General features: G+C 61.9%; 51 protein-coding genes and 1 tRNA gene (2 of these 52 cut by a window edge). 35 read left to right on the top strand and 17 right to left on the bottom strand.

Annotated features, from left to right (window positions below):
• From topA to RIdsm_RS19765, 4 genes are all read left to right on the top strand, one after another.
• Positions 1-2,131 carry the 3' portion of a type I DNA topoisomerase gene (gene topA, locus RIdsm_RS19750; protein WP_057818139.1) on the top strand. Its footprint begins 422 nt before the window's first position, so the window shows 2,131 of its 2,553 coding nt (coding positions 423-2,553); its start codon lies off the left edge, out of view; its stop codon occupies positions 2,129-2,131.
• 140 nt (positions 2,132-2,271) lie between these two features.
• The gene (locus RIdsm_RS19755; protein WP_057818141.1) at positions 2,272-2,844 is read left to right on the top strand and encodes a L,D-transpeptidase; all 573 of its coding nucleotides are present in this window, start codon (positions 2,272-2,274) and stop codon (positions 2,842-2,844) included.
• A 254-nt stretch (positions 2,845-3,098) separates the two neighbouring features.
• Positions 3,099-3,794, top strand: a complete 696-nt coding sequence (locus RIdsm_RS19760) for a CoA transferase subunit A (protein WP_057818143.1) — start codon at positions 3,099-3,101, stop codon at positions 3,792-3,794.
• A gap of 2 nt (positions 3,795-3,796) precedes the next feature.
• Positions 3,797-4,423 (top strand): CoA transferase subunit B, encoded by a 627-nt coding sequence (locus RIdsm_RS19765; protein WP_057818145.1) that lies wholly within the window; start codon positions 3,797-3,799, stop codon positions 4,421-4,423.
• A gap of 41 nt (positions 4,424-4,464) precedes the next feature.
• Here RIdsm_RS19765 and RIdsm_RS19770 read toward each other — a convergent pair whose 3' ends face one another.
• Positions 4,465-5,277 carry a lytic transglycosylase domain-containing protein gene (locus RIdsm_RS19770; protein ID WP_057818147.1) on the bottom strand — a complete coding sequence of 271 codons (813 nt, stop codon included), beginning with the start codon at positions 5,275-5,277 and terminating at the stop codon, positions 4,465-4,467.
• 378 nt (positions 5,278-5,655) lie between these two features.
• Between RIdsm_RS19770 and RIdsm_RS19775 the strand changes: the two genes are divergently transcribed.
• From RIdsm_RS19775 to RIdsm_RS19835, 13 genes are all read left to right on the top strand, one after another.
• A complete protein-coding gene (locus RIdsm_RS19775) occupies positions 5,656-5,844 on the top strand; it encodes a Flp family type IVb pilin (RefSeq protein ID WP_057818149.1) in 189 nt (62 codons plus the stop codon).
• A gap of 188 nt (positions 5,845-6,032) precedes the next feature.
• Entirely contained in the window at positions 6,033-6,242 is a 210-nt protein-coding gene (locus tag RIdsm_RS19780) for a hypothetical protein (protein WP_057818151.1), read from the top strand.
• Between the two features lie 179 nt (positions 6,243-6,421).
• Positions 6,422-7,294, top strand: a complete 873-nt coding sequence (gene cpaB, locus RIdsm_RS19785; RefSeq protein ID WP_057818153.1) for a Flp pilus assembly protein CpaB — start codon at positions 6,422-6,424, stop codon at positions 7,292-7,294.
• Positions 7,295-7,558: 264 nt separating this feature from the next.
• Positions 7,559-8,977, top strand: a complete 1,419-nt coding sequence (locus RIdsm_RS19790) for a type II and III secretion system protein family protein (RefSeq protein ID WP_057818155.1) — start codon at positions 7,559-7,561, stop codon at positions 8,975-8,977.
• A gap of 16 nt (positions 8,978-8,993) precedes the next feature.
• Entirely contained in the window at positions 8,994-9,650 is a 657-nt protein-coding gene (locus RIdsm_RS19795) for an OmpA family protein (protein ID WP_057818156.1), read from the top strand.
• 256 nt (positions 9,651-9,906) lie between these two features.
• On the top strand, positions 9,907-11,142 hold the full coding sequence (locus RIdsm_RS19800) for a CpaE/TadZ family protein (protein WP_057818158.1): 1,236 nt from the start codon (positions 9,907-9,909) through the stop codon (positions 11,140-11,142).
• Between the two features lie 16 nt (positions 11,143-11,158).
• Complete coding sequence (locus RIdsm_RS19805; RefSeq protein WP_057818160.1) at positions 11,159-12,607, top strand: TadA family conjugal transfer-associated ATPase; 1,449 nt, start codon at positions 11,159-11,161, stop codon at positions 12,605-12,607.
• Between the two features lie 5 nt (positions 12,608-12,612).
• Positions 12,613-13,581 carry a type II secretion system F family protein gene (locus RIdsm_RS19810; protein WP_057818162.1) on the top strand — a complete coding sequence of 323 codons (969 nt, stop codon included), beginning with the start codon at positions 12,613-12,615 and terminating at the stop codon, positions 13,579-13,581.
• A 7-nt stretch (positions 13,582-13,588) separates the two neighbouring features.
• Positions 13,589-14,572, top strand: coding sequence for a type II secretion system F family protein (locus tag RIdsm_RS19815; protein WP_057818165.1), 984 nt, complete (start codon positions 13,589-13,591; stop codon positions 14,570-14,572).
• A gap of 28 nt (positions 14,573-14,600) precedes the next feature.
• On the top strand, positions 14,601-15,149 hold the full coding sequence (locus RIdsm_RS19820; protein WP_057818167.1) for a tetratricopeptide repeat protein: 549 nt from the start codon (positions 14,601-14,603) through the stop codon (positions 15,147-15,149).
• A gap of 29 nt (positions 15,150-15,178) precedes the next feature.
• Complete coding sequence (locus RIdsm_RS19825) at positions 15,179-16,036, top strand: tetratricopeptide repeat protein (RefSeq protein ID WP_057818169.1); 858 nt, start codon at positions 15,179-15,181, stop codon at positions 16,034-16,036.
• A complete protein-coding gene (locus RIdsm_RS19830) occupies positions 16,037-16,537 on the top strand; it encodes an A24 family peptidase (RefSeq protein ID WP_057818171.1) in 501 nt (166 codons plus the stop codon).
• A gap of 132 nt (positions 16,538-16,669) precedes the next feature.
• A complete protein-coding gene (locus tag RIdsm_RS19835; protein ID WP_057818173.1) occupies positions 16,670-17,980 on the top strand; it encodes a hypothetical protein in 1,311 nt (436 codons plus the stop codon).
• A gap of 20 nt (positions 17,981-18,000) precedes the next feature.
• Here the strand turns inward: RIdsm_RS19835 and RIdsm_RS19840 are convergent, their stop codons facing one another.
• The 3 genes from RIdsm_RS19840 to RIdsm_RS19850 form a co-directional block, all read right to left on the bottom strand.
• A complete protein-coding gene (locus RIdsm_RS19840) occupies positions 18,001-18,327 on the bottom strand; it encodes a ribonuclease E inhibitor RraB (protein WP_057818175.1) in 327 nt (108 codons plus the stop codon).
• 191 nt (positions 18,328-18,518) lie between these two features.
• On the bottom strand, positions 18,519-19,178 hold the full coding sequence (locus tag RIdsm_RS19845; RefSeq protein WP_057818177.1) for an outer membrane protein: 660 nt from the start codon (positions 19,176-19,178) through the stop codon (positions 18,519-18,521).
• A gap of 247 nt (positions 19,179-19,425) precedes the next feature.
• On the bottom strand, positions 19,426-19,908 hold the full coding sequence (locus tag RIdsm_RS19850) for a DUF4405 domain-containing protein (protein WP_057818179.1): 483 nt from the start codon (positions 19,906-19,908) through the stop codon (positions 19,426-19,428).
• Positions 19,909-20,064: 156 nt separating this feature from the next.
• Here RIdsm_RS19850 and RIdsm_RS19855 point away from each other — a divergent pair, with 156 nt between their 5' ends.
• The 3 genes from RIdsm_RS19855 to RIdsm_RS19865 are packed head-to-tail and all read left to right on the top strand — an operon-like array spanning position 20,065 to position 23,675.
• Positions 20,065-22,470, top strand: a complete 2,406-nt coding sequence (locus tag RIdsm_RS19855) for a ligase-associated DNA damage response DEXH box helicase (RefSeq protein WP_057818181.1) — start codon at positions 20,065-20,067, stop codon at positions 22,468-22,470.
• 53 nt (positions 22,471-22,523) lie between these two features.
• Positions 22,524-23,189 (top strand): ligase-associated DNA damage response endonuclease PdeM, encoded by a 666-nt coding sequence (pdeM, locus tag RIdsm_RS19860; protein WP_057818183.1) that lies wholly within the window; start codon positions 22,524-22,526, stop codon positions 23,187-23,189.
• Positions 23,190-23,249: 60 nt separating this feature from the next.
• Positions 23,250-23,675 carry a PaaI family thioesterase gene (locus RIdsm_RS19865; RefSeq protein WP_057818185.1) on the top strand — a complete coding sequence of 142 codons (426 nt, stop codon included), beginning with the start codon at positions 23,250-23,252 and terminating at the stop codon, positions 23,673-23,675.
• A gap of 103 nt (positions 23,676-23,778) precedes the next feature.
• Here the strand turns inward: RIdsm_RS19865 and folD are convergent, their stop codons facing one another.
• A complete protein-coding gene (gene folD / locus RIdsm_RS19870; protein ID WP_057818187.1) occupies positions 23,779-24,696 on the bottom strand; it encodes a bifunctional methylenetetrahydrofolate dehydrogenase/methenyltetrahydrofolate cyclohydrolase FolD in 918 nt (305 codons plus the stop codon).
• Between the two features lie 79 nt (positions 24,697-24,775).
• Complete coding sequence (locus RIdsm_RS19875; RefSeq protein ID WP_057818189.1) at positions 24,776-26,452, bottom strand: formate--tetrahydrofolate ligase; 1,677 nt, start codon at positions 26,450-26,452, stop codon at positions 24,776-24,778.
• A gap of 255 nt (positions 26,453-26,707) precedes the next feature.
• Here RIdsm_RS19875 and RIdsm_RS19880 point away from each other — a divergent pair, with 255 nt between their 5' ends.
• Positions 26,708-27,673, top strand: a complete 966-nt coding sequence (locus tag RIdsm_RS19880; protein WP_057818190.1) for an EF-hand domain-containing protein — start codon at positions 26,708-26,710, stop codon at positions 27,671-27,673.
• A gap of 90 nt (positions 27,674-27,763) precedes the next feature.
• On the opposite strand, the gene ileS is transcribed toward RIdsm_RS19880, so the two are convergent.
• The gene (ileS, locus tag RIdsm_RS19885; RefSeq protein WP_057818192.1) at positions 27,764-30,676 is read right to left on the bottom strand and encodes an isoleucine--tRNA ligase; all 2,913 of its coding nucleotides are present in this window, start codon (positions 30,674-30,676) and stop codon (positions 27,764-27,766) included.
• Positions 30,677-31,340: 664 nt separating this feature from the next.
• Between ileS and RIdsm_RS19890 the strand changes: the two genes are divergently transcribed.
• Both RIdsm_RS19890 and RIdsm_RS19895 read left to right on the top strand, forming a co-directional pair.
• Complete coding sequence (locus RIdsm_RS19890) at positions 31,341-31,751, top strand: group III truncated hemoglobin (protein WP_057818194.1); 411 nt, start codon at positions 31,341-31,343, stop codon at positions 31,749-31,751.
• A gap of 121 nt (positions 31,752-31,872) precedes the next feature.
• Positions 31,873-32,676: a GNAT family N-acetyltransferase gene (locus RIdsm_RS19895; protein ID WP_057818196.1), complete on the top strand. Its 804-nt coding sequence runs from the start codon at positions 31,873-31,875 to the stop codon at positions 32,674-32,676.
• Positions 32,677-32,705: 29 nt separating this feature from the next.
• Here the strand turns inward: RIdsm_RS19895 and RIdsm_RS19900 are convergent, their stop codons facing one another.
• Both RIdsm_RS19900 and RIdsm_RS19905 read right to left on the bottom strand, forming a co-directional pair.
• Positions 32,706-33,707 carry a YcjF family protein gene (locus RIdsm_RS19900; RefSeq protein WP_057818198.1) on the bottom strand — a complete coding sequence of 334 codons (1,002 nt, stop codon included), beginning with the start codon at positions 33,705-33,707 and terminating at the stop codon, positions 32,706-32,708.
• Complete coding sequence (locus RIdsm_RS19905) at positions 33,704-35,131, bottom strand: YcjX family GTP-binding protein (RefSeq protein ID WP_057818200.1); 1,428 nt, start codon at positions 35,129-35,131, stop codon at positions 33,704-33,706. Before RIdsm_RS19905 ends, RIdsm_RS19900 begins: the two co-directional genes overlap by 4 nt.
• Before the next feature lie 258 nt (positions 35,132-35,389).
• Here RIdsm_RS19905 and truA point away from each other — a divergent pair, with 258 nt between their 5' ends.
• Positions 35,390-36,157, top strand: a complete 768-nt coding sequence (gene truA / locus RIdsm_RS19910; protein ID WP_057818202.1) for a tRNA pseudouridine(38-40) synthase TruA — start codon at positions 35,390-35,392, stop codon at positions 36,155-36,157.
• A gap of 160 nt (positions 36,158-36,317) precedes the next feature.
• A tRNA-Arg gene (locus tag RIdsm_RS19915) sits at positions 36,318-36,394 on the top strand.
• Positions 36,395-36,426: 32 nt separating this feature from the next.
• On the opposite strand, the gene RIdsm_RS19920 is transcribed toward RIdsm_RS19915, so the two are convergent.
• From RIdsm_RS19920 to RIdsm_RS30405, 5 genes are all read right to left on the bottom strand, one after another.
• Positions 36,427-37,509 (bottom strand): tyrosine-type recombinase/integrase, encoded by a 1,083-nt coding sequence (locus RIdsm_RS19920; RefSeq protein WP_057818203.1) that lies wholly within the window; start codon positions 37,507-37,509, stop codon positions 36,427-36,429.
• A complete protein-coding gene (locus tag RIdsm_RS30240) occupies positions 37,506-37,679 on the bottom strand; it encodes a hypothetical protein (RefSeq protein ID WP_160325868.1) in 174 nt (57 codons plus the stop codon). Before RIdsm_RS30240 ends, RIdsm_RS19920 begins: the two co-directional genes overlap by 4 nt.
• A 1-nt stretch (position 37,680) precedes the next feature.
• On the bottom strand, positions 37,681-37,887 hold the full coding sequence (locus tag RIdsm_RS19925) for a hypothetical protein (RefSeq protein WP_057818205.1): 207 nt from the start codon (positions 37,885-37,887) through the stop codon (positions 37,681-37,683).
• A gap of 50 nt (positions 37,888-37,937) precedes the next feature.
• The gene (locus RIdsm_RS19930; protein WP_057818207.1) at positions 37,938-38,498 is read right to left on the bottom strand and encodes a hypothetical protein; all 561 of its coding nucleotides are present in this window, start codon (positions 38,496-38,498) and stop codon (positions 37,938-37,940) included.
• A gap of 62 nt (positions 38,499-38,560) precedes the next feature.
• The gene (locus RIdsm_RS30405) at positions 38,561-38,719 is read right to left on the bottom strand and encodes a hypothetical protein (protein ID WP_160325869.1); all 159 of its coding nucleotides are present in this window, start codon (positions 38,717-38,719) and stop codon (positions 38,561-38,563) included.
• Between the two features lie 271 nt (positions 38,720-38,990).
• Here RIdsm_RS30405 and RIdsm_RS19935 point away from each other — a divergent pair, with 271 nt between their 5' ends.
• A complete protein-coding gene (locus RIdsm_RS19935; RefSeq protein WP_057818258.1) occupies positions 38,991-40,004 on the top strand; it encodes an IS110 family RNA-guided transposase in 1,014 nt (337 codons plus the stop codon).
• 404 nt (positions 40,005-40,408) lie between these two features.
• On the opposite strand, the gene RIdsm_RS19940 is transcribed toward RIdsm_RS19935, so the two are convergent.
• Positions 40,409-41,317 carry an NAD(P)-dependent oxidoreductase gene (locus tag RIdsm_RS19940; protein WP_074940582.1) on the bottom strand — a complete coding sequence of 303 codons (909 nt, stop codon included), beginning with the start codon at positions 41,315-41,317 and terminating at the stop codon, positions 40,409-40,411.
• Positions 41,318-41,459: 142 nt separating this feature from the next.
• On the opposite strand from RIdsm_RS19940, the gene RIdsm_RS19945 reads away from it, so the two are divergent.
• Positions 41,460-42,497: a Gfo/Idh/MocA family protein gene (locus tag RIdsm_RS19945; protein WP_057818212.1), complete on the top strand. Its 1,038-nt coding sequence runs from the start codon at positions 41,460-41,462 to the stop codon at positions 42,495-42,497.
• A gap of 391 nt (positions 42,498-42,888) precedes the next feature.
• On the opposite strand, the gene RIdsm_RS19950 is transcribed toward RIdsm_RS19945, so the two are convergent.
• The gene (locus RIdsm_RS19950; protein ID WP_057818215.1) at positions 42,889-44,802 is read right to left on the bottom strand and encodes a glycosyltransferase family protein; all 1,914 of its coding nucleotides are present in this window, start codon (positions 44,800-44,802) and stop codon (positions 42,889-42,891) included.
• A gap of 371 nt (positions 44,803-45,173) precedes the next feature.
• Here RIdsm_RS19950 and RIdsm_RS19955 point away from each other — a divergent pair, with 371 nt between their 5' ends.
• The 3 genes from RIdsm_RS19955 to RIdsm_RS19965 are packed head-to-tail and all read left to right on the top strand — an operon-like array spanning position 45,174 to position 47,920.
• Complete coding sequence (locus RIdsm_RS19955; protein WP_057818216.1) at positions 45,174-46,211, top strand: hypothetical protein; 1,038 nt, start codon at positions 45,174-45,176, stop codon at positions 46,209-46,211.
• Between the two features lie 14 nt (positions 46,212-46,225).
• Positions 46,226-47,266 (top strand): hypothetical protein, encoded by a 1,041-nt coding sequence (locus tag RIdsm_RS19960; protein WP_057818218.1) that lies wholly within the window; start codon positions 46,226-46,228, stop codon positions 47,264-47,266.
• Positions 47,267-47,308: 42 nt separating this feature from the next.
• The gene (locus RIdsm_RS19965; RefSeq protein WP_057818219.1) at positions 47,309-47,920 is read left to right on the top strand and encodes an acyltransferase; all 612 of its coding nucleotides are present in this window, start codon (positions 47,309-47,311) and stop codon (positions 47,918-47,920) included.
• Positions 47,921-48,036: 116 nt separating this feature from the next.
• Here the strand turns inward: RIdsm_RS19965 and RIdsm_RS19970 are convergent, their stop codons facing one another.
• Complete coding sequence (locus tag RIdsm_RS19970) at positions 48,037-48,861, bottom strand: Stf0 family sulfotransferase (protein WP_057818221.1); 825 nt, start codon at positions 48,859-48,861, stop codon at positions 48,037-48,039.
• Positions 48,862-49,304: 443 nt separating this feature from the next.
• Between RIdsm_RS19970 and RIdsm_RS19975 the strand changes: the two genes are divergently transcribed.
• From RIdsm_RS19975 to RIdsm_RS19995, 5 genes are all read left to right on the top strand, one after another.
• The gene (locus tag RIdsm_RS19975; protein WP_057818223.1) at positions 49,305-50,027 is read left to right on the top strand and encodes a hypothetical protein; all 723 of its coding nucleotides are present in this window, start codon (positions 49,305-49,307) and stop codon (positions 50,025-50,027) included.
• The gene (locus tag RIdsm_RS19980) at positions 50,024-50,815 is read left to right on the top strand and encodes an inositol monophosphatase family protein (protein WP_057818226.1); all 792 of its coding nucleotides are present in this window, start codon (positions 50,024-50,026) and stop codon (positions 50,813-50,815) included. The genes RIdsm_RS19975 and RIdsm_RS19980 overlap by 4 nt, the downstream gene beginning before the upstream one ends.
• A 32-nt stretch (positions 50,816-50,847) precedes the next feature.
• Positions 50,848-51,411, top strand: coding sequence for a D-sedoheptulose-7-phosphate isomerase (locus RIdsm_RS19985; protein ID WP_057818228.1), 564 nt, complete (start codon positions 50,848-50,850; stop codon positions 51,409-51,411).
• 6 nt (positions 51,412-51,417) lie between these two features.
• Positions 51,418-53,568 carry a hypothetical protein gene (locus RIdsm_RS19990; protein WP_143100536.1) on the top strand — a complete coding sequence of 717 codons (2,151 nt, stop codon included), beginning with the start codon at positions 51,418-51,420 and terminating at the stop codon, positions 53,566-53,568.
• Between the two features lie 65 nt (positions 53,569-53,633).
• Positions 53,634-57,671, top strand: the 5' portion of a protein-coding gene (locus RIdsm_RS19995) for a glycosyltransferase family 4 protein (protein ID WP_057818231.1). 897 nt of this gene lie beyond the right edge of the window; 4,038 of the gene's 4,935 nt are visible here — the first part of the coding sequence; its start codon is at positions 53,634-53,636; the stop codon falls past the right edge of the window.

Genomic DNA, 57,671 nt, shown 5'->3' on the forward strand with positions numbered 1-57,671 from the left:
CCGCCGCGCGCTCGACTATCTCGTGGGCTTCAACCTCAGCCCCGTGCTCTGGCGCAAACTTCCCGGCGCCCGCTCGGCCGGCCGGGTGCAATCGGTCTGCCTCCGCCTCATCGTCGAGCGCGAGATGGAAATCGAGGCGTTCCAGCCCCGCGAATACTGGTCCGTCAAGGCCCTCCTCGCCACGCCCCGCGGCAAGGAATTCGAGGCGCGGCTCGTCAGCTGGGCCGGCAAGAAGCTCGACCGCTACGACATCCCCGACCAGACCCAGGCCGAACTGGCGGTGCAGGCCATCACCAGTCGCGACCTGACGATCTCGGGCGTCGAGGCCAAGCCGACCTCGCGCAACCCGTCGGCCCCTTTCATGACCTCCACCCTGCAGCAGGAGGCCAGCCGCAAGTTCGGCATGGGCGCCCGCCAGACCATGAGCGCGGCCCAGCGCCTCTACGAGGCCGGCCTCATCACCTACATGCGGACCGACGGCATCGACATGGCCCCCGAGGCCGTGCACGCCGCCCGCGACGCCATCAAGGATCGCTACGGCGCCGAATACGTCCCCGACAGCCCACGCATGTACAAGAACAAGGCCAAGAACGCGCAGGAAGCGCACGAGTGCATCCGGCCCACCGACATGACGCGGGACGCGAGCCAGATCAAGATTTCCGACGCCGACCAACGCAAGCTCTATGACCTGATTTGGAAGCGCACGCTCGCCTGCCAGATGGCCGCCGCCCGCCTCGAACGCACCACGGTCGAGATCGAAAGCGCCGATAAGCAGGTCGGCCTGCGCGCCACCGGGCAGGTCGTCCTGTTCGACGGCTTCCTCAAGGTCTACGAGGAAGGCCGCGACGATTCCGCCTCGGATGACGACGACGACAACCGCCTGCCCCAGATCGACCAGGGCGACAAGGCCGAGAAGCGCGGCGTCACCCCCGAACAGCACTTCACCCAGCCCCCGCCCCGTTATACCGAGGCGACGCTCGTGAAGAAGATGGAAGAGCTCGGCATCGGCCGCCCCTCGACCTACGCCTCGATCGTCACCACGATCCAGGACCGCGAGTATGTCCGTAAGGACAAGAACCGCCTCATCCCCGAGGACAAGGGCCGCATCGTCACGATCTTCCTGCTGAACTTCTTCCGCAAATACGTGGGTTACGAGTTCACCGCCAATCTCGAGGAAGAGCTCGACGTCATCAGCGCGGGCGAGGCCGACTACAAGAAGGTGCTCGCCGATTTCTGGCGCGATTTCTCGGCGGCCATCGCCGAAACCTCCGAGCTGCGCACCGCCGAGGTGATCGACAAGCTCGACGAGGCGCTCGCGCCCATGCTCTACCCGCCCCGCGAAGACGGCTCCGACCCGCGCGCCTGCCCGCTCTGCGGCGAGGGGCGGCTCAACCTCAAGCCTTCGCGCTCCGGCGGCTTCGTCGGATGCTCGCGCTACCCCGAATGCCGCTACACCCGCCCCATCTCGGGCGATGCCGGCGAGGCGGGCGACCGTGTGCTGGGCGAGGACAACGGCGACGAGATCAGCCTGCGTTCGGGCCGCTTCGGGCCTTACGTCCAGCGCGGCGAAGTCACCGAGGACAACAAGAAGCCGCCCCGTGCCAGCCTGCCCAAGGGCTGGAGCCCCGATGACATGACACTCGAAAAGGCCCTGACCCTGCTCAGCCTTCCGCGCGAGGTCGGCCCCCACCCTGACGATGGCGAACCCGTCGAGGCGGGCATCGGCCGCTACGGGCCCTTCGTCAAGCATGGCCGCCTCTACGCCAACCTCAAGGAGGTCGACGAGGTCTTCACCATCGGCATGAACCGCGCGGTCGAGGTGCTGGCCCAGAAAGCCGCCAGCCGCGGCCAGGGCCGCGCCGCCGCCAAGCCGCTGAAGGAGCTTGGCGAACACCCCGAAAGCGGCGGTCCGGTGAACGTGATGGATGGCCGCTATGGCCCCTACGTCAAGTGGGACAAGGTCAACGCCACCCTGCCCAAGGGCACCGAGCCCGATGACGTGACCATGGAAATGGCCGTTGAACTCATCGCCGAGAAGGCCGCCAAGAAGGGCAAGGGCCGCAAGGCCCCAGCCAAGAAAAAGGCCCCGGCCAAGAAAACCACGGCCAAGAAGGCGGCCGCCGACAAATAGCCTGAAATCCGCGCAACCTGTGCAAAGCCGCCCCTTTCCCGGGGGCGGCTCACGCGCTTGTGACAGCCCGTTGGCTTCCCCGGCGCACGGGCCCGTGGCACATCTGCCCGAAATCCCATCGAGCAGAAGGAGCACGCAAGATGCCCCGCCACACCCTCACCCGCCGCACCCTGATCCTTTCCGGTCTGGCCACGACCATCGTCACCCCGGCTCTCGCGCAGGACCGCGAACAGCTTCCGGCCGAACCCGGCGTGCGCCGCAACATCTCGTCTTTCGAGCAGAAGGACTGGCGCGATCATTTCGACCCGGGCGCACCCGCCTACATCATCGCCGACACCGTCTCGCGCGCGCTCCACTACTGGAACGGCGAGGGCGAGGATTACCGCATCTACCCCACCTCCGTGCCGATGACCGACGAGCTGACGAAACGCGGCTACACCGAGATCGTCCGCAAGAAGGTCGGCCCCGACTGGACCCCCACCGCCAGCATGGTCGAACGCAACCCCGACCTGAAATACATGCCGCCCGGCCCCGACAACCCGCTCGGCACCCACGCCATGTATCTCGACTGGCCCGCCTACCTGATCCACGGCACCCACGACACCCGCAAGATCGGCCGCCGCTCCTCGGACGGCTGCATCGGGCTCTACAACCACATGATCGAAGAGCTCTACGGCATAGCCCCCATCGGCACCAAGGTGCGGATCATCTGACCGGTCACCACCGGCACCCGCGGCAGCACTGCCCGCCCGCCCCGGGCTTGCCCCGGGGCCTCGGGCAACTGCGTAATCCCGGCTCCAAGGCCGGGACACCGGCAACGAATAGCCTACGTCCAATCCCCGGTGCCGCTTCAGGCAGGATACATCCTACGTAGAAACCCCTAATCCCGCCCCCCAACTGGCCCAGACGTTGACTCTCTCCCGCCCCCTCCGTCATATCGGGGCCGAATGACAGGAGGGTTCATTTCATGAGCAAGATCTACGGGTCCGCCGCCGAAGCGCTGGACGGGCTTCTCCAAGACGGGATGCTGATCGCCGCGGGCGGTTTCGGCCTGTGCGGCATCCCCGAACTGCTGATCGACGCGATCCAGAAATCGGGCGTCAAGGATCTCACCGTCGCCTCGAACAACGCGGGCGTCGACGATTTCGGCCTCGGCCTGCTGCTGCAAAGCCGGCAGGTCAAGCGGATGATGAGCTCCTACGTGGGCGAGAACAAGGAATTCATGCGCCAGTACCTCGGCGGTGAACTCGAGCTCGAATTCAACCCGCAAGGTACCCTTGCCGAACGCATGCGCGCCGGCGGCGCCGGCATCCCGGGCTTCTACACCAAGACCGGCGTCGGCACCCAGATCGCCGAGGGGAAAGAGCACAAGGATTTCGACGGCGAAACCTACATCCTCGAACGCGGCATCTTTGCCGACATCTCCATCGTCAAGGCATGGAAGGCGGATGAAACGGGCAACTGCATCTTCCGCAAGACCGCCCGCAACTTCAACCCGCCGGCGGCGATGTGCGGCAAGACCTGCATCATGGAAGTCGAGGAAATCGTCAAACCCGGCGAGCTCGACCCCGACCATATCCACCTGCCGGGCATCTACGTGCACCGCCTGATCCAGGGCGAGCACGAGAAGCGTATCGAACAACGTACCGTGAGGGAGGCCTGATCATGCCCTGGGATCGCAATCAGATGGCGGCACGCGCCGCGCAGGAGCTGGAAGACGGCACCTATGTCAATCTCGGCATCGGCATCCCCACGCTCGTGCCCAACTACATCCCCGAAGGCGTCCACGTGACGCTGCAGTCGGAAAACGGCATGCTCGGCATGGGCCCCTTCCCCGTCGCCGGCGAGGAAGACCCCGACCTGATCAACGCCGGCAAGCAGACCATCACCGAACTGCCGCACACCTCCTACTTCGACAGCGCCATGAGCTTCGGCATGATCCGCGGCGGAAAGATCGCCATGGCGATCCTCGGCGCCATGGAAGTGGCCGAGAACGGTGACCTGGCGAACTGGATGATCCCGGGCAAGCTGGTCAAGGGCATGGGCGGCGCGATGGACCTCGTCGCCGGCGTGCGCCGCGTGATCGTGGTCATGGACCACACCAACAAGGCGGGCGAGTCCAAACTCCTGAAGGAATGCACCCTGCCGCTCACCGGTACGGGGGTGGTCAACCGGATCATCACCAACCTCGGCGTGCTCGACGTGACCGAAGACGGCCTGACCATCGTGGAATGCGCCCCCGACGTCACCCGCGAGGAGATCATCGAGAAGACCGAGGCGAAGATCGTCTGAACTCGAACGCGCTCCGGGCCAGCCCCGGGGCGCGTCGTCCCCTATTTCACCGCCAGGTTCAGCGCACAGGCATCGGTGATCAGCTCGGGCCGCGTCTTGCACAGCCCCCCGGCCACCTGGAAGGCGGCCAGTACCTTGGGCACGTAATCCCGCGTTTCCGTGTAGGGCGGCACGCCGTCATGCTTCTTCACCGCGTTCTCGCCGGCGTTGTACCCGGCCAGCGCCAGCACCGCGTCCCCGCCGAACTCCTTCAGCAGCCAGTCGAGATAGGCCACCCCGCCCTTGATGTTCTGATCGCTCGACAGGCTGTCCGTCACCCCGAACCGCGTCGCGGTATCCGGCATCAGCTGCATCAGCCCCTGCGCACCCTTGTGGCTCTCCGCGGTGCTGCGCCCGCCCGACTCCACCGAGATCACCGCCAGCACCAGCGCCGGCGACACGTCCGTCCCGATCGTCGCCCGCAAAATGTTCGCCCCCTGCGACGAGGCGATGCCCTGCAGCGTCTGCAACCGCGGCCCCGTCACCTTCACCCCGCCCGGCCCGTCCTCGAGGCTGGCAAAGGCGCTGCGAAGCCGCAGGGCGGGGTCTTCGGCCAATCCGGGGGAAACCTTCGTCCAGAACCAGTCATACCGCCCAGAGGCCGCTGCGGCGCTATGCGTGCCGGTTCCCGCGTCGTCGGGCTTCGGCTTGGCAGGCTTCGCCACCACCTGGTCCCCCGGCTCGATCTGAACGTTGATCCGCTTCTTCGTGCCCTTCTTCGGGGGCTTGCCCATCTTGAAGGTGAATTCGGGATAGGGCGGCGGACTGTCGGCAGCCGCGGGAATCGCAACACACAGGCCCACGGCCAGCGCCATCGACGCGCGTAGAATGTAGGGTTTCACTGCACTGCCTCGTCTTTTTGGGCAACCCTACCTCAAAAATCGGGATGTTTCACGGATTTTGTGGCCCCGCCAGAAACGGAAACATGTGAAATTCCCGCCGCAAATGGCCTCAAATCACGCTCCACAAGAAGAAATTTCACTTTTTATTCTTTTGTTTTCAGCATCTTAAGTACACTCACCGCAAAAAGTCCGCGATTCACAAAATGCTACCAAAGCCGCCCAATTCCTGCCTGATTCCACTGGCTATATCTGCTCATACCGCAACGGCAGCGGGCCTTAGAGAGAGGCGGCCCACAGAAAGCCGGAACGGTTAGTAACTGTAGCTTAACTGATCCTTTGGAGGGACCAACCATGATCAAGTTCATCAAGAAATTCCGCAAAGACGAAGAAGGTGCCGTGACTGTTGACTGGGTCGTTCTGACCGCAGCCGTCGTCGGCCTGGGCGTTGCTGGCGTGTCGACCGTTTCCGGCGGTGTTGACACCCTGGCCACCTCGATCAAGACCGGCGTGTCGAGCAAAAAGGTTTCGAACGGCGACTAATAGAAGTCCGCTTCTTTACGACTTGCACGTGGCCGCGAAATCGAATTTCGCGGCCATTTGCATGACGGAGGACATGCATATCATGGCGGCCCGGGCCAATGGCCCACGCCTCGACCTGACACCCCGACCGGATCGCCCACGCACAAGACGCGGCTGACCGGCCAACATGACAAGAGAGCGAGTACCCCATGACATTCAATCCCCTCAACATCCTCGGACGCATCAATACTCACCTTCGCGACGAGGACGGCTCAGCCAACGCCGAATGGGTGGTGATCGTCGCCAGCGTCGTGGGTCTTACCGCGGCATCGACCGCCACCATCAGCAACGCAATCGACGTCCTGTCGAGCGACATCAGCACCTCTGCATCCAGCAAGCAGGTGTCCAACGGCAGCTGACGAGCGCGTGGCGCTCCGGCCATGCGAGGCGCCTGGCGGCATCGGCATCCATCGCCGAACGACCGTCAAACCGCCACCCAACTTCCCTTCTTTCGCCATATTACCCGGGCAATACTCCGACCGGGAAACCGGCCCGGAAGGGGTCGGACGACGGAGCAGTCCATCGGAAAGGATAGGCCATGCGTTTGGTTTTCGGACTCGTACTTGTTCTCGGCCTCGGCCTTGCCGGCTTTGCCGTATACATGGCCAAGAGCTACATTCAGCGGTATCAGGCCGAGCTGGCCCATGAACGGGCCAACCGCGACCCCGGCATCGACACGATCGAGGTCTACGTCGCGGCCACACCCCTGAAATACGGGCAGGAGCTCAACCTCGAAGACGTGCGTCTCACCCCCTTCCCGGCGATGTCGCTGCCGGAAGGCGTGTTCGAGACCCAGGAGGCCCTCTTCCCCCGCGGCGAAGGGGTGCCCCGCACCGTCCTGCGCTCGATCGAGGCCAACGAGGCAATCCTCGCGGTCAAGGTGACGGCCCCCGGCGAAGAAGCCGGCATCACCTCGCAGCTCGAACGCGGCATGCGCGCCTTCGCGATCAATGTCGACGTCTCCAGTGGCGTCTCGGGCTTCCTGCGCCCCGGTGACCGGGTCGACATCTACTGGACAGGCCAGGCGGCCAACACCTCGGGCGCACAGCTCGAAGGGCGCGGCGCCAAGGACGTGACCAAGCTGATCGAAACCAACGTCAAGCTGATCGCCGTCGACCAGGAGGCCAACGCCGACACCAACGAGGCGATCATCGCCCGCACGGTCACGGTTTCGGCCCGCCCGCAACAGGTCGCATCGCTGGCCCAGGCCCAATCGACCGGCCAGCTTTCACTGTCGCTCGTCGGCGCCGAAGACGATTCCGTCGCCGAGGCGATCGAGGTCGATCAGCGCAGCCTGCTGGGCATCGAGGAACAGGTCGTCGAAAGCGCCCCGATCGAACAGCAGGTCTGCACGATCCGCACGCGCCGCGGCGCCGAGGTGATCGAGACACCGATCCCCTGCACGAACTGAACCGGGCGCGCCGGGCCGGCCCAACCGGCCCGAACCGCACCGGAAACGCACCCGCGACGAAAGGGGCGCTGCCATCCGCAGCGCCCCTTGTCGATCCCCGCGTGGGGTGAAAAGGGTTTCATTCGCGCAACGATCGCGCAGAAACGTCTTCAAAGCCGGGTCGAAAGTCATTGATTCTTGCAAAAATTTCGGAATTGGCCCATCTTTCGGAAAACGCGGGCGCCAAGACCCGCATCTTGAGGCGTGATCGGAAAGGCAGGTCACATGACATTTTCGCGCTTATTCAAAGCCGCTCTCGCGGGGCTGGTTTTGGCGTACGGACCGATTGCAGGCTCGGCCATGGCCGAGTCGCTTCAGGTCGTCCGGAAGGCAACCGGGCGCGACCTGAGCATCACCATGAACCAGGCGGTCGTGGTCGAAAGCGATGTCCCCTTCGCCGAACTCAGCATCGCCAACCCGGCCATTGCAGATTTCTCGACGCTCTCCGACCGCACGATCTACGTGCTGGGCAAGTCGCCGGGGCGCACCACGCTCACCCTTCTCGATGCCACCGGTCGCCTCATCACCAATGTCGAGGTGCGTGTCAGCGCCGACATCTCCGAATTCAAGGAACGTCTCCGGCAGGTCCTGCCCGGCGAGAACATCGAGGTCCGCTCCGCCAATGACGGCATCGTGCTCTCGGGCACCGTCAGCAGCAACGTCCGCATGGACCGCGCCCTCGAGCTGGCCCAGCGCTATGCGCCCGAGCGCGTCTCGAACCTCATGTCGGTCGCCGGCAAGCACCAGGTCATGCTCAAGGTCCGCTTCGCCGAGATGCAGCGCAGCGTCTCCAAGGCGCTCGGCACCTCGCTGTCGATCGACGGGCGCAGCAATTCCGGCGTCGGCGTCATCGGCGGCACCAACACCACCAACACCCAGGGCGGCGTGCTGAACACGCTCGCGGGCGCGATCCCCTCCATTCAGGAAAACAACGGCGCCATCGCCTTCGGCTTCGACATCGGGTCGACCGAGGTCGGCATCCTGCTGGAAGCGCTCGAAACCAAGGGCGTCGTGCGCACCCTGGCCGAACCGAACCTCACCGCCCTTTCTGGGCAGGAGGCCAAGTTCCTCGCCGGCGGCGAATACCCGATCCCGGTCTCGCAGGAGAACGGCGTCACCACGATCGAATTCAAACCCTTCGGCGTCGAGCTCAACTTCATCCCGCGGGTCGTCGACGACGGTGTCATCAACCTCGAGCTGGCGGCCGCGGTCTCGTCGATCGACAACGCCAACTCGCTCGTCGTCGACGGGCTGTCGGTCAACGCCTTCCGCCGCCGCGACACCTCCACCACGGTGGCCATGCGCGACGGGCAGAGCTTCGCCATCGCCGGCCTCCTGCAGGACGATTTCCGCGACAACAGCGGCCAGGTGCCCTGGATCGGCGACGTGCCCGTGCTCGGCGCCCTCTTCCGCAGCGCCGATTACCAGCGCGCCCAGACCGAGCTGGTGATCATCGTGTCGGCCCACCTCGTCACGCCCACCACGGGCGAGGCACTGGCCCTTCCCACCGACCGCGTCCGCATCCCCAGCGAGCGTGAGCTCTTCCTCAACGGCCGCGTGGCCCGCGACGTCCCCGAGGACAGCCCTGTGGGCGAAGTCGCCCGCCAGGATTTCAGCGGCTCTTACGGCTACATCATGGACTAGGCGAGAGGACAGCGGCATGAAACGAACACTGTTTGCGACAACGACCCTGCTGGCCCTTGGCGCATGTTCCTACCCGACGGAAGTCCTGCGGTCCTATTCGGAATCCGGCTCGATCGCCGATGGCGGCAATTTCGGCAATTCCACCATGAACAACACGCAGATCATGACCGGCGAGAAAAGCTACGCGGTCAACCTGTCGAACCGCTTCTCCCGGGAAGTGGACAACACGGTGAACTTCGCCTTCAACTCGTCGCGGCTCGACGCGACCGCCGTCAATGTCCTGCGCCGGCAGGCGCATTTCATCCGGCAATTCCCCGAAGTCCGCTTCCGCGTCTACGGTCATACAGACGCGGTCGGCTCGAATGGCTACAACAAACGTCTCGGCCTGGCCCGCGCCAACGCGGTCGTGAATTTCTTCGCGACGCAGGGCATCAGCCGCTCGCGGCTCGAAGCGGTTGTTTCCTATGGCGAAACACAGCCCCTGGTCGTCACGCAGGGCCGCGAGCGCCGCAACCGCCGCACCGTGACCGAAGTCAGCGGCTTCGTACAGTCGCACCCGATCATCATGGACGGCAAATACGCCGAGGTCGTCCACCGCGAATATGTCCAGAGCGCCGAGCCCCAAACGACGCTGCAGATCGTGGACACGGGGGAAACCGTCGTCGCGGAATGATCGCGCCAACACGGCGCGAACGTGAAATCTCCCTGTCCGGCACATGCCGGGCCAACTGCCAAAGCCCGTCCCAGAGGCGGGCTTTTTTTGTCTATCAGTTCCGCACAATTGGAGTTTTTTGGCCCAAATGTTGCCCAGATTTTCGGCGAGGTTCCTACAGTAACAGGTTTCCCCCGGACAAGAGGCAGCGGGGGCCGCGCATAGAAATGCGCAGTTGCGCGCGACGTTTGCCGCGCTTTGAAGAATGGGATCCGGAATGACGAGTAGTGACAGCAACACAGACCAAAGCCCGCTCGTCGCCTGTACGGTCAGCCGCGATGTGCAGAACTTCGACCTGCTCATCGAGGATATGGAGGCCGCGCTTGGCGAAGCGTGGGGCGATCTGAACATCAACGAAGCGCTTGCCTTCTTCGGCCAGCCCGAGGCGACCGGCATCGAATTTGCCGCCGTGGCCATAGACGACACCGACGAGGATGAACTCCCGCTTCTGAGCGAGATCATCACCATGGCCAGCTCGCGCGGCATCCGCGTCATCCTCATCGCCGAGGATGTCAGCCCCGCCGTGCTGCACCAGCTTCTGCGCCAGGGCGCCGACGAATTCGTGCCCTACCCCCTCCCCGAGGGCGAGCTTGAGGCCGCCATCGAACGCATCCGCAAGCGCGACGAACAGACCTCGGTCGAAGGCACGCCCTTCGCCGCCGGCAACGTGCCCGGCGACGGCGTCCTCCTCGCCGTGCAGGGCCTCGCAGGCGGCACCGGCGCAACCACGCTCGCCGTCAACCTCGCCTGGGAACTGGCCACCGTCGACAAGAACGATCCGCCCCGTGTCTGCCTGCTCGACTTCGGGCTTCAGACCGGCTCCACCGCCACCTATCTCGACCTGCCCCGCCGCGACGCGGTGTTCGAGATGTGGTCCGACACCGAATCGATGGACGAGGACATCTTCAAGCAGTCCCTCGTCGCCTTCGAAGACAAGCTGTGGGTGCTCACCGCCCCCACCGACATGCTCCCGCTCGACATGATCACGCCCGAGGATGTCAGCCGCGTGCTCGAATTCGCCCGCTCGAAATTCGACTACGTGATCGTCGACATGCCCTCCACGCTGGTGCAATGGACGGAAACCGTCCTGAACGCCGCCCAGATCTATTTCGTCACGCTCGAGCTCGACATGCGCTCGGCCCAGAACGCCCTGCGCCTCAAGCGCGCCCTGCGCTCCGAGGATCTGCCGGTCGAAAAGCTGCGCTTCTGCCTGAACCGCTCGCCCAAGTTCACCGACCTCAACGGCAAGAGCCGGGTCAAGCGCATGGCCGAAAGCCTCGAGATCAGCATCGAGGTCCAGCTGCCCGACGGCGGCCGCGTCATCACCCAGGCCGGCGACCACGGCTCGCCACTTTCGCATTCCGCGGCCAAGAACCCGCTGCGCAAGGAAATCGCGAAGCTGGCCGCCTCGCTCCATGAAATCGGTAAACCCGACGCCGAAGAAGCGGCGTAAATCTGCAGGTAACTGAATGTTTTCAAGGTACAAGAAATCGGGCACTGCCCCGGCCAACAAGGCCACGAAGGTCAAGACGCCGGTCGAAATGCCCAAGACCGAGCCGGCGGCGGCCCCCAAGCCCGCCTCGCTGCGCAAACCCAGCCCGACCCAGGCGGCGTCCGTCGCGCCCGCCGACAAGGAACGCAAGCGCAAGGAACGGCTGGCCGAGATCAAGCTCGACCTGCACCGCTCGCTGCTCGACAACCTGAACCTCGCGGCGCTCGACACCGCCACCGAGTCGGACCTGCGCGCCGAGATCAGCTCGATCGCGGCCGAGGTGCTGGAAGAGCGCTCGATCGTTCTCAACCGCGAAGACCGCTCCACCCTCACGCAGGAGCTCTATGACGAGGTCAAGGGCCTCGGCCCGCTCGAGACCCTGCTGCAAGACGACACCGTCAACGATATTCTCGTCAACGGCCCGCACCAGATCTTCGTCGAGCGCGACGGCAAGCTCACGCTCTCCGACGTCACCTTCAAGGATGAGAAGCACCTCCTGCGGATCATCGACAAGATCGTGTCGGCCGTGGGCCGGCGCGTCGACGAATCCAACCCTTACGTCGACGCCCGCCTTGCCGACGGCTCGCGTTTCAACGCCATGGTGCCGCCCATCGCGGTCGACGGCAGCCTGGTCTCGATCCGGAAATTCAAGAAGGACAAGCTCGGCATCGACGATCTCGTCCGCTTCGGCGCCTTCTCCGAGGAAATGGCCGCCTACCTTCAGGCCGCCGTGGCCACCCGGCTCAACGTCATCGTCTCGGGCGGTACGGGCTCCGGCAAGACGACCACGCTCAACGCGCTCTCGTCCTTCATCGACAACGCCGAACGCATCCTCACCATCGAGGACACCGCCGAACTTCAGCTGCAACAAACGCACGTTGGCCGGATGGAAAGCCGCCCGCCCAACGTCGAGGGCAAGGGCGAGGTCTCGCCTCGCGACTGTCTCAAGAACGCCCTGCGGATGCGCCCCGACCGCATCATCGTCGGCGAGACGCGCGGCGAAGAGGTGATCGACATGCTACAGGCCATGAACACCGGCCACGACGGCTCGATGACCACGATCCACGCCAACAACGCCCGCGACGGCATCTCGCGTCTGGAAAACATGGTCGCCATGGCCGGCATCGAAATGCCGCTCAAGGCCGTCCGCAGCCAGATCGCCAGCGCCGTGAACCTCATCGTGCAGGCCTCGCGCCTTCAGGACGGCTCCCGCCGCATGGTCTCGATCACCGAGATCACCGGCATGGAAGGCGACGTCATCTCGATGCAGGAAATCTTCCGCTTCCAGCGCACCGGCCTGACCCCCGACAACAAGATCATCGGGCACTTCACCGGCACCGGCGTGCGCTCGAACTTCTCGGAACGCTTCCGCCTGTGGGGCTACGACCTGCCCCCCAGCATCTATGAACCCGTCGCGGCAGAGTAAGAGCCATGAGCATCAGCATCGAACCCATCATCTACGGCCTGATCTTCATCGGCGTGCTCGTGCTCGTCGAGGGCCTCTACCTGACCGTCTTCGGCAAATCGATCAGCCTCAACAGCCGCGTCAACCGCCGGCTCGACATGCTCGACAAGATGGGCAACCGCGAGCAGGTGATGGAGAAACTCCGCAAGGAGATGACCCAGCACCTCAAGGCGCGCAACATCCCGATCTACGCGATCCTGTCGTCCAAGGCGCAAAAGGCGGCCATCGCCTTCACCCCGAAACAGCTCATCATGCTGATGGGCGCCGTTTCGGTCTTCGCCTTCGTCGGCCTCACCATCGGCACCGACACCCAGGTGCCGATCCGCGCCGCGGTATCGCTCGGCATCGGCATCGGCGGCGTCTTCGTCTGGATCAACTCCAAGGCGTCCAAGCGCATGAAACTGCTCGAGGAACAGCTTCCCGACGCGATCGAACTGATGGTCCGCAGCTTGCGCGTGGGGCACCCCTTCTCCTCGGCCATCTCCATCGTCGCCAACGAGGTCTCCGACCCGCTCGCCACCGAATTCGGCATCATCGCCGACGAAAGCGCCTATGGCCGCGACGTGGGCGAGGCGCTCAAGGACATGGCCGAACGGCTCGACATGCAGGATCTCCGCTTCCTCGCCGTCGCCGTCACCATCCAGCAGCAGTCGGGCGGCAACCTCGCCGAAATCCTCGACGGTCTCGCCAAGGTGATCCGCGCCCGCTTCCGCCTGTTCCGCCGCGTCAAGGCCATCACCGCCGAGGCGCAATGGTCGGGCAATTTCCTGTCGGCCTTCCCGGTGCTGGCCCTCGTCGGCATCCAGATGATCAAGCCCGACTACTACGACGAGTCGATGACCCACCCGCTCTTCATCCCGGCCTGCATCGCCGTCGGCGGGTTCCTCGTGACGAACATCTTCGTCATGCGCTCACTCGTGAACATCAAGGTCTGAGGTCCCCATGGGCATTTTCGATCAAATCACCGGCACCCTGACCGATCAGCTCGGGCCCTTTGGCCCGCTGATCGCCGTCGGCACGCTCGGCGTCGTCCTGATCCTGATCTGCATCCCGATCCTCATCAAGCAGTCGCAGGACCCGCTCGACAAGCTGAAGAAGGCCAACAACACCGGCAAGGCGCCCGACACCAACAAGGACCGCCTGCGCACCAAGTCGCGCAACGAGAAGCTGGAAAAATACGCCACCTTCCTCGAACCGCAGGACGAGAAACAGCTCAGCCAGATGCGGCTGACCCTGATGCAGGCCGGCTACCGCGACCGCGACGCCGTGCGCTACTTCCACTTCGCCCAGTTCGCCCTCGGCATCGGCGGGCTGGTGCTGGGCACGATCTACTTCGTCTTCTTCATGTCCGGCGAAGACACCACCACCCAGCAGACGCTGATGTACACGCTCGGCCCCGGCGGAATCGGCTACATGCTGCCCAAGTACTGGGTCACCAAGCGCAAGCAGAAGCGCCAGGAAGAGATCGAACAGGGTTTCCCCGACAGTCTCGACATGATGCTCACCTGCGTCGAGGCGGGCCAGTCGATGGACCAGGCCATCATCCGCGTCTCCCGCGAGATGCACGCCTCCTACCCCGCCCTCGCCGAGGAATACGAAATCGTCTCGCACCAGATGAAGGCCGGCCGCGACAAGCCCTCCGTGCTGGGCGACATGGCCGAACGCTGCGGCGTGCAGGACATCTCAAGCTTCGTCACCGTGCTGATCCAGTCGCAATCCTTCGGCACCTCGATCGCCGACGCCCTGCGCGTCTATGCCAGCGAGATGCGTGACAAACGCGTCATGCGCGCCGAAGAAAAGGCCAACAAGCTTCCGACGAAGATGACATTGTCCACGATGATGTTTACAGTGCCCCCACTACTGATCATTCTGGTCGGTCCGTCGGTTCTGGGCATCATGGAACTCTTCTCGATGGGCGGCCCGTAACAACAACGCCAAAAATGGCGGGGCTTACATGAGACAGGCACGAGCAGTCGTCCTGATTTGCATCGCCCTTGCTGCCTGCAGCGAGGGCGTTTCGCGCGACACCCCCTTTGCGCCGGGCATCAAGACCGGCGCCGAGGCCGTTGACGGCATGCTCGTCGGTCACCGGCTGATGGACGCGGGCGAATACGAACTGGCCATCGACGCCTATTCCCGCGCCGCCCTCCAGCAGGGCATGACCGCCGAGGTCCTCTCCAGCATCGGCACCGCCAACCTCAAGCTCAGCCGCCTCCACACCGCCGAACGCCTCCTCCGCCAGGCGCTCGACAAGGACGAGGACAGCCCCGAGATCTGGAACAATCTCGGCGTCGTGCTGATGGAAAAGGGCGAAATCGCCGAAGCCGAACAGGTTTTCCGCCGCGCCTACGCCTTCGACAATGGCCAAAGTGACTCAATTCGCGACAATTTGCGCTTAGCATTGGAAAAATCCGACAATACCGACTATGCTGTGGAAAACGAGCAAGACTACAAATTGGTACGGCGGGGCACCAGCGACTACCTGATCCGCAAGATACCATGACGAGGCAAGAGCAGTAAAAGGACGCAAAAATGCGCCATCTGATTACTCTGAGCGTATGCGCTGTCAGTGCATTTGCGCTGTCGGCATGCGACAAGAAAACAGGCACCGACGTCGATCGCGCCTTCCAGGGCGTCAACGTGGTCGATGAATCCAACCTCAATGACGTGATGCTCTCCGTGGCCGACCCGAACGAGGCGGTCTCCTACTTCCAGCGCGCCACCGGCGAACAGCCCGAACGGCTCGAACTGGCCCGCGGGCTCGCCAAGTCGCTCGTCCGCGCCAAGCGCACGACCGAGGCCGTCTCGGCATGGAAGGAAGTGACCGACCACAAGGATGCCACCGATGACGACCGCGTCGACTTCGCCGACGCGCTCATCCGCAACAACGAGTGGGAGCGCGCCGAGCAGGTGCTCGACCGTATCCCGCCGACCTTCGAAAGCTTCAAGCGCTACCGGCTCGAGGCGATGGTCGCCGACAGCAACCAGGAATGGCAGAAGGCCGACACCTTCTACGAAACCGCCATCGGCCTGACGACCCGCCCTGCCAACGTGATGAACAACTGGGGCTATTCCAAGCTCACCCGCGGCGATTACATCGGCGCCGAAAAGCTCTTTTCCGATGCCATCCGGCAGGACAACTCGCTCTTCACCGCCAAGAACAACCTCGTTCTCGCCCGCGGCGCCCAGAAGAACTACGCCATGCCCGTCGTCCCGGTCTCCCAGACCGAACGCGCCCAGCTCCTCTACACGCTGGCGCTGTCGGCCATCAAGCAGGGCGACACCACCATCGGCAAGGGCCTCCTGCGCGACGCGATCGACACCCATCCCCAGCATTTCGAGGCCGCCGCGCGGTCTCTTGCCGCGCTCGAGGACAACGTGAGCAACTAGATGGCCCTCGCGATCTCGCCGACCGAGGCGCTCTGGTTCCTGCCCTTCGTCGTGCCGCTCTGCCTCTGGGTGATGTGGAGCGACCTTTCGGCCATGCGCATCCCCAACGTCGCGGTGCTGACGCTGGCGGCGATCTTCCTCGTCGTGGGCCTCATCGCCCTGCCCTGGGCCGACTACCCCTGGCGCCTGCTGACCATGATCGTCGTCCTGGTCCTGATGTTCGGCGCCAACGTCATCGGCGTGATGGGCGCAGGCGACAGCAAGTTCATCGCCGCCGCCGCCCCCTTCATCGACCCGGGCGACGTCGGCCCCCTCTGCTTCATCTTCGCGGCCAACCTTCTGGCCTGCTTCGTCACCCACCGCATCGCCAAGCACACCGCGCTGCGCCGCCTCGCCCCCAACTGGACAAGCTGGGACCGCGGCCGCAAATTCCCCATGGGCTTCGCGCTCGGCGCCACGCTCATCGCCTACCTCGCCCTCGGGGCCGCCTACGGCACCTGAGGCACATTCCGACGCGCCCGCAACGCCCACACCACGCCTACCCCGTTTCACATTTTCACCGCTTTTCCCCCCGATATTGCCCCCAACCCGGCATGACCGCCGGACCGTGAACAACCACAGGGGCACTCACGAATGAACATGCAGGCATCCCAAGGCGTCCAGCCGCCCCCGCCCCCCAAGGGGCTGGAGGACATGAAACTTCCGATCGTGATGATGCGCGACATCCTGATCAAGACGATGTTCCGCAAGAATCTCGACACGGTCAGCGACCTGGCCGAGGCCATCTGCCTCCCCCGCGCCGTCACCCAGGAGCTGATGGACATGGCCCGCTCCCAGTCGATGGTCGAGGCGATGGGCACGCTCAGCGCCACCGCCGGCAGCGAGATGGGCTACCAGCTCACCGACAGCGGCAAGTCCCGCGCCCTCGACGCGCTCTCGCAATCGGAATATTTCGGCGCCATGCCCGTCCCGCTCGAGGTCTACCGCGAGCAGGTCAAGCGCCAGTCGATCCGCAACATCCAGATCACCCGCGAGGAGCTCGTGCAGTCCATGGGCCATCTCGTCCTGCCCAACAGCCTGCTCGACTATCTCGGGCCGGCCGTTTCCGCCGGCCGCTCGATCCTGATGTACGGGCCGCCGGGCAACGGGAAATCCTCGATCTCCAACGGCATCCGCGACGCGATGGGCGACAAGATCTACGTCCCCCGCGCCATCGAATATTCGGGCCAGGTCATCACCGTCTACGACCCCATCGTCCATTCCAAGGCCGAGGTCGAGGCCGACGACCCGAACAGCCTCCGCCGCCGCCGCACATGGGATACCCGCTACGTGCGCTGCGAACGCCCCACCGTGGTCACCGGCGGCGAGCTGTCGCTGTCGATGCTCGACCTCGTCTACAACCCCACCGCCCGCACCTACCAGGCGCCGCTGCAGCTCAAATCCTCCGGCGGCATCTTCATCGTCGACGACCTCGGCCGCCAGCAGGAACCGCCGCAGGCGCTCGTCAACCGCTGGATCGTCCCGCTCGAGGAATCGAAGGATATCCTCGCCCTGCAATCGGGCGAGAAATTCGAGGTGCCCTTCGACACGCTGGTGATCTTCTCCACCAACTTCCACCCCAACGAGATCTTCGACCAGGCCGCGCTCCGCCGGATCTTCTTCAAGATCAAGATCGACGGCCCAAGCCAGGCCGACTTCCTCAAGATCTTCGCCATGGTCGCCAAGAAAAAGCAGATCCCGCTGGACGAAGCCGCGCTCCTGCACCTGCTCAAGAAGAAATACCCGACGATCAAGAACATCTACGCCAACTACCAGCCGGTCTTCCTCATCGACCAGATGATCGCCATCTGCGAATTCGAGGGCATCCCCTACCAGATGAGCCCCGAGCTGATCGACCGCGCCTGGGCCAACATGTTCGTGAAGGACGAAACCATCGTGAAGTGACGGCCGGAAAGTCGGCCGGGTCAGCCCACGAAGAACCCCCACCCGTCCGGACGGAACCCGCAAGAAAGAGCGACCTCCGTGGTCGCTCTTTCATGTTTCCAGATCCCGTCGAGCGTCAGCGGGACATCCGCAACGGCCACCTCGAACCAGTCGCCCTCTTCATCGGCCACGGCTTGCCCCGCGTACCCCGCATCCGCCAGCGCCGCGACGACCCCCGCCCAGTCCGCGCCGGCCACCGGCAGGAATTGCAGGTCGAGGGTCGCGCGGGCAGGCAGGTCGTGGCGGTCGGCCAGGTCCTCCAGCACCGCTTCCGTCGTCCGGCGCTGTTCCTCGAAATCGTGCTCCATGGCCTGCGCTCCGCTCTTCATACCGGCGCGGATCTCGAACCCGCCCGTCGAACATCGCGCCTTCCGGCCATCTTTTCAACACCTCGAGCCAGGTCGCCGCGCCTGCGCCGCCCAGACCGGCCCCCGGACCCGCCCAGCCTCCATCGCCATCCCCTGCGAGGCCGCCCGCAAGGGCGGACGAGCGCGCGACGTCAGAAATCGATCCGCAGCCCCACACGCAAGGCGTGCTGCTCCACCGACACCGGCATCACCACGCCCGGAAAGGCCGGCGCCAGCGCCCCGCGCGCCGTGCCGTAATCGGTATAGCGGTACTCCACCCGCAGCGACGACCGCGCCGTCAAACGCGCGTCCATCCCGACACCCACCGTCCAGCCGTCCAGCTCGTCGCTATAGCGGTTGGTGGCCGCCGCCGCGGGCCCGCCCGTGAAATCGAAATCGCCATAGGCATAGCCCAGCGTGCCGTAAAACAGCGTCGGCGTGTTGAACATCTGCCCGGCATAGCCCAGCACGCCCCGGATCGAGCTTTGCCAGTTCAGTTCGGCCGCCCCGCCCGAGGTCGCCCCGACAGGGTTGATGAACGATCCCGACGCATCCGAGATGTCGGCATCCATCTCCACCCCGTAGACCATGGTCCCCGACTGTCTCGCATAGCCAACGAACGCCCCCAGCAATCGCCCCTCGGCATCCGAGTTGCCGGTCGGCGCGCCGTTGCTGAACGTGTGGGTCGAATCGTGCCACGCGTAGGCCGCTGTCAAACCGCCGTAAAACCCGCTCCAATCCTGGGCAGACGCCGAAATCGGCGCCCCCGCGACAAGCGCGGCGACGGCATATATTTTCAGATTTTTGATCATGGTACTTTCCCCGGTTGGCGCTTTCCCCCGAAAGCGCGGGCCGGCCTCCCAAAGTCCCGCCGACACCTGCAGCCATTTTACATTACGTTACGTAAAGCACCAAATTAACCGAGGTTAACAAGGTCCGGGAAATCGGCCTCTACCCATGAAATTCAATCACTTGGCAGCCGTTTCGGCCGCATGGCTGACGTTGCGGCCGGGCCCCGGCGCCCGCCTCCGGGCGCCGCAAAAAGGCCCGACACCCGAATCACTCGGCGAAAAGCACCCCGATCACCTGCGCCTGAACGCCCCGGTCCCCTCCGGTCAGCACCTGCATCGGCATCCCTGCCTCCGCCACGAACCCGGCCTCCGCCAGCCGCGCCAGCCCGGCCGCCTCCTCCTGCCCGCTCAGCGCGATGACCGTGCCCACATCCGCCCGCTCCACGGCCTGCATCACCGCGCTCACCGGGCTGCCCCCGGCCCCGGCCATCGGCACGAAAGACAATGCCAGCACCGCCACCATCGCTCCCATGATCCCCCGCGCCAGCGGCTTCCTCAGATGCGACAGGAACGCCCGCGCATTCACCGCCAGGTGCGCGCCTACCCCGGCCACCATCACCCAGCCCAGCCATTCATGCGCCGCCTTGTTCAGCCCCATGTCGAGGTGGAAGAACATCAAGATGCCCGTCACCGCCATCAGCAGGAACACCCCCATCGTCAGCGGCGTCGCCCATTTCCTCATCTGTGTCATCGTCAAATCTCCGGATCATGTGGCGCGCGTCTCACCCGGTAAAACGCCCCATCGCCGCCTTTCCGTCGCCCACCGTACAAACTTTTCCGCACCGCGGCATTCTGCCCATGTTCACGCCCCGTTCCCATCACCCCCGAACCGCGCTACATCTGCCGCATGACCGCCCTGCCCCCGCTCTTCACCGACTGGTTCGCCGCCCGCGGCTGGCACATCCACCCGCACCAGCAGGCCATGCTCGACCGCGCCGACGCCCCGGCGCAACTGCTCATCGCCCCCACCGGCGGCGGCAAGACGCTCGCGGGCTTCCTGCCCACCCTCACCGACCTCGCCGAAAACGACCACCAAGGCCTCCACACCCTCTACATCTCGCCCCTCAAGGCGCTCGCCGCCGACATCAAGCGCAACCTCACCACGCCCGTCGACGAGATGGGCCTCCCCATCCGCATCGACGACCGCACCGGCGACACGCCGTCATCGCGCAAGAAACGCCAGCGCGCCGACCCGCCCCATATCCTGCTCACCACGCCGGAAAGCCTCGCGCTCCTCACCTCCTACGAGGACGCCGCCCGCACCTTCGCCGGCCTCAAACGCGTGGTCATCGACGAAATCCACGCCCTCGCCGAGTCGAAACGCGGCGACCAGCTCATGCTCGCCCTCTCCCGCCTCCAGGCCCTCTGCCCCGGCCTCCGCCGCGTCGGCCTCTCCGCCACCGTCGAAGATCCCGCCGCCATCGCCCGCCTCCTCGCCTGCCACCCCGACCCCTGCGACATCCTCCAAGCCGACCCCGGCCCCGAACCGGATATCGCCATGCTGGAAACCGAGGAACGCCCCCCCTGGTCCGGCGGCGGCGCCGCCTACGCCATCCCCGCCGTGCTCGACCAGATCCGCCGCCACCGCACCACGCTCATCTTCCACAACACCCGCGCGCAGGCCGAGATCTTCTTCCACAACCTCTGGCTCGCCAACGAGGAAAGCCTGCCCATCGGCATCCACCACGGCTCCCTCGACCGGGTTCAGCGCGAGCGCGTCGAAGCCGCCATGCAACAGGGTCTCCTCCGCGCCATCGTCTGCACCGGCTCGCTCGACCTCGGCATCGACTGGGGCGATGTCGATCTCGTCATCCAGGTCGGCGCGCCCAAGAACGTCAAGCGCCTCGTCCAGCGCATCGGCCGGGCGAACCACAATTACAACGCCCCCTCCAAGGCCCTCCTCGTCCCCGCCAACCGCTTCGAGGTGGTCGAATGCCAGGCCGCCCTGCAAGCCGTCCGCGACCGCGACCTCGACGGCGAACCGCGCGGCCGCGGCCCCCAGGACGTGCTGTGCCAGCACATCCTGATCCGCGCTTGCGCCGGCCCCTTCTCCGCCGACGCGCTCTACTCTGAAGTCACCACCGCCGGCGCCTATGCCGACCTCACCCGCGCCGAATTCGACGCCTGCCTCAATTTCTGTGCCACCGGCGGCTATGCCCTGCGCGCCTACGACCAGTGGCAACGCCTCAAGCAGACCGACGGCCTCTGGCACCTCCGCGACCCGCGCAGCGCCCGCCTCATCCGCATGAATATCGGCACCATCCAGGACAGCGACCTCCTCAAGGTCCGCATGCAGCGCTCCCGCGGCGGCAAACCCCTGGGCGAGGTCGAGGAAGGCTTCGCCGCCTCCCTCACCCCCGGCGACACCTTCCTCATCGGCGGCGAGATCGTCCGATACGAATCCTTGCGCGAAATGACCGTCGAGGTCAGCCGCGACCGCGGCCGCCAGCCCAAGGTCGCCGTCTTCTCCGGCACCAAGTTCGCCACCTCCACCCAGCTCAGCCAGCGCATCCTGTCGCTCCTGAACGGCGGCGACTGGTCGGCGCTCCCCGCCCACACCGCCGACTGGCTGCGCCTGCAATCCGACATGTCGCGCCTCCCCAAATCCGGCGAGCTGCTGATCGAAAGCTTCCCCCACGAGGGCCGCGAACACGCCTGCATCTACGGCTTCGCCGGCCGCAACGCCCAGCAAACCCTCGGCCTCATCCTCACCAAGCGGATGGAGGAGCTGGGCCTCCACCCGCTTGGCTTCGTCTCCACCGATTACGCCACCCTCATCTGGGGCCTCGACCCGCTCACCGACCCCGGCCCGCTCTTCGAAATGGCGGCCCTCCGCGAGGGCCTCGACCGCTGGCTCGCCGGCAACCAGCTGATGAAACGCACCTTCCGCGCCTCGGCCACCATCGCCGGCCTCATCCAGCGCAACACGCCCTCAGCCAAGAAATCCGGGCGCCAGGCGACCTTTTCGTCGGACATCCTCTACGACACGCTGGCCAAGTACGACCCCGACCACCTCCTCCTGCAGATCACCCGCGCCGAGGCGATGCGCGGCCTGATCGATTTCGGCCGCATCGAGGAAATGATCGCCCGCATCGACGGACGCATCGACCTCCTCCGCCTGCCCCGCGTCACCCCCTTCGCCGCCCCCCTCTTCCTCGAACAGGGCCGCACCCCCGTCGAAGGCGCGGCACAGGAACGGCTGCTGGCCGAGGAAACCGAGAAACTCATGGCCGCCGCCGGCCTCTCCGCGTGAATTTCCGAAGGCAGGGTCTTGAATTCGCCCCATTTCCGCGCGAAGAACAATGCATGAACGGGCATGACTTCTCCCTCGCGGGCACGCCGCTGGTGGCGCTCGGCTCCGGCGCGCTCTACTGGCCGTCCGAGGGGCTGCTCTGCATCTCCGACCTGCACCTCGGAAAATCCGAACGCCGCGCCCGTCTGGGCGACGGCTACCTGCCCCCCTATGAAACCCAAGACACCCTCACCCGCCTCGAAAACGACCTGCGCCTGACCGAGGCCACCACCGTCATCTGCCTCGGCGACAGCTTCGACGACCGCGCCGCGGCACAGGCCCTGCGCGAAGAAGAAAAGCTCTGGATCGCCGCGCTGCAAGCGGGGCGCCGCTGGGTCTGGATCGAGGGCAACCACGACCCGGGCCCCGTCGAACTCGGCGGTACGCACTTGGCCGAGCTTCCCCTCCCGCCGCTGCTCTTCCGCCACATCGCCAAACCCGGCCAAAGCGGAGAGATTTCAGGCCATTACCACCCGAAGACAACCCTGCGCACCCGCGGCCGCGCCATCACCCGCCCCGCCTTCCTGATCGACGCCGACCGCGTGATCATGCCCGCTTACGGCACCTATACCGGGGGCCTGCGCAGCGACGACCGGGTCTTCACCGACCTCATGCGCGACGAGGCCATCGCGGTGCTCACCGGTCCGGTGCCCCACGCCGTCCCCCTCCCCCGGCGCTGAAATCCGTTCCCCTTCCCGCAGCGCCGCGGTACCCTGCGGACCGAACAGGAAAGGCCCGCCATGACCCCCCAGATGAAAGAGAAGATCCGCCAAAGCTTCGACAAACAGTCGATGATGACCACCCTCGGCGCCCGTCTTGGCCATCTCGAAACCGGCGCCATCGAGGTCGAGGCTCCCATCCTCCCCGGCAGCCTTCAGCAACAGGGCTTCGCCCATGCCGGCCTCACCTTCGCCATCGGCGATTCCGCCGCCGGCTACTCGGCCCTCTCGGTCATGCCGGACGACAGCGAAATCCTCACCACCGAACTCAAGATCAACCTCCTCGCCCCCGGCAAAGGCGACCACCTCATCGCCCGCGGCAAGGTCATCAAACCGGGCCGCCGGCTGGTGATCGTGCAATCCGATGTCTACGCCGTGGAAGACGGAAACGAGACCCACATCGCCATGCTCGTGGGCACGACGATCGCGGTAAAGGTGGCCACCTGAAATCGCGCGTCACGGCCCCGTAGGGTGGGTGCCAACCCACCACCCTCAAACGAAAAAACGCCCCGAAGACCCCGGGGCGCCCTTCATTCCAATACCCGACAAATCAGGCCGTCAGCCCCTCCGGCTCTTCGACCCCGTTTGCCCGGCAACAGGCCGTCACCGTATTCGCCAAGAGGCAGGCAATCGTCATCGGCCCGACACCACCCGGCACTGGCGTGATCGCCCCCGCCCGCTCCGAGGCAGACGCAAACTCCACGTCGCCCACGAGCCGCGTCTTCACCGACCCGTCCTCGTTGGTGCCCTTCTCCGGCGCCTCGATCCGGTTGATGCCCACGTCGATCACCGTGGCGCCCTCCTTGATCCAGTCGCCCGGCACCATCTCGGGCCGGCCCACGGCCGCCACGACGATATCCGCCCGGCGCACGACACCCGGCAGGTCCTTCGTCCGCGAATGCGCGATCGTCACGGTGCAGCTGTCGCCCAGCAGCAGCTGCGCCATCGGCTTGCCCACGATATTCGACCGCCCGATCACCACGGCATCCATGCCCGACAGGCTCCCGTGATGCTCCCGAAGCATCATCAGGCAGCCCAGCGGCGTGCAGGGCACCATGCTCTTCTGTCCGGTCCCCAGCAGCCCCACGTTCGAAATGTGAAACCCGTCCACATCCTTCTCGGGGCTGATCGAGTTGATCACAAGGTCCTCGTCCAGATGCTTCGGCAACGGCAATTGCACAAGGATCCCATGCACATCGGGGTCATTGTTCAACTGGTCGATCAGCGAAAGCAGATCGGCTTCCGACGTGTCGGCATCCAGCTTGTGCTCGTAGGAGTTCATCCCCGCCTCGACGGTCTGCTTCCCCTTCGAGCGCACATAGACCTGGCTGGCCGGGTCTTCCCCCACCAGCACCACGGCCAGACCGGGCGTGATCCCGTGCTCGTCTTTCAGTTTTGCGACATGCGCCGCAACCTTTTCCCTGACTTTCGCGCTGAAAGCTTTCCCGTCGATGATCTGAGCGGTCATTTATTCATCCCTGACATAGCGGTGGGTTTCACCCACCCTACGCATCGCACCGTAGGGTGGGTGTCAACCCACCAGCCTCTTAAAACAGACCTTCGATCTCGCCCGCGTCGTTCAGGCGAATGTTCTCGGCCGCCGGCTTCGAGGGCAGGCCCGGCATGGTCATGATCTCACCGCAGACCACCACCACGAACCCGGCCCCCGCCGAGAGCCGAACCTCGCGCACCGGCACCGAATGGCCCGTGGGCGCGCCGCGCAGGTTGGGGTCGGTCGTGAAGCTGTACTGGGTCTTCGCCATGCAGACCGGCAGGTTGCCGTATCCCTGCTCTTCCCACAGCTTCAGCTGATCGCGGATCTTCTTGTCGGCCAGAACCTCGTCGGCGCGGTAGATGCGCTTGGCGATGGTCTCGATCTTCTCGAAAAGCGGCATGTCGTCGGGGTAGAGCGGGCCGAAATTGGCGTTCCCGGCATCGACCACCTCGACCACTTTCTTGGCCAGGTCTTCCGACCCTTTCGAGCCCTCCGCCCAGTGACGCGACAGAACCGCCTCGGCCCCGTGCTCCTTGACGTAATCCTTCACCGCCTGCACCTCGGCCTCGGTGTCGTGCACGAAGTGGTTGATCGCCACGACAACCGGCACGCCGAAGGATTTGACGTTCTCGATATGGCGACCAAGGTTCGGGCAGCCCTTCTTCACGGCATCGACATTCTCTTCGCCAAGGTCCGCCTTGGCCACGCCGCCATTCATCTTCATCGCCCGCACCGTGGCGACCAGAACCACCGCCGAAGGCGACAGCCCAGCCTTGCGGCACTTGATGTTCATGAACTTCTCGGCGCCCAGGTCGGCGCCGAACCCGGCCTCCGTCACCACGTAATCCGAGATCTTCAGCGCGGTCGTCGTCGCGATGACCGAGTTGCAGCCATGCGCGATGTTGGCGAACGGGCCGCCATGCACGAAGGCGGGGTTGTTTTCCAGCGTCTGCACCAGGTTCGGCTGCATCGCGTCCTTCAGCAGAACGGTCATCGCCCCTTCCGCCTTGATGTCGCGGCAGTAAACCGGCGAGCGGTCACGGCGATAGGCCACGATCATCGCGCCCAGCCGCTTTTCCAGGTCCTTGAGGTTCGAGGCCAGGCACAGGATCGCCATGACTTCCGACGCCACGGTGATGTCGAACCCGTCCTCGCGGGCAAAGCCGTTGGACACGCCGCCAAGGCTCGAGGTGATCTGACGCAGGCTGCGGTCGTTCATGTCGACCACGCGGCGCCACGTCACCCGGCGGGTGTCGATCGCCTGCTCGTTGCCCCAGTAGATGTGATTGTCGAGCATCGCGCTCAACAGCGAGTGCGCGCTGGTGATCGCGTGGAAATCGCCGGTGAAGTGAAGGTTCATGTCCTCCATCGGCACAACCTGCGCGTAACCGCCACCGGCGGCCCCGCCCTTCATCCCGAAGTTCGGGCCGAGGCTTGCCTCGCGGATACAGATCATCGCCTTCTTGCCGATCCGGTTCAGACCGTCGCCCAGCCCCACGGTCGTCGTGGTCTTGCCTTCGCCCGCGGGCGTCGGGTTGATCGCGGTCACCAGGATCAGCTTGCCGGTCTCGTTCTTCTGGACCGAGTCGATATACTCCTGGCTCACCTTGGCCTTGTCATGGCCATAGGGCAGCAGGTGGTCGGACGGAATGCCCAGCTTGTCGCCGATCTCCTGGATCGGCTTCTTCTTGGCTTCGCGGGCAATCTCGATGTCGGATTTATGGCTCATGACGGGTCCTCTGGTGGCCTTGTGCGGCGGAGTGTCTCGATCCGGTCAATACAGAACCCTTGAAACCGGACGAATTGCGAATCCGACATTTCCCGCGCCTGTTGCGGCGGGCTGTCGCAGAATGGTTTCATATCGGAAACGCTGATCCCCGCCCGGACCCCTATGGAACACACCCGGGGGCGGTTCCGTTGGGGCCCCATAAGGCGGCGGAAGACCGCCAACCGGGATCCTCCCGGACCTGAAAGGAGGAAACATATGACACGTATCTTCACTACTCTTCTCGCGTCCACCATGCTGGTCAGCGCCCCCGCGCTCGCCGCAACCGACAGTGCCGACAGCGGCAAGTCGGGCAACAACATCTGCGAGAACGCCTTCAACTGGGGCGACGCCGACCAGAACGCCAAGCTGACCCGCACGGAAGTCGAGAACATGCGCGACGAGGATTATGGCGCCATCGACGCCAATTCCGACGGCGAGATCAGCAAACAGGAATATGTCGACTGCCTCGGCAAATCCGAGAAACTGATCCGGCAGGACGCCGCGGCCGGCCAGGACGACGGCACCTACAACATGGCCGACTGGTCCAACCTCGCCGATGACGATCAATCCGAACTCAGCGCCGAGGAATGGGCCGACAAGGCCCAGAGCGCCTGGGAAGACGGCGACGCGAAAATGCAGGACGCGATGAGCTACGGCGGCTCCGAGTCGGCATCGAGCGAGGAATTCGCCCGCGCCGCAACCGCCCGCTTCCGGATGCATGACGAAAACGGCGACGGCATCATCACCGCAAGCGAATATGAAACCGACGTGTCGGAAACCCGCTTCGACGAATCCGCCGTCGAGGCCCGCTTCGAGGAACTCGACGCCGATAACAGCGGCGGCATCTCGCCCCAGGAATACCGCGGCGCCGGTGTCTGGGCGGCCCAGCCGGCCGGCCTGAAATCGAGCGGCGGCTCCAACGCCGACACCGATGGCGAAACCGCCAGCGGCGGCTCGGCCAGCGCCGACGTCGATGTCGACGGCGAGAACAAGACCAGCGTCGCGGCCGACGGCCTGTCTGAAGGCACCGAAAGCTCCGACATGAACGGCGGCTCGGGCTCGGCCGACAGCGAGATCAACGAAGACACCGACGCACCGGCCAATGAAGACCAGGCCGCCAACGAGATGAAAGACGACACCTACACGGTGCCCGTCTATCACTACTACATCCGGATCCTGTAACCCGTCACCGATCCGATGAAAAAGCCCGCCGCGTACCCCACGCGGCGGGCTTTCCTGTTCATTCCCCCACCGGGGGACTGCGCCGGAAACCTAACCCAGCGCCTCGTCACACCGCTTGCAGGTACCCGGATGCTTATGCGTCCCCACGTCCGGCAGGATCTTCCAGCACCGCTGGCATTTCTCCCCCTCGGCCTTCTCGAACACCACCGTCACACCCTCGACCTCCGGCAGACGATACGCCTCCGCCGGGCTCGGGTCGCCGGTCAGCCAGATCGCCGAGGTGATGCAGATATCCTCGAAATTCACCGATTTCAGAACCTTCAGCATCTCGGCATCCTCGACATGCACCACCGGCGCGGCCTCGAGGCTCGCCCCGATGACCTTGTCGGTCCGCTGCACCTCCAGCGCCGCGGTCACGACCCGCCTTGCCCGCCGCACATGCGCCCATTTCTGCGCCAGCGGCTCGTCCAGCCAATCCGCCGGCGTCTCCGGGATATCCACCAGGTGCACCGAGCTCTCCTCGCCCGGGAACCGCTCCAGCCAGACTTCCTCCATGGTGAACACCAGCACCGGCGCCAGCCACGTCGTCAGCCGGTGGAACAGGATATCCATCACCGTCCTTGCCGCCCGCCGCCGCGTCGTATCGCCGTCGCAGTAAAGCGCATCCTTCCGGATATCGAAGTAGAACGCGCTCAGTTCCACCGTGGCAAAGTTGAACAGCGCCTGGAACACGCCCTGGAAGTCATACTCGGCATAGCCCGTGCGCACCTTGTGGTCGAGCTCCGCCAACCGGTGCAGCACCCAGCGCTCCAGCTCCGGCATATCCTCCGGCGCAACCCGATCCTCTTCGCTGAAATGGCTCAGCGCCCCCAGCATGAACCGCATCGTGTTGCGCAGCCGGCGATAGCCATCGGCCACCCCTTTCAGGATCTCCGGACCGATCCGCAGATCGGCGGTATAATCCGACTGCGCCACCCAAAGCCGCAGAATATCCGCCCCGTACTGCTTCACCACCTCCTCGGGCGCGACCGTGTTGCCCAACGACTTGGACATCTTGTTGCCCTTCTCGTCGAGCGTGAATCCATGCGTCAGAACCCCGCGATAGGGCGCATGCCCGATCGTGCCGCAGGCCTGCAGCATCGAGGAATGGAACCACCCCCGGTGCTGGTCGGTGCCTTCAAGGTAGAGGTCGGCCATCCCGTCCTCGCTGCCATCCTCCCGGTCGCGCAGCACGAAGGCATGGGTCGAGCCACTGTCGAACCACACGTCGAGAATGTCGTCGACCTTCTCCCACTCGCTGGGGTCATAGTCATTCCCCAGGAACCGCTCCTTGGCGCCGGGCTTGTACCACGCATCCGCGCCCTCTTCCTCGAAGGCCTCCAGGATCCGCGCATTGACCTTTTCATCCCGCAGAAGGAAATCGGCATCGGTCGGCATCGCCCCCTTCTTCTTGAAGCAGGTCAGCGGCACACCCCAGGCCCTCTGGCGAGACAACACCCAATCCGGCCGCGCCTCGATCATCGAATACAGCCGGTTCCGCCCGGTCTTCGGGGTCCACTTCACCTGGTCGATCGAGGTAAGCGCCCGCTCGCGGATCGTGGTGCCGCACGCGTCCTGCCCGTCCCCCACGGCCCGGTCGATCGCGGCAAACCACTGCGGCGTGTTCCGATAGATCACCGGCGCCTTCGACCGCCAGGAATGGGGATAGGAGTGCTTGATCTTGCCCCGCGCCAGCAGGCCGCCGACCTCGACAAGCTTGTCGATGATGGCCTTGTTGGCATTCCCTTCCTTGCCCTTCCGGTTGAGGATCTCGGTGCCCCCAAAGAACGGAAGATCCTCGCGGAAGGTCCCGTCATCCAGCACATTGTAGGTGATCACCTGCTCGAGCATCCCCAGCCCGCGATAGAGCTCGTATTCCTCCATCCCGTGGCTCGGCGCGCAATGCACGAACCCGGTGCCTTCCTCGTCGGTGACGAAATCGGCGGCGCGGAAATCCCGCAGGTCGTCCCACTCGCCGTTCGACCCCTCGGCCCCGGCCAGCGGATGCTTCAGGCTCAGCCCCGACAATTCCTCGGCGCTCACATCCCGGACGCGTTTCCACATATCCGGCTCCAGCCGCGCCCGGCCCATCACGTCGCCCGCCAGCTTGTCGGCCAGGATGAACCGGTCACCCACGTTCGCCCAGCATTGCTCCGGCGTGCCGGTGACCTCGTAAAGGCCATAGGCAAAATCCTCGCCGTAAACGACGGCCTTGTTGGACGGGATCGTCCACGGCGTCGTGGTCCAGATGACAACGCTCGCGCCCTGAAGGTCCCCCTCGGTCGCAACCTCGAACTTCACCCAGATCGTGAAGCTCTCCTTGTCGTGATACTCCACCTCCGCCTCGGCCAGCGCGGTCTTCTCGACGGGCGACCACATCACCGGCTTCGAGCCCTGGTACAGCGTCCCGTTCATCAGGAACTTCTGGAACTCCTCCGCGATGATCCGCTCGGCCCGGAAATCCATCGTCAGGTAGGGCTTCGACCACTTGCCGGTCACGCCCAGCCGCTTGAACTCGTCCCGCTGCACGTCGATCCAGCCCTCGGCGAACTTCCGGCATTCCTGCCGGAAATCGACGATATCGACCTTGTCCTTGCTCTCGCCCTTGGCGCGGTACTGCTCCTCGATCTTCCACTCGATCGGCAGGCCGTGACAATCCCAGCCCGGGATGTAACGCGCATCGCGCCCCATCATCTGCTGGCTGCGCACCACCATGTCCTTCAGGATCTTGTTCAGCGCGTGCCCGATATGCAGGTGCCCGTTGGCATAGGGAGGGCCATCATGCAGGGTGAACGGCGTCCGGTCCCCCTCGGCCACGGCCTTGTCGCGCAGGCGGGTATAGATGCGCAGAGCGTTCCAGCGCTCCAGCCACTCGGGCTCGCGCTTGGGCAGCCCCGCGCGCATCGGGAAATCGGTCTTCGGCAGGTTCAGCGTGTCTTTGTATTCGGGCGTGTCGGCACACATGGGTGACGTCCTTTGTCACTTGGGTGGTGTCAGGTCTGGATGAAGGGGCGGCGCGGTGGTCCATACGCCTTGTCCCGGCGGCTCGTCAGTCTCAGAGCGCCGGGCATGTAATTCGAATGATGATCGCGTAAGGGTGCATCATGCGCCGGGTTATAGGCCCCGTGCCCGGCGGCGTCCAGAGCCGAGGCGCCGCAGCGCTCTCCAGCCTCCCCGCCATCAGAAAAACACACCCCGCCCCCGCTTCATCTTGCCAAAAATACTCAAACTCCTACCCCCGCCTCATGCGCCACGCGCAGGATTGGCACCACCCCCGCCACGCCCCCCGTTTTCCGCGCGGAAAACGAGCTGGAAAATGCACATTTTCCAGCCCCGGGATTTGCGCAAATTCCGGCCCTCCCCTCTCGGCCCGCGACGGAAAATTCGAATTTTCCGACCCGGAATTTTCAAAAATTCCGCCCCGCCCCCGTTGCGCCCGACACATCATCTCGCCCGTTGCGCACCGCCCGCCACATCAACCATCGCGCTTACAGACCCCGACACCGACGCGATACCGACAAAATACCGACGTGATACCGACGTCCCGATCCCTTCAAAACAAGGCCATTAACCTTCGAATCGCCCCCGGCCCTTGCAACTCCCCTGTCCCGCGGTCAAATCTCTGCCCATGACCACCGCCCTGCCCCCGCGCTTCGACATCACCCGCCCCGAGATCGAGCGGGTCGTGGCCGTGTTCTACGAGCGCATCCGCAACCACCCCGGCCTCGGCCCCGTCTTCGCCGTCCACGTCACCGACTGGCCAGCCCACGAGGCCAAGGTCGCATCCTTCTGGGCCAACACCATCCTCCACGAGCGCAGCTACGAGGGCACCCCCGTCGCCGCCCATGTCAACGCCGGCAACGTGCGGCCGGGCATGTTCTCCACCTGGCTCGCGCTCTTCGACATCGTCCTGAACGCCGAGCTCCGCCCAGACCAGGCCGCCGCATGGTCTGCCCTCGCCCACCGCATCGGCCGCTCCATGCGCGCCAGCGTGGTCGAGCGCGAAACCCATGACGGCGGCGTGCCAAAGTTGCGCTGACCCGAGGCGGCGCGCGGCTGTCAGGCGGTGCGCAGTGAGTATTTTCAGAACGGTGAAAGTCCGGGCGCGGCGCTTTCCGACCCCTGTGCTATACTTCGGCAGGTGTGGAAGGAGAGGTCTCGTGTCGCCCCGGTTCTTCGGCTCGGACACACAGAAACAGATGGAACGCGTGGCCCACGATCTCTGGCCGCTCCTGAAGGACGACCCGGCCTACGGCACCGAAGGCCGCATGATCGGCATCGACGCGCCCTCCGAGAACCAGATCGACAAGGTCGCCGCCCTCACCCGCATCCAGGGCGCCTCGGTCAACCACTACGTCCCGAAGGCCGAAGAAGACGCCCTCGCCGCCCGCTACGTGGGCCTCGGCCTTGCCTCCGACCGATGGGACCAGTTCATGGGCGGCACGGCCTGTCTCGAGGCCGCCACCGCGCTGCTCGACCGTTTCACCCTGCCCGAAGGCTACACCCTCCACCGCCTCTCGCCCGACACGCCCGCCCATATCCTCGACGGGCTGGAGACAACGGCGGCCGCCTGCGGCGTCCTCCCGCCCATGTCGCCCATCCTCTTCGGAACGCTTCGACCGGCCGCCTATGTCTGCCTCGAAGCCCCCGATGGCGGCGTCGCCGCCTGCGCCGGCTCGGTCATGCGCAACCACCCCGACAGCCGCTTCGCCAAGACAGCCTGGTGGGGCATGCTCGCCACCCGCGAGCAGGATCGCGGCCGTGGCCTCTCGCTCTATCTCGGCGCGCTCGCCGCCCGGCACATGCACGACCGCCACGGCGTCACCGAATTCTACACCGGCGTCCGAAGCGACAACGCCGTCTCCCGCCATGTTTGCGAAAAGCTGGGCGTCCACGACAGCGCCTATGCCTGCGTCGCCATCCTCGACCCGCAGGCCTTCGGCGAAGGCGGCTACACCAAGTAGGGCGGGTGCCACCCCACCATTCCGGCGCCTCAGCCGCCCTGCCCGAAGAGCCCCGTCAGGGCCCGCCGCACCAGCGACGTCACCGACGGCCGCCGCACGCGCGCAAAGGGCAGCGGCCGGCACACCTCCATCGCCGCCACGCCCACGCGCGCGGTCAGCGCCCCGTTGACCACCCCCTCACCGAACCGCCGCGACAGCCGCGACAGCACCCCGCCGCCCGCGATCGAGCCCAGCATGTCATCGCCCACCGCCACGGCGCCCGTCGCCACCAGGTGCGTCATCACCGCCCGCGCCAGTCGCCAGCTGCCCAGCGTGCCCGACCGCCCGCCATAGACCTCGGCAATCCGCCGGATCATCCGCAAATTCGCCGTCAGCGCCGCCACCACGTCGGCCAGCGCCAGCGGCACCACGGCCGTCACCGCCGCCACCTGCCGGGCCGCCGCCTCGACCTCCCGCGTCGCCACGGCATCCAGCGGCCCCAGCAATTCCGTCTCCGCCACGCCCAACAGCGCCGCCGCGTCGAACTGATCCGCCTGCGCCTCGGCCAGCCGCTCCCGGCCCCAGCGCGTATCCTCACGGCCCGAGTAAAGCTTCACCAAGTCCCGCGTCACCTCGCGCGCCTTGCCAAGGTCATCGCCCGAAAGCGCCTCCTCGGCCTTGCGAAACAGCGTATCCAGCCGCCCCAGCCGCGCAAACGCCGCCAGCTCCTTCACAGAGATCGCCAGCAAGAGAACCAGCACCGCCAAGATCAGCGCCGAAATCGCATAGCCCACCACCGGCCACCGCCCGATCAGCCCCATGGCGAAATCCCACGCCGCCACCGAAAGCACGGCGCCCAGAAGCGTCAGCAGCAACCCCCAGAACCACCGGGCCAGCCGCGAGGGCCGCCGTGCCGCCAGCGTCGCCACGGTCAGCATCGCCCGCCCCTCCGGCGCCTCCGGCATCTCGGGGTCCGGCACCGGCGGCGCGGCATCCGGGCCCGGCGCCGCGTCGGTTTCGTCAAGGTCAAACAGGATCGGACCCTTCGTCATAGCCGGTCCCCGAACAAGAACTGCGCCGCCCGGTCGAGCCGGATATGCGGCGGCCCATCGCCGGGCCGCAGCGTCAGCGGCGCCGGCGCGAAGCGCATCACCTGGTAATCGGCATCGAGCCATTTCTCGGCCCCCTGCCGCGCGGGCGTCAGCAGCCGCGCCGGATCATCCGGCAACGCGCCCGGATAGAACGCCGCCTGCTTCCCGCGCGACCCGTCCTCGTTCAACAACGTCCCCCGCACACAGTCGACCGAGCCGCCCTCGTGCGGCCGCGTCTCCTCGGTCGTCGCCCGCAAAGCGGCAATCGCCATCGCCCGTGTTTCGGCCCCCGCGAAATCGGCCCGGTCGCGCGCCTCGCGCATCAGCGCCGACATGATCCCCGCCAGCGCCCCGTGCTGCGTGTGGTGCAGATGGTCCGCCTTGGTCGCGGCAAACAATATCTTCTCCACCCGCCGCCCGCGCAGCAGCCGGCTCAGAAACGCGTTCCGACCCGGCCGGAAGGCACCGAGAATATCCGCCATCGCCTGCCGCATATCCTCCACCGCCGCCGGCCCCCGATGGATCGCCCCCAGCACGTCGACCAGCACGACCTGCCGGTCGATCCGGGCAAAGTGATCGCGGAAGAACGGCGTCACCACCCGCGACTTATACGCCTCGAACCGCCGCTCCATCTCGCGCCACAGCGACTTGCGCGGCGTGGTCTCGGGCTTCGGCAACGGCGCGAAAGTCAGCACCGGCGAGCCCTCCAGATCCCCCGGCAACAGGAAGCGCCCCGGCGTGCAATCCGAATACCCCGCGTCCCGCGCCTGCGTCAGATAAGCCGTATAAGCCCTTGCCAGCGCCTGCGCTTTCGGCTCTTCCAAGGCCGCCGCCCCATCCGTCTCCTTGGCCAAGGCAAGGTACTCCGCCCCCTCGCCCCGGCCCTCCAGCCGGGTCAGCATCTCCGCCGACCACGTGGCGAAATCCTTGTCCATCAGGCCAAGATCAAGCAGCCACTCGCCGGGGTAATCCACGATATCGAGATGCACCGTCCGCGGCCCCGAGAACCCCGACAGCAACCCTGATGGCCGCACCCGTAAAGACAGCCGCAACTGGGACACCGCTCGCGTACTCTCGGGCCAGTGCGGCGCGGCCCCGGTCAGCGCCCCCAGATGCGTCTCGTAATCGAAGCGCGGCACCGTATCGTCAGGCTGCGGCTGCAGGAACGCCGCCGAGATCCGCCCGTCACCGGCGGCCACCAGCCCCGGCATCCGCCCCCGGTCCATCAGGTTGGCCACAAGCGAGGTGATGAACACCGTCTTGCCCGCCCGCGACAGCCCCGTCACCCCCAGCCGGATCACCGGCTCGAAGAAGGTCTCGGAAATCGAGTCCGACACGCCTTCAATCCCGCGTGTCAGCCCGTCTGCGATGGAGGAAATGACCAATGGGCCTGCCCCTGTCTGCCTGTTCGTGTCTGCCTGTCCGTTCACTGTCTTGCGTCAAGATAGACACCACGGCGGGCACTTGCCAGTGGGGGTGTTGCATCCGCCACCGCGCGCAGGGCCAACACCTCCTCAACGCCACAGCCTTAAACCACGGGGTGCAACGACCTCGCCCCGCACCGCGCCTGCCCGAAACGCCCCTGTCGTTAACCTTTCGTCAAGGGATTGTCCGCAGACCGGCCCCGCGCTAAGAGCCGCGTCATGCCACGCTACGCGCTCAAGGTCGAATATAACGGCGCCCCCTTTGCCGGCTGGCAAAGGCAGGCCGATCAACCCTCGGTGCAAGGCGCGATCGAGGCGGCGCTGGCACGCCTCGAACCCGGCCCGCACACCATCGCCGCGGCCGGCCGCACCGATGCCGGCGTCCACGGTCTCGGCCAGGTCGCCCACTGCGACCTGACGAAAGACTGGGAGCCGTTCCGCCTCTCCGAGGCCCTGAACTACCACCTCAAACCCCAGCCCGTCGCCATCCTCGCCTGCGCCCGCGTCGCCGACGACTGGCACGCCCGCTTCTCGGCCACCGAGCGCCGCTACCTCTTCCGCCTCCTCATGCGCCGTGCCCCCGCCACCCATGACAAGGGTCTGGTCTGGCATGTCCGCAATCCGCTCGACCTAGACGCCATGCGCGAAGGCGCGGCACATCTCATCGGCCACCACGACTTCACCACCTTCCGCTCGACCATCTGCCAGGCCAAGAGCCCCGTCAAAACCCTCGACGAAATCACCATCACCGCCACCAAAGGCCTCTCCGGCCCCGAATTCCACTTCCGCCTCCGCGCCCGCTCCTTCCTGCACAACCAGGTCCGCTCCATCGTCGGCACCCTGGAACGCGTGGGCAGCGGCGCCTGGGCCCCCTCCGACGTCGCCACCGCACTGGCCGCCCGCGACCGCGCCGCTTGCGGGCCGGTCTGCCCGCCCCACGGCCTCTACCTGGCTGCCGTCCGCTACCCGGATGACCCCTTCGCGTGATGAGGGCGGTTCGCGAAAAATCCGGGCACGGATTTTCGCGGAACGCTTCGCAACGCCTGATCGCGGCGCAGGTTTCGCACCTCACCGATCCACCGGATCATAGCCGCAACGCTTTTGCCTTTGATCTTGCCCCAATGCCCCGCTAAACGAAGGCGCAAGCGGTCCCGTAGCTCAACTGGATAGAGCAGCTGACTTCTAATCAGCAGGTTCGGGGTTCGAGTCCTCGCGGGATCGCCAACCATACCGATTAGTCTCCTTTTTTCAGTGCTTTATGCGCATCTTTGGCGAACCTCTTCCGCAGGTTCACCAAGTTTTTTTTCACCATTCGGCCTTGCGATGAGCTTGCCAAATGCAGAGTCGGCCATGCCTCCGCGCTGCGCCTCCGCAGTGTATCGCTGGACCTCGGCGAGGGTCTTGTGCCCGGTCACGGCGCCGATTTCGTGGGCGGTGGCCCCAGCTTCTGCCAGACGCCGGGCGCAGGCTTTACGAAGGCCATGGGCGCTGCACAGCGGCAAGCCAGCCTCATCGCACCATTCGCGCATCATATTGCCCAGTCCGTTCGGCGAGCGGGACGCGCCACGATTGGTCTGCAGGAATGTCAGAGCATCCCGCGCGCAGTCGGCCAGCACCTCCGCAAGGTCGGGGTGTATCGGCATGGAAACGGCCGAGCCCGTCTTGCTGCGCCGATATTCGAGCCGCTCGCCCTTCACGTTCTGCCATCCGAGTGCCACGGCATCGATACGCGCCACGCCCGTATAAAGCATGAGCGTTACCGCCCTGTGTGCGAGCGTGCCAGGCTGATGCACTTCAAAGAAGCGGGCAATCTCGCCCTCGTCCCACGTGTGATGCCCGCCGCCGTCGAGCCGATAGGGTTTCGTCGACCGGGCCGGGTTGTCGGGGCGCCAGTCTAGAGACACGGCATGGTCAAGCAACGTGATCAGACGTTTCCGAAGATTGTTAGCGGCAGCCGGAGTTTCCGCCTTCTCCGCGAGGATCTTCTGCACGTGTCGACGCTGCATCAACGTCACGGGCTTGTCGCCATGCTCTTGTCGGAAGCGTTCGATCACGCCCCGATAGGTGCGCTTCGTGCTGTCGGATAGTCCGAGGAAATCGGGCGAGCGATAGTAGGACGCGACAAGAGCCGAGACAGAGCCCGGCCGCGTACGCTCCACGCCAACAAGTCCCCTTGTCCGGTGCCCCTCTAGTGCCGCCTCATAGCGGCGCTGAAAGTCGTCTGAGCCGTAGTCGGTGCCAAGCTCGGCAGCGAAGCCACCCTTACGAAAACGCCAACGGCGCCGGCCGTGTCGGTCTGTGTAGGGCGATGCGCCTGGGTATTGTTTCCGATGCTTCATCCCGCATCCCAAGGGTTCGCATCCTCGCTGGCAGTGCTGTCATTCGTGAAGATCACCACCTTACCGTCGCGGCTGATTTCCGTACGCGCCACCGGATAGCCGGCGTCCCGATACGCCTTGAGGTATCGGGTCAACGCGGTTTGAGTGATGGTGGCGCGGCGGGCGGTCATGTCAGGCGTCTTTGATCTCGTCCAAGAAGCTGCGAATGCCCTTTGCTACGCGCTCCTCGATGTCATCCGGGATCGGGCAGTTCGACTTTACGATCTCGTGCACCATGAATTGCGCGGCAATGTTGAACCCGACCGCAGACGCATCGACTTCCAGTCGGTCAGTACCGTCTTCGTCGATCCGAGAAATTCTCTGAATTACGATCTTCATTGTCATGTCCTCCTTGACACAATGATAGTTAACCTTGTCAGCACAGTTCTTTAGCCGTCTTCACCACCGATCTCGATGTAGACGCCGTCACGGCCAGGACCGGCCAAGCCGTGGAGCATGACGCGCCTTAGGTCTCTGGGAAGGCTCAGCGCCAACCTATCGGCGTCAATGACATGAGCGTGTGCGGTCGGGTCAGTGACTTGCCACAGTTCCTCGATGGTTTCCGCGCTGCGCGTGTTCAGATACTCGTTTTCGTCTTGCTCTCCATAGATCTTGGTAGAGACCCGAAACGCCCAGAAGCGCTTGTGCGGTCTGGCGGTATCGAGGAATACAACTCCATCGTGCTTGCGGAGTGCATACGTCACGGGGATCACCGAAATGCCGGCAATCCACTGGCACACCACTATGGTGGGGATGCTGGGCAGAAGTTCCCGCACAATGGCAAGCTCGACCGTCTCGTGCAGAGAGTACTGCCAACGGCGACTATCATTCTGTTCACCCACGCCATCGAGAATTTGCCTGCGGCGCCAGTCCCGCAATACGTCATTCTTAATGCCCGATAAGTGGGAAACCATCGACTGAGAAACGTAGCGCTCTACAAAATTCGGCATTTGATGCATCTTTCGTGTGATCCCTCACAAACCTTAATTGTGAGAGATCACACAGTTAAGCCCTATTGCTGCCTCACCCTCCACTCGGCTTCATGCATTTCCAACGCTAAGCGCGCCTTCTCGCGGGCGACCTCCAGCATGGCCATCAACTGCACAGCCTCCGGGTCGGACGAGCCAAGCGTGTTGCTATCCATCGCCAAATCGTAAAGCGCGTTGAGCAAGGCGCTGGTCAGGCCTAGTGCTTGGTTCGTTTCCCTGGTGCTTGGTCCGTTTCGCTGAACGCATCTCTATATGCATCGGTCATGCTGCACCTCTGCTGTCTTCGAGTTTCTCAAGCTCGTTTGCGATGGCTTCGGCGCGGCGGCGCATATCTTCGAAGTGTCTAACGTCAGTACCTACCGGACAGATTTAGGTGTTTGAGGAACAGAGATGCGGTCATCGGGCCGATTCGCCACCATTATCGTGGTGGTTTTCGGCAAAGAGGAGATGACCATGGCGTATTACATAGGGCTTGATGTTTCAGTTGAGAGTACGGCCGTTTGCGTGATCGACGCAGCTGGCTGCGTCAAGAAAGAGTTTTCTGCGCGGAGCCATCCTGAGGATCTCGCAAATTCGCTGAATCCGTTTTCTGATGAGATTGCTGGGATCGGCCTCGAAGCTGGGCCCATGTCGGGCTTCCTTGTTGAGGGCCTCAAGCAAAGAGGCTTGGACAGCGTTCTGATGGAGACGCGTAGGGTTCATGCCGCTTTATCTGCCATTCCGGTAAAAACGGATCGGCGGGATGCCCGTGGCATCGCCGAGCTTCTTCGGATGGGCTGGTTTCAACCTGTGCATTTGAAGACGCCTGTCGCTCGGGACCTGCGATTGATGCTGTCGGCGCGGGTCAGTTTGGGTCGTCGCGTCCGTGAACTCGACAATTCGGTTCGTGGCCTTCTCCGTGGATTTGGCTTGAGGGTTCCCACAGGAGCACGAGGCCGGTTCTGTGACCTGGTTCGTGACTTGATCGCAGGCAATCCCGTGCTGGAGGCGGCAATCTTCCCGCTCCTATCAGCACGCGATACGATGGCAGCGGAATTTGCCAAATTGGACAAGCTGGTTCGTGATCAGTCTCGCAACGATAACGTCTGCCGTCGCCTTATGACCATTCCCGGCGTTGGTGCCGTGGTGGCGATGACGTTCCGGGCCGCTATAGACGACCCAACACGGTTTCGTTCATCAAAGTCGGTCGGTGCCTGCTTTGGCCTGACGCCGAGACGGTATCAATCCGGCGAAACGGATCGTGTCACGTCGATCACCAAGGCTGGCGATGCAAGTGTGCGGGCTGCGCTTTATGAAGCAGCGCATGTGATGCTGGTGAGAACCACCAGATGGACCCCACTTAGGGCATGGGCGATGCGCGTTGCTGCTCGACGGGGCGCAAAGCGCGCCAAGATTGCCCTTGCCCGGAAACTGGCCGTCATCATGCATCGGTTGTGGATAGACGGCACAAAGTTCAAAACCGCCTGACAGACAACCAACACCAGAGCTTCCGCAAGGAAGGCGACCCTGAAGGGACGTGGTGAGGGAAAAGCCGACAGAAATCCTGACTTAAATATGAAGTCGCAACGGAGATGGGCTTTCCTGAGCCAAAGCCAACCGCATCATGTGAGTGCAATGCGCAGATCACGGACAGAAGCATGCGCCTTCAGTCGCTAATTCCTTGCAAAACCAGGCCCGATTACAGAAGGATTTCTGGTTCATCGAAGCCATAATGGAGCGAAGATGAACAAGAAATCCTTCGTTACTCAAATACCTAAATCTGTCCAGTAGGTGCTGACGTTAGACATGCGATTGAAAACGTCTTTCGGTTTTGTCATTGTCCGTCCCGACCCTCGTGTAACTGGTCGCTCGACGTCATGTTGTCATCTGGGTTACTTGAATGCGCTGTCGAGGTTGGAAAGCGTTCGGGCGTGGACTGCCTCGACGGCGCCGCGGCCGTTGTTGGCGTTATGCGACGAGACCACCACGTTGTCGAAGCCGAGCAGGCTGTGGCCGGCAGGTAGGGGTTCGTCTTCGAACACGTCGAGCGCCGCGCCCCCAAGGTGACCACTTTGAAGGGCGTCCACGAGAGCCTTCGTGTCGACCAGCGGACCGCGGGCCACGTTGGCGACGATGGCACCCGGCTTCATGCTTTTGAGCAGGTCGGCATTGACCAGATGGTGGTTTTCGGGCGTGAGCGCACAGGCGAGGCAGAGCACGTCCGCCGCCTTGGCCACCTCTACGACGGACTCGGAGCCGTCAACGAAAGGATCGGAAAAGCGCACGTTCATTCCGAAGGCCACGCCGAGTTCGCCGATCCGCCGGCCGATCGCACCGTAGCCGATCATCCCCAGCGTTGCGCTTTTCAGTTCGAGCCCCTGCGGTTTGGGCCAGCCGCCGGTGCGGACTTCCCGGTCGATCCGGCCCAGATGGCGCGTTACCATGAGGATCAGACCGATCGCCACTTCAGCAACCGCGTCGGCAAATGCCCCGGCCGCATTCAGGACGGGCACGCCAAGCTCTTTCGCCGAGGTCAAATCGATGCTGTCGATGCCAGTGCCCCATTTGGCGATGACCTTGAGGCGGGGCAGGGCCTTTTCAAGTACGGCCCGGGTGATCTGGTCGTCGCCGGCCAGCCAGCCGTCGATATCAACAACCAGGTCAAGGCAGCGTTCTTCGGTCAGAAACTGCTCGACATCGACCCAGATCGGCTCGTATCCGCGATCGCGCAATTCCTTGTCGAAACGGTCTCGTTCCTTGAGCATCATCATGTTAGTGACAAGGACGCGCGCAGGGTTCATGTCAGTAGCTCCGCCAACTAGTAATGCAAGTTGACACGCTCTATAAGACGGCTAAGACACGTCCACAAGCGACGAAGTCGCTGCAGCAAATACCAGTTTGAAATCGACGCATGGTCGCGTCTTGATCTTCCGGGGACATTCAATGTTGAAATTTGGAATTATTGGCTATGGCAAAATGGGGCAGACACGTCATTCAGCCATTCTCAGGACGGATGTGGGCGTTGTGACGGCCATCTACGGCTATCCGGGCGACCCGGTACCGGAGGACAAGTCGGTCGCCACGCCAGAAGACGTTCTGGTGGACAAGGACATCGAAGCCGTATTCGTCTGCACGATCAATTCGTTGAACAAGGACCTGACGATTGCGGCCCTGAAGAGCGGCAAGCACGTCTTCTGCGAGAAGCCGCCGGCCTTCACCTCGGCAGAGGTTGAAGAGATCCGCAAGGTTGAGGCCCAGTCAGGCAAGATTCTGATGTACGGTTTCAACCACCGCCACCACGGCGCGGCCGTGAAGATGCGTGAGATCGTTGACGAGGGCGAGCTGGGCAAGGTTCTCTGGATGCGCGGACGCTACGGCAAGTCTGTGGATGAGGATTACCTTTCGACATGGCGCGCCGACCCGAAGCTTTCCGGCGGTGGCATCCTAATCGACCAAGGCATCCACATGCTCGACCTGTTCCTCTACCTCGGCGGCGACTTCGACCAGGTGCAGGCCATGGTCTCGCACCTCTACTGGCACCTGCCGGGGATCGAGGACAATGTGTTCATCCAGTTGCGGAACTCCGAGACGGGGCGCTGTGCTTCGCTGCACTCCACCATGATCCAGTGGCGGCACCTGTTTGCGCTCGAAGTTTTCATGGAGCGTGGCTACATGGTGCTCAACGGTCTGAAGACCTCCTCCAACACCTACGGGGCGGAACAGTTGATTGTCGCGCGCAACCGGACCAAAGCGCCAGCCGCATCGTGGGAGCAGGAAAGCTCGCTGACCTACGATAAGGACGAAAGCTGGGATCGGGAAGCGCGTGCTTTCTCGGACTGGATACTATCGGGCAAGCCGGGCATTGGTAGTGGCGACTCTCTAGGTGCGCTCAAGGTAATGAAACTGGTCGACGAGATCTACTCAACCGAACGCCACGTCGCGCCGCAGCTTTATAACAGGCTTAACGCGGCGACTGGCTAATGAGGCCTTGAGCTCGGTGGTGCTCCTTTATTTTCTTGGGCGTTGCCTGGCGACACACTTGTAACGTAGCGAGCATGTAATACGTGTATTCCGCCGCCAAGCGTCATCGTGAGACAGCCGGAAAAATCCAGCTTCCGGCGGTCCAGAATTGGGGAGCAGTGCATCAACCCCCGGACTCTCCGAAAATCCGGAGGAGAGTCGGGTCTCAGGTCATCGAGACCGGCAACGAAAGCTGGTGCTTCAAGAACCGCGCATAGCGCCAACCCGAAACCCCGCAGGCACTCCGCCGCTACGCGATTTGAGAGCTACGTAGCGCCAGTCCTTCTCAGCACAAATGGGTCAATGTTGGATGCCGATAGGGGGTCAAACTTTAACGCCGATTGACATCAGGTCATCCCGAATCAGCAGGTTGCCCCTTTCTGCGCGCATCCATCAACTCTGCAATCCTCTTGGCCACGCTGCTGGTTTCCAGACCCGATGCACGCAACTGTCCCATAGCTTTTTCACGCAGGTCGGGGTCGCTTTCCGGCAGAGATATTGCCAGTTCCGCAAATCCCGTAACACTCGGATTGTGACTCAGCTCAGCGCCAACCCACATCCATTTGCGCGCTAGGTCGTCGGACTTCGGCAACCCGCCGGCTCCGGTCAAATATGCATCCGCGACGGCGTAGCTGCGGTTACCCGGCGGGCTTTCCGACGTCTTCATAGCAATGAGAGCCAGCGCATTTTCTTGCTCGGCGGGCGCGCCAAAGCTGCGGGAGATCATCGCGAACGCAGCCGCTTCCGAAAACCTGTTTTGCGATACCTCCACGGCAGCCGCACGAGAGACTGTGACCGGAGCTGCTACAGAATTCTTCCGTTCTCCATTGGCGACGAAAAAACGCGCGATCTTATTGTAGCCCTCATCGTCAATGGCCTTGTCGGCTCGGCCGTCATCAAGCTGCGCTATCGCTTTCGAGAAAACGGAACCGGCCGATGTATCCGAAAACCGCCCATGCGCCAGGCCATCCACAGTCTGCTGGCTTACGAAATTGCGCGTTGCGCCCCTGCGAGATGGCACAGTTCTCGCCAACTGCTTGTCCTTTGAATTGAAAACGTCACGAAGGTGCGCATCCGGAAGTCGCTCGGCTGGGAGCGGTCTGCTGTCAGCGATGAAGAAACCATCCGAAATGACCCGCCAACCGAACGCAATCGCACGCGCAAGCGCTTCGGGTACCTCGTCCTCCCCTGCTGTTTCCGACCACGCCATTAGCGCTCGGGCGGATGCGAATGCGTCTAAGCCCGCGTGATAGGATCGATAGAGCGGGCTCTCTCGAAACCAGGGGCTAGCCGCCCAGCGCGTTTCCACACCCGTCCATGCATCCTTCGCATCAAACTGCATTTCACCACTCAGGGTCGTCGCAATCATGGTTTCGATGTCTGACCGGTATCCATAATTGATTATATCACTTATGTGCAGCGGAATGCCGGCTCGCACCATTCGTACAGATACAACACCCTCCAGCGGCGAGTATGGACCGGAGGGTTGTGGTACGTCCTGAAGGACTGGTCGAAACGCCTCGATATGCGGAGCGCATTTGTCCGTGCGAAGCTTGAAAATGCAATCTGCACCTCCCGCAGCGTCTATTCCACGCTGTAAGGCTGCCGCTTGTATCCACGCAACCCACATCGCCAGGGGCCTGATCGACTGCGGCGGGCACTCTGATTCCACGATGTCCACACCTGAGGAAGTAAGGTCCTCTCTCAGGCCGGGATATCGGTCGATTTCTCCATACCATGTCGACAGGACAATCTTCTCGAGCAGCCCTTCTCCCCTTAGGTTGACCGCCTTGTGCAAGGTTGCGTATGCGTCACTGATGTCCCGAAGACGCCCAGTGATCACTCCGGCCGTGCGCGGACGGACCGGGACACACTTGGAGAACGCGTCATACTCATCGGGAGTGCCACTGAATGCGACATCGTCCGAGCCGATATGGTGGTACCGGATGTTTTGGCCCGCTTCGATTAGCAGATTGTAGAGGGGGACAACGTAGCGCTCGCCACCTTGCAGCTCGGACAGGCCGACGCCCTCGGTCCTACTGTAAGTGTTCAAAAAAGACTGGACTGTGCGGAAATGATACAAACCGGTGGAACAGAGATCCGAGATTCTCGTCTTTTCCGCGACCTCCGCAACCTTCGCGCTCGGGTCTTTTTCATCGGCAGGACGCACAAAGGACCAGTGATCGCCCGGAGCCGAAAAGGTCTCAAGGTAGCCGTCAACTCCATTTACGTCGAAGTGTTCGGGAAAGCGAAAACTGCGCCGCATCGAGTCAGTATTGAAGATCGTCAGAGGTTTCTGAAAGTCGCATTCCGAATGGCGGAGGCCATTAGCAACGGTCTCGGCTTGGACCGACGTCGGGGCGTCGCATGATGCGAATAACGGCCGTAACACCTTCGAGTCGGTGCACGCCCTGCACCCCAGACAACCTCGACAGCGCGTTCGCGTGATCCCCATCGCTGCCAGAAGTCATCCGGCCAGCAACGTGAGGCCGGGAAACGAGCGCTGTCAGGGCACCTTGACGCGCGAGTCGCTACAACGTATTGCGAAAAAGTCCGTCCAACGCGCGGTTAAGCCCATTCAACCAAGGCACAGGATATCGAATGAAAACTGCCCTTCTCGGAACGTCGAATCTTGTAATGAAGAATGGGTTCTCGTCGGGATTTCAATATGCTCTTCCCAAATCGCAGATCGACAATTTTTCAGTCGGAATCGGTGGAGTATTTCTGAATGAAGGGATCGAAAAAGTAGAGCGCGGCGACTATGACGTGGTGGTCATAGACTGTGCGGTGAATGATGAAATTCTCGCGCAACGCAAACCTGAGCTTCAGAGAATTTTCCTTCGGAACTTCGAAAATCTAATTTTTCGCATTTGCCGATCCGGCAGTATACCGCTTGTGGCCATTCTCCCCCGCCTTGAATGGCTTGAGAACAACCAGGCGCCTCCCGTCGCCAATTCCTACATGTCGTTCTGCCAGGATAATTCCATTCCCTTCCTTAACGGTTACTCGCTCATACGCCGCGTCCTGGATATCGAGACCTCGTTGACTTTAGCCGACTTGTTCAACAACGCGGCGCACTTGAAACGGCCGCTCGCAGGTATCATCGGTTCGATGATGGGTATCGAGGCCCGAAAGCTTAAGCAATTTACCACGCAGAAGCGTGAAATCAGGTCTTCCGCAGAATTTAGATACGTTCCTTTTACCCATGATGCGGAACAGACCGGTGTCGTGGTGCACAAGAACTCCCTGCGCTGCGACAAACTTCGAAAACTCTCCGAAGGAGAAAGCTTGTCAGTCCCATTGGCGCCCGGCGCAAAAGTAGCAGCGGTCTTGTATAATTCGAACGTTTCTGACGGAACGCTGATAGCGGAAGCAGCGGGCACCCGCTGCACGTTGATTGTGTCTTCCAAGAACGATAGCCCGCATTCCAAGTATCAAATTGGCGGTGTCGTTACCAACTGGAGTTACAAAAACGATAAAGACGTTACGGTGACAGTCTCACTGTCGGAAACCGAGGAAGGAAAATCGTACTTTGAGCTTCTGGGACTTGTGGTACTCAGAGATAAGAATCGCCGAACTCAAATCGAACTGCCCCAGCTGAAGGATTACGAGGTCAGTGCACGAATGGCTGCTCTCCCGCCCGCGATTGCCGTAGCAGCCCTGACGAAAACCTGAGTAGGGCCACCAACATGAAGACGCTCGTCATTCACATTGGATGCCACAAGACAGGCACCACCAGCCTTCAGAACTACTTGCATGAAAACTCAGAGACATTGAAATCGGATGGCATCCATTATTTGGCAGCCGGGCGTGGCAAACGAATTTCGAGCCACAAGCCTATGGCGATCGACCTGCAGCAATCGGGGAAGCAGCACGACAGAGGTCCATGGCGTGCAGCGGCAGACGAGATAAAAGCATCCGAAACAAGCGAGATATTCGTGATGTCGGCCGAGGGCTTTTGCCTCGTAGAGCCGGACATTTTGCACGGCGCTCTCCGCGATGTTGCCGATACAGGGACGGCGATAAAGGTTGTCTGTTACGTCCGCCCGCACGCGGCCGCGATCGCTTCGCTGTTCTCGCAAACGGCGAAGTTCGGTCGCCAGACCCCAATCTCCGATTACATCAAAATTACCGCCCGGAATAACCTGTTCCGGTATCATACCCAGTACACTCAATGGTCTGCAATCTTCGGGGAAGAGAATGTTTCTTGGAGACCGTACATCAAGTCCCGTCTGACAGGTGGCGACGTGATAGAAGATTACCTGGCAGAACTTGGTTACGACGTCGAAAACAAGCCCTTCAAACCAGCGTCGGATAATTCTAACGTGTCTCCCGGACATGGGGCATTGGCTCAGATCGCCCAGATATGGCGTTTTGCGAAAGCTGCCAAAGGCAGGAAAGACGAGTTCGAGCCAGACTTCCGAATCCGGCTTGGCGAGTATCTGATATCGGAAATTTCCAGCCTTCACGCAAACGATCAGAAGTTCCGCCTTCCTGCCGACGACTACGCTAGCGTCGTGGAACTGTACCATGAAGACGCAAGTCTGCTGGACAAACAGGTCTTCGGAGAGCCGATTTTCGAAAAAGCGCTCCTTGAGTACGAACCCGGTCTGGACACATTCACAATGGACCCGCGGGACATTCTCGGAGATAAAACCGGCGAACAAGCTTTGAGATACGCGAAAATAATTGGCGAGGTTATCGAACTGTCGGAACGTTCAGGCAAATAACGCCACTCCGACGGGTGAAATTTTCAAATCAGGAGACTTCCGATGTCTTTATTAGAAGAGGGTTACGAGTGCTATCGCGAAGGCGTATTTGTGAGGCGTTCTGCTGAAAGTACGAGCTTCACCTTGGGAAACGTAGTTGTGGCGAAAGATTCCCAGATCGCAATCGATATCAAGAATGGTGCGACAGTGGATATTCGCAATCTGAAGGTGAACGGAGCGGCCTTCACCACAGTGGGCGAGAACTCCAAGGTTCGCGGGATGAACCTTCAGGCCAGAGGCGCAGGGGTACAGATCAATATTGGTTCCAATTTCCGCTGCGGAAATCTTTTGCTGGTCGCGCAATTCGGGAATGTCGATATCGGTGACAACGTGCTATTCTCGCACGGCATCACGATCCGCACATCAGATATGCACAGCGTTTTTGACACGAAAACAGGAGAGCGGATCAATCCTCCTCAGGACGTCTCAGTTTCTGATCAGGTATGGATTGGCCAAGACGTCGTGATAGGCAAAGGCGCAAGGATTGGCCGAGATAGTATCGTGGCCGCGCGTGCCTTTGTTTCGGGCACCGTTGATGAAAACACGCTTGTAGGTGGAACGCCGGCACGCGTTATTCGTAGAGATGTGACGTGGTCGCGTGACGATGCGCCATAGCTTGGGAACAACGCCCCGTCCATCAGTATTCAGAAGCTCCCAAGTTCAAGGCGCCTTCCCCAACCAGCGACCAAGACCCTGATATATTTCCCTGATCTCCGCCGTTGCAATAAGGCTCACTTGAGCCATTCAACGGCCGCCAAGCGCCTACGGTGCTCTTTCACATACTGCTCACGCAGTTTCTCGTTGAGTTCGGTACGTACAACTTTAAAATCCGTATCCACCACGGCCTTGTCAATTTTTTGACCAAGTACGGAAGAAACTTCATTCAGGATTTTCTTGGGGTCACTTGCCAGCTCTTCATACGATATGCGATGAACCTTGAGACCCTCAGAGGCAAATAACCGCTCCCAGTCACTCTGCATTCTAATCAGGTGCTCCATATGGTGACGAATCTTGTCGTAGTCGAATCCAACTTCGATCTTACCTCCTTCGGGAAGTTCGTTCACGCTGTGGAAATAATTCGACTCGGTGGCGACGTAGCGAGAAATGGCCTGCGCCAGAATGTCGGATCGCGTAAGGTAGAAGAACTCCGCATCGCGCAAGTAATGCGCGTGCAGTCCTGAAACGTAAATCGGTGCGTATTGCGGCCAGTCGCACTTAACCCCGAATAAACCATTTTTGCTCGTGAGGTGCTCGACTTTTTTGCGAAAATACGCTTCATACGTCTTGTCATCTAGCTTTTCGGCATCCCGCTCAATTGATCCGCCCTGAATGCGAAAATGTTCCTGCACGTTCGCGATTTCGTTCGCTGCAAGCACGGAACCGAGATAACTGCTGCCTGACCGCGGCGTCATGCAAATGACGAAGAATTTCCGGTCAGTGTACTCCGGCTCACGCACTTGGTCGATCGAAAGCTCCCTAGAGATTTTTCTGAGTAGACCTGTGACAGCGGCGCTTTCAGACTCCAGTGGGTTGTCCTGCCCCTTTTCTTCAGTCAAACCGCTCTCCTCTTCCAGTCTTCTTCCCTTTTTGAACGTCGACGCGACAAGGTCAAGACGATTTCAGCGAACTAACGTGATAATGTGCGCTGTCTGCGGCTTCACGGTTTTTTAAACTCCAAGGCTTGCCCCCCTTCAGCAAAAATCCATGACGGCAACCTGTGGCTGTACAGGAGGGGCCTCTTCAGACGCATGTCCGATAAGCTTACCTCGGACCTCGGATAACTCCTGAAGTCCAGGACCAGAACTCAATCCAGCGACCGAGCGCTTATCGAGGCGTGCCTCTCTTCAGCCGCGCTCAACCAAGGGTATAACAGCGTCGATCCTTTATCAGCGTGCGTCGGTCGACAAAACATTATTGTCAAAAAATGGTGTGTATCTTTTCATTCAAGCGGTGCTAATAGGTTTTGCGTAACGCTCTGGACCGGTATCAAACTTTAGACATGACTTACATTAGAAACCGTATTACGCCAACAGAACGATTTTCGATCGATCACGCGGACATCCCGACAGATATCTCGACAGCGTACGACGGACTCCTCGAAATCGTCAGAAACGATTGCAAGGTATGGAAGGGCTGGAAGCTTGGCGGCTCCAACCACGGCACGCAGGCTGCCTTCAACGTTTCTAAACCATACTTCGGACCTCTCCACGAAACAGAGATCATGTCGTCCCCGAAAATTGCCCCGGGTCTGTCGCTTTGCCAACTTCAGGGAGAAGTCGAGATTTCCCTTAGGATATCCGCTGACGGCGAGGGCTACGATGCTTGGTGCGTCAGCCTTGAAATGCCCGCTTCGGCCTTGAAGAACCTACCCGCCGCTGGCGTAGAGGCCCTCGTGGCCGATCGTTGCGGCGCCGGGGCGCTTGTACTCGGACCAACACAGGACGGTCCGCTCCCTGACATGTACGGCAAACTGTTTTCTCTTTGGAGAGAAGGCGAATGCCTGTCCGAGGCTGGGCTTGATTCGCTGATCGCGTCTCCCGGCGCCATACTTTCCGAATTTCTCGGACTGGCCCGCGGGCTTGGTTTCTCCCCGGCTCCGGGCGATTGGGTTGCGACCGGCGGCATTACGTCTTGCTGTCCTTTTTCCGACGGTGATAAAATAAGTGTTCTTATGAGCGATCAATTGGTTTTGGCATTTGTGGCGCAACGTGGCTCTCAATGAATGATCGAAATTTCAGCGCAAGAATCCCAACTATACTCAGCAAGGCCGTCGAGCTGACGACGCGTAGCCCCCGTAAAGTACATAAAAAGTCCCACCAAGATCACGTCACAGATATTGACACAGCGATAGACCGGCTGCTCAGCGACGAGCTCCCGAAGATCGCCGACGTTCCAGTACTCAGCGAGGAACGGGTGGCTGACGCACCGGCAAGCCTCGACACCTACTGGATGATCGATCCTCTTGACGGCACGGCCAACCTGATTGCCGGGTTGCCGTTTTACGCGGTGTCCGTAGCGCTTGTCGACCCGCTTGGCCCCCGGCTCGCAGCGGTTGTGTCTTGTACCGATGGCAACATTTGGAGCGCGCAAAGAGATCAGGGCGCAACGTTCAATGGCCGGCCCGTGAGCATGCCGAAATCTCCCCAAAGTGAACTGATCGTTCTATCGACAGGTCTGATTGACTGGCTCCAAAGTTATCCGATTGCCTACAAATCGGTCAGGAGCGTTGGAAAAATACGCAATCTGGGATCTCAGGCACTTCACCTTTGCGGGGCCGCTATGGGTCACTTTGCCGCAGTCGCATCTCGGGAGGCAAGGGTCTGGGACGAGGCTGCCGGTGGTTTGATTGTTCGTGAAGCGGGCGGTGAATGGCAATCTGCCGCAGACACCGCAGACTGGACGAAACCGGGTGCACTCATGGAAGCTGACCAAAACAGTGTTGCTGGCCACCCGGCTTCAACCGACATAATGATGCGGATGCTGGGACCAGCGTTCGCTATAGAATCGTAATTGACTGCAGACTGCTGAGAGGATCATCAATAATGTCTGATTGGAACGCGTGGCTCGACGATTACTTCAAACGGTTTTCCCCGGCTTTCGAAACAGACGTTTACGTGAAGCTGAAGGAATTTCGCGAACTCGCAATCAACATCCGCGCGAATGGCAAGAAGATGATGTTCGCGGGAAACGGCGCCAGCGCGTCCATTTCGTCGCACGGTGCCGTGGACTTCACCAAGCAGGCGAAGGTCCGCTCGATGGATTTCAATGAGCCAAACCTCATTACTGCGTTTTCCAACGACTATGGTTATGAAAACTGGATGGCGCGCGCCTTGGAATGCTATGCGGACGAAGGCGACGCCGTTGTCCTGACCTCCGTCAGCGGCACGTCACCGAACGTCGTCAAAGCGGCTGAGTATGCCAGAGACCACGGTCTGAAAATCGTTACATTCTCGGGCAAATCTCCAGACAACCCGCTACGCGGAATAGGTGACATCAACTTCTGGATTGGCTCGTTTGCATATAATGTGGTCGAAGCGGTCCACATGCTTTGGCTAACAACTGTTGTCGACATGGTCGTTGGGCAGGCCGAGTATTCAGTAGACTAAATCGACTTGGATAAAATCATGACTAATGATCACCCTTCCGTTCTACTGGTTGTGGGACAGTCAGCGCTGGCGAACCGGTTTGAAAAGTCACGGGTGCACTCGATTTGGCGCGGGCTATGCCAGTGTGTGGAAACCTGGCGGCTTGAAGTCGCAACCACTTCAGACGAACGCTTTTCCGGCAAACGTTACGTGAAGACCACCCCGGAAGCTCTCAAATCAGAGTTCTATACGTTCCTGGTAGAAAGCCAGGCCGAAACCGTGATCTTGGCTGGCGACTCCGATCTTACCGACGATCTCCTTGGGTCCGGTTTGCGTGTGATTTCGCTCGCAGACGGCTACGGCACGGTTCCGGAATGCGCGACAGAAATCTGGACGCGCCATGCCGACCAGATCGACCCCGGTCTGATCGGTTCGCGTACCGTTGAAATCATACCCGATGCGTTCGAGCCGGCAACGGACAACGTCAGCCCCACGACCAGAGGCAACCGGATTGCAGTAATCGGCGACCCCGAGAGCCTGACGGATAATTCTCTGCAGAAAGTTACTAGGGACTTCAGCGAATTCGCAGTGACACCGGCATTCTCGGAGGCCCTTGCCCAGCGCGGCGTCGGCCCGCTATTCGTATTTGACACGGAGGGAGAAACACTTGAGGAGGCCGCTGCCTGTGCCATTCTCGGTACCGAAAGCAACATGGTACCACTCCTGACTTGGTCAATGCTGAACGGGTGCAGCATTGTCTGGCCAGCGGGCCACGAATTGGAAGATGACAATCTGACCTGTATTGATCCGTTGGCGACACTCAAGGCGATCTCCGATGCCCTGCAGGTAGAGATGCCGGACGACGAGGCAGAGACGGGCGCGCTCGTCGCCCGGAACCTCGAAACCGATATCTCGCTGGTAAGGGCGATGTTTCATCCCGCAGTTCGGCTCTATGACGCGATATGTGAATGCAAAGGAAGCGCTCCTGCCGGGTGCATAACGGGCCAGGTTCGGCTTGAGAAAGGGGACCCGGATGGACTCCTCAATGCTTGGATAACGGAGATGGCGCCTAATCCAAATTATGAGGGAGCGAGATTTCGGGGATCGGCTGCTTTGCGAGATGACGTCGACTTGGAAGATGTTATCGTCGATATCGACGCCTGGGGCTGGCATGTAGCAAGTATTAGAGTTCCCAGCGACCTCGAAGTACAAGTTGCCGGGCTCATCTCCATGTCCACCTTGCACGACAGATCCAAGGCCGAAGTGCAATACTGGAGCCGCATGCCAGACACGCGTATCCAGCTTGGCAAGAAGTTGTATCAGGAAGAACCGGTTCTTAGAGATGATGATGGTCCTTTTCTCTACCGTCAGACAGGCGATTTTCCGTTCAATCGGGACAGCCTGACCGTATTACCACCAGAGAATTTCGGTCAAAAATTCACCCGGTTCCATCTCTTCAACAAGCGAAGCGTCTCATCCGTACTTCTTGAATCTTTGCGGGATAGTTACAGGGGCCGTGTGGGTTGGCTCATCGGAAATGGTCCCAGCGTCCGTCTGGAAGATCTCGACCAATTGGCAGAGTCAGAATGTCTTTGCTTTGGGTTTAATCGGTTCTACCTAGCCCATGAAGACACGAAACTTCGCCCCAAATTCACGGTAACAGGCGACCTGCAGATGATCGAGGATTTCGGTCAGGAGGTGGTCGACAGTTCCGGCGGGACCGTCTTCGTAGCTCATGAGGAGGCGCCGGATCTTGTAGGCGACTACATCTGGGTCAGACAGATAAGCGTCTCCCCTTCACTTTTCTCTACCAACGCTGCCGACTTCGTGACGCCAGGCGGGTCCTCCGTCTATGTCGCGCTGCAGATTGGATATTATCTCGGTATTCGGAAGTGGTACATGTACGGGGCCGATTTTACTTTCAAGTTCATGCCGCCGCGGCGGGGTTCCAGCGCCTTCCGCACGGCCACCGGCGACGGCAATCACTTCATTTCAAACTACAGAAGCGGCCGCGCCTGGTGCCCGCCTTCTATCGAGAACATTCTTCCGTCATTCTATTCTGCACGCTTGGCGATGGAGATGGACGGCGGCTTTATTCGCAACGCCACGCGCGGGGGCAATCTGCACGTGTTCGAGCGTATGGATTTCGAGGATGCACTTGCGGATACGATCTCCTAAGACACTCAGGCCGAAACCTTTCTACATGATTCTGAATTAGAACAATGATCAAAACCTCTTCCCCAATGCGCATCGCAATCGCTGGAACGAACAACGATTCTATGTATTCCGGCGGGCGCTATCACGCCCTGATTGTCGCCTATGCGCTCGCACGCATCGGGATGGATGTTACTTTCATAACGAACAAGCGTCCCCGGTTCGTCGATGATCTCGATCCTCTTGCACCGGGTCAGGTGAAATATGTTTTCACGCCAGATTTCCGCAGTTCCATACCGAAGGAGAATTTTGATTACGTCATTCTGATACCGACCGGTATCTTCCTGCCGGAGTTTTACGAAGCAGTCTTCGAATTCGCCCGTGGCGCCAGGGCGCGCATGGCACTTATCAATTTCGAAAGCGGCAACTGGTTCAATGCAGTGTCGCCGGCACCGCGCGATCTTCGTTTGTGGGAGTATTGGCGCCGGGCGGTTGCCGAGTCTGGCTTGGTGATTTCGAGCCTGCGGACAAGCGACCTTTACGCGCGAGAGTTCTACGATGCCGTTAATCCTGAGGATCTGAGGTTCGAAGTATGCGGCCCGCCCATCAACAGCCTTGCGGCAGCGGGCGGCCTCAACAAGCCGAAAGACGGTTCCGTCATCGCGTTTGTTCGTTCGAGCGATGCCCACAAAGGAGGGGCAGACCTTCTCGAACTTGACCCCGAAATACTTGCCGGCAGAACGCTTAAGATCGTCGCCGGAGGTCCGATCGACTCTGTATTCGCCGAGGACTTGAAGGCGCGCTTCATACCGGCAGGCGCAAAAGTTGAGTTTCACACCGCGATTTCCGACGCCGAGAAGTTCGTTTTGATCGGAAAGGCCCAAGCACTGCTATTCCCCAGCCGTTTCGAAGGTTTCGGCTATCCGCCGGTCGAAGCCGCCTACATGGGAACGGAAGTCGCCTGCTACGATCTTGAAGTTCTTGAGGAAACCGTCGGATCTGTGGCGCATTTTGCGCCGGTCGGTGACGTTGCAGCCTTGGGAGATGCCCTGGCAGAAGCCTTGGAGCGGGAGCCAAGGCAGGAAACATTGCACGCCGCCGTCAGGTCCATCGTCGACATCGACGAGGTGGCGTTGCGTCTGTCCGATATCCTCTTGCGCAGCATGAACGCCATCCGCGCAACCCCTGATACACGTGGTCATGCCTGCTGGGGGCCGTTTGTTCTAAGCGATGCAGACGCGAACATCAACTCCGTCCCCGCCATGCCAGCGCTATTGCGCAGTTTCCGGAAAACCGGCGAAAACGCCTACCTTCTCTCTGTCCTGATGTGCGCGCCGACCCGTCACGTCACCGGTACGATCGAAGGAAAGGTCATGGAAGCTGTGCCTGTGTGCATAAAGGAGATAGACAGGCGGTTCGGTGAAGTCATATTCGAGGTTTCCGCGCACCTACCGGACTGGACGGATAAGGATAAGGAACTGACGATAACGCTGCGTGATGCTCACGGCGCGGTTGTGCTTCAAGAACAGATTCGACTGAAGCAGTCGGCGCAATCGCTGAACGCGACGCTATCACTTACTGACTTGGAGGAAGAGCCCGGCCAAACCAAACTAACGCTCAAAGCCAGCAAGAATGTGGACCGAATATCCTTCTCTCATGACCAGATAACTTGGGTGCATGCCGATGTGGTCGAAGGGGACGTGGAGTTCATCGTTCCCCAGACCAACTTGCACATGAGTGATCCGGTTTTTTACCTGTTTGCGGACGACCAGATCATCGACGTTTTTTCCGGAGTGCCGCCCTTTCCCGGTCTCCATGCTCATATTCCCGTTCATGATCATGGTCAGGGTATTATCGAGATTGCCGACCTAACGAACGAACACTGGAATTGCGGTGTTCTGCGCCGCCCGGGCAACAAGAGCGCCGGGGTCGTTGCCTGCATCACGCCGCATCAATCAAGAAGACCGCATGCCGGTGACACGATACGCTTGGCTTCAGGCAGGATCGTCAGGATTGAATCGATAGACTACAAGGGCAAGGTTGCAAACCTCCATTTCGGCGTCGAGATCGACCCTGACAACGAGGGGTATCCCAACGCATTGGTCAGGGTCGACCGCGCTACCGGCGTGTCGCCGGTACATGTCTCTGCCGAGAACTGGTCAAAGGGCTTCTGGAGCGGTGACGGCACGTCAGGCTCGCGCGTTGTTCTCCTGCCGTATGAAGCCATAGACGCTTTTGATCCGTCGCTTCCGGTTTCGCTTGTCGTTGACGGCTCGAAAGAGATAGAAATCGAACGGTTCGTTGACAACGGCTACGGTTACGTCGCCCGACTGAGCGAACCGCTGAACGTGTTCGGTTCTGAAATGCCGGAGTTCGATCTCATACCCTCGACAAGCCATGTCGGGCTGGACCAACCCGCTGACGAAAGCGCAGACGGATGGCCAGACAAGCCCCATTGGTCGATGGGTGACAAATCCGGCCGAATCATCAACCTGTCTCCTGGCGCCAGAGTTGTCAGGAACGACGCACTCATCTTTCAGGACGGATCGGTACGCGGTATTCAGGATATCGCGTTCGACAAGGCTGCTGTATACATTTTGCTCGATCTTGCCCCGGCTGCGGATCATGCACGTCCGGCGCGGCTCGCAAGTTTCCGTGAGAAATCCGATCTTTGGCATGGTCAGTCCGTGTATCCTTCGCCCGTGGAAAACCCCGGCGCCAACAAGGTACTCCGGATGAGCGACAATTTCCGCAAAAGTCGTATCGCATTGCCCCAGGTGCCCGCAAAGGATCGGCCACGGGTTCTTTTCGCGTCCATCGTTCCGCCAGATCCCGCGAACCAGGGCAACAGGATTGTTACCCGCAATTTTATCACGCACCTCATCTCCCAGGGGTTCGACGTTGACCTGCTTTTGGTCGGTCATGTTTTGCCCGAACGTATGTTCCACCAGTTCGGCGACCGCGTCCGTGTGTTTCCGTTGCCCTTTCCGAACTGGACGGCGGAGCCGTCCACTCGGCTGAGACGCCACGTAACCGAAGAATTGCGCCAGATGAACCGGTCGCCGGCGGAGTCGGAAATATTCGACAGGTTGCTAGAGGATGCCTCACATTACCATCCGTTCTACATCGTGCCGGATTCCGTTGTCCGCACGGCGCGTGCGCTGTACCGATCAAACGAATACCATTCGATTGTTTGCAATTACACGCATATGATCCGCATCGCTTGCGAACTCGCGCCAATACGCCCGCTCCCCCCGGTCACCATCGTAACCCATGACGCCTTGTCACGCTTGCCACTCAAGTTCGATGGCAAGCCTTTTGATACGATGTACCGGCGCTGCACGCCCGACATGGAAAGGGATGTGCTCAATGCCGTGCCGGGTGCAACCATCCTCGCCATCTCGACCAGCGAACAGGCCTACTTCAAAGAAATCGGGGTGACCAATCCAATCGAACTCTGCGAGTATGATGGCCTTAAGGAGTGTGCGCTTTACAAGGTCTTCCCCACGGCGTTCGACAAGCGGCGCCTGATCTTTCACGCCAGTAACAATCCAATGAACCAGGTCGCAATTGACTGGTTTCTCAACAATTGCTGGAGCAAGGTCCAGCGGGTCGTGTCTCACGCAAAGCTGGTAATATGCGGCGCGATTTCGCAGCACGTTGATGCTTCAATTCCCGGGATCGAACGGCATGGACCCGTCGAGCGCGAGACGTTGATGGGGCTGCTGGGCACAAGCAGCGTGGCCATCAATCCAACGCTTGTCGGCACCGGCCTCAAGATTAAGACCGTGGAAGCGATCTGCGCTGGTCTGCCCAGTGTCTGCCTGCCTGCGGCAATTGAAGGCTTGGAGGCGGTGGCCGATGATTTCTGTATTCTAGCGGAAGATGCGCCATCCTTTGTCGACGCCTGCGTAAGACTTTTGACGGAAAAGGACACTTGGAACGGGTTGAACCAAAGTTCGATGGCTCTCGCCCAGAAACGATTTTCCGAGGCCGCCATCTATGGCGCGGTTGATGCACGTATGGGCTGGGACAAAGGTACCGACGAGCGATTTGCGGCAGCAAGGTCCGAGTACTCGTTTTCGGAAGCTCCAAGCCTGGACGATCTGGTTAACTCAGTCAGCGAG

The sequence above is a fragment of the Roseovarius indicus genome, assembly GCF_008728195.1.
In the GTDB taxonomy this organism is placed as follows: domain Bacteria; phylum Pseudomonadota; class Alphaproteobacteria; order Rhodobacterales; family Rhodobacteraceae; genus Roseovarius; species Roseovarius indicus.

Coding starts and splice junctions, on each gene's coding strand:
- RIdsm_RS19755 (WP_057818141.1), top strand. CDS start 2,272: ATGCCCCGCCACACCCTCACCCGCCGCACCCTGATCCTTTCCGGTCTG.
- RIdsm_RS19760 (WP_057818143.1), top strand. CDS start 3,099: ATGAGCAAGATCTACGGGTCCGCCGCCGAAGCGCTGGACGGGCTTCTC.
- RIdsm_RS19765 (WP_057818145.1), top strand. CDS start 3,797: ATGCCCTGGGATCGCAATCAGATGGCGGCACGCGCCGCGCAGGAGCTG.
- RIdsm_RS19770 (WP_057818147.1), bottom strand. CDS start 5,277: ATGGCGCTGGCCGTGGGCCTGTGTGTTGCGATTCCCGCGGCTGCCGAC.
- RIdsm_RS19775 (WP_057818149.1), top strand. CDS start 5,656: ATGATCAAGTTCATCAAGAAATTCCGCAAAGACGAAGAAGGTGCCGTG.
- RIdsm_RS19780 (WP_057818151.1), top strand. CDS start 6,033: ATGACATTCAATCCCCTCAACATCCTCGGACGCATCAATACTCACCTT.
- cpaB (WP_057818153.1), top strand. CDS start 6,422: ATGCGTTTGGTTTTCGGACTCGTACTTGTTCTCGGCCTCGGCCTTGCC.
- RIdsm_RS19790 (WP_057818155.1), top strand. CDS start 7,559: ATGACATTTTCGCGCTTATTCAAAGCCGCTCTCGCGGGGCTGGTTTTG.
- RIdsm_RS19795 (WP_057818156.1), top strand. CDS start 8,994: ATGAAACGAACACTGTTTGCGACAACGACCCTGCTGGCCCTTGGCGCA.
- RIdsm_RS19800 (WP_057818158.1), top strand. CDS start 9,907: ATGACGAGTAGTGACAGCAACACAGACCAAAGCCCGCTCGTCGCCTGT.
- RIdsm_RS19805 (WP_057818160.1), top strand. CDS start 11,159: ATGTTTTCAAGGTACAAGAAATCGGGCACTGCCCCGGCCAACAAGGCC.
- RIdsm_RS19810 (WP_057818162.1), top strand. CDS start 12,613: ATGAGCATCAGCATCGAACCCATCATCTACGGCCTGATCTTCATCGGC.
- RIdsm_RS19815 (WP_057818165.1), top strand. CDS start 13,589: ATGGGCATTTTCGATCAAATCACCGGCACCCTGACCGATCAGCTCGGG.
- RIdsm_RS19820 (WP_057818167.1), top strand. CDS start 14,601: ATGAGACAGGCACGAGCAGTCGTCCTGATTTGCATCGCCCTTGCTGCC.
- RIdsm_RS19825 (WP_057818169.1), top strand. CDS start 15,179: ATGCGCCATCTGATTACTCTGAGCGTATGCGCTGTCAGTGCATTTGCG.
- RIdsm_RS19830 (WP_057818171.1), top strand. CDS start 16,037: ATGGCCCTCGCGATCTCGCCGACCGAGGCGCTCTGGTTCCTGCCCTTC.
- RIdsm_RS19835 (WP_057818173.1), top strand. CDS start 16,670: ATGAACATGCAGGCATCCCAAGGCGTCCAGCCGCCCCCGCCCCCCAAG.
- RIdsm_RS19840 (WP_057818175.1), bottom strand. CDS start 18,327: ATGGAGCACGATTTCGAGGAACAGCGCCGGACGACGGAAGCGGTGCTG.
- RIdsm_RS19845 (WP_057818177.1), bottom strand. CDS start 19,178: ATGATCAAAAATCTGAAAATATATGCCGTCGCCGCGCTTGTCGCGGGG.
- RIdsm_RS19850 (WP_057818179.1), bottom strand. CDS start 19,908: ATGACACAGATGAGGAAATGGGCGACGCCGCTGACGATGGGGGTGTTC.
- RIdsm_RS19855 (WP_057818181.1), top strand. CDS start 20,065: ATGACCGCCCTGCCCCCGCTCTTCACCGACTGGTTCGCCGCCCGCGGC.
- pdeM (WP_057818183.1), top strand. CDS start 22,524: ATGAACGGGCATGACTTCTCCCTCGCGGGCACGCCGCTGGTGGCGCTC.
- RIdsm_RS19865 (WP_057818185.1), top strand. CDS start 23,250: ATGACCCCCCAGATGAAAGAGAAGATCCGCCAAAGCTTCGACAAACAG.
- folD (WP_057818187.1), bottom strand. CDS start 24,696: ATGACCGCTCAGATCATCGACGGGAAAGCTTTCAGCGCGAAAGTCAGG.
- RIdsm_RS19875 (WP_057818189.1), bottom strand. CDS start 26,452: ATGAGCCATAAATCCGACATCGAGATTGCCCGCGAAGCCAAGAAGAAG.
- RIdsm_RS19880 (WP_057818190.1), top strand. CDS start 26,708: ATGACACGTATCTTCACTACTCTTCTCGCGTCCACCATGCTGGTCAGC.
- ileS (WP_057818192.1), bottom strand. CDS start 30,676: ATGTGTGCCGACACGCCCGAATACAAAGACACGCTGAACCTGCCGAAG.
- RIdsm_RS19890 (WP_057818194.1), top strand. CDS start 31,341: ATGACCACCGCCCTGCCCCCGCGCTTCGACATCACCCGCCCCGAGATC.
- RIdsm_RS19900 (WP_057818198.1), bottom strand. CDS start 33,707: ATGACGAAGGGTCCGATCCTGTTTGACCTTGACGAAACCGACGCGGCG.
- truA (WP_057818202.1), top strand. CDS start 35,390: ATGCCACGCTACGCGCTCAAGGTCGAATATAACGGCGCCCCCTTTGCC.
- RIdsm_RS19920 (WP_057818203.1), bottom strand. CDS start 37,509: ATGAAGCATCGGAAACAATACCCAGGCGCATCGCCCTACACAGACCGA.
- RIdsm_RS30240 (WP_160325868.1), bottom strand. CDS start 37,679: ATGACCGCCCGCCGCGCCACCATCACTCAAACCGCGTTGACCCGATAC.
- RIdsm_RS19925 (WP_057818205.1), bottom strand. CDS start 37,887: ATGAAGATCGTAATTCAGAGAATTTCTCGGATCGACGAAGACGGTACT.
- RIdsm_RS19930 (WP_057818207.1), bottom strand. CDS start 38,498: ATGCCGAATTTTGTAGAGCGCTACGTTTCTCAGTCGATGGTTTCCCAC.
- RIdsm_RS19935 (WP_057818258.1), top strand. CDS start 38,991: ATGGCGTATTACATAGGGCTTGATGTTTCAGTTGAGAGTACGGCCGTT.
- RIdsm_RS19940 (WP_074940582.1), bottom strand. CDS start 41,317: ATGAACCCTGCGCGCGTCCTTGTCACTAACATGATGATGCTCAAGGAA.
- RIdsm_RS19945 (WP_057818212.1), top strand. CDS start 41,460: ATGTTGAAATTTGGAATTATTGGCTATGGCAAAATGGGGCAGACACGT.
- RIdsm_RS19950 (WP_057818215.1), bottom strand. CDS start 44,802: ATGCGGCGCAGTTTTCGCTTTCCCGAACACTTCGACGTAAATGGAGTT.
- RIdsm_RS19955 (WP_057818216.1), top strand. CDS start 45,174: ATGAAGAATGGGTTCTCGTCGGGATTTCAATATGCTCTTCCCAAATCG.
- RIdsm_RS19960 (WP_057818218.1), top strand. CDS start 46,226: ATGAAGACGCTCGTCATTCACATTGGATGCCACAAGACAGGCACCACC.
- RIdsm_RS19965 (WP_057818219.1), top strand. CDS start 47,309: ATGTCTTTATTAGAAGAGGGTTACGAGTGCTATCGCGAAGGCGTATTT.
- RIdsm_RS19975 (WP_057818223.1), top strand. CDS start 49,305: ATGACTTACATTAGAAACCGTATTACGCCAACAGAACGATTTTCGATC.
- RIdsm_RS19980 (WP_057818226.1), top strand. CDS start 50,024: ATGAATGATCGAAATTTCAGCGCAAGAATCCCAACTATACTCAGCAAG.
- RIdsm_RS19985 (WP_057818228.1), top strand. CDS start 50,848: ATGTCTGATTGGAACGCGTGGCTCGACGATTACTTCAAACGGTTTTCC.